This window comes from Paenibacillus sp. J2R1T-4 (genome assembly GCF_059692235.1).
Window position 1 is genome coordinate 115,343 of record NZ_JCAUBA010000003.1, and the last position, 57,671, is coordinate 173,013.

General features: G+C 50.4%; 42 protein-coding genes and 1 pseudogene (2 of these 43 running past the window's edge). 7 read left to right on the forward strand and 36 right to left on the reverse strand.

What is annotated here, in order from left to right; all coding sequences use genetic code 11:
- The 4 genes from AC58QD_RS07380 to AC58QD_RS07395 form a co-directional block, all read left to right on the forward strand.
- Nucleotides 1-494, forward strand: partial view of an Ig-like domain-containing protein gene (locus tag AC58QD_RS07380; RefSeq protein ID WP_497331594.1) — the end only. 1,861 nt of this gene lie to the left of the window's left edge; the window shows 494 of its 2,355 coding nt (coding positions 1,862-2,355); the start codon falls outside the window, past its left edge; the stop codon is at nt 492-494.
- Nucleotides 495-503: 9 nt separating this feature from the next.
- On the forward strand, nt 504-1,838 hold the full coding sequence (locus AC58QD_RS07385; protein ID WP_497331596.1) for a neutral/alkaline non-lysosomal ceramidase N-terminal domain-containing protein: 1,335 nt from the start codon (nt 504-506) through the stop codon (nt 1,836-1,838).
- A 51-nt stretch (nt 1,839-1,889) separates the two neighbouring features.
- Nucleotides 1,890-3,539 (forward strand): extracellular solute-binding protein, encoded by a 1,650-nt coding sequence (locus AC58QD_RS07390; protein ID WP_497331597.1) that lies wholly within the window; start codon nt 1,890-1,892, stop codon nt 3,537-3,539.
- A 203-nt stretch (nt 3,540-3,742) separates the two neighbouring features.
- Complete coding sequence (locus AC58QD_RS07395) at nt 3,743-4,240, forward strand: DinB family protein (RefSeq protein ID WP_497331599.1); 498 nt, start codon at nt 3,743-3,745, stop codon at nt 4,238-4,240.
- A gap of 103 nt (nt 4,241-4,343) precedes the next feature.
- Here the strand turns inward: AC58QD_RS07395 and AC58QD_RS07400 are convergent, their stop codons facing one another.
- The 12 genes from AC58QD_RS07400 to AC58QD_RS07455 form a co-directional block, all read right to left on the reverse strand.
- Entirely contained in the window at nt 4,344-7,463 is a 3,120-nt protein-coding gene (locus AC58QD_RS07400) for a glycosyl hydrolase family 95 catalytic domain-containing protein (protein WP_497331601.1), read from the reverse strand.
- Between the two features lie 28 nt (nt 7,464-7,491).
- Nucleotides 7,492-8,367 carry a carbohydrate ABC transporter permease gene (locus tag AC58QD_RS07405; protein ID WP_497331603.1) on the reverse strand — a complete coding sequence of 292 codons (876 nt, stop codon included), beginning with the start codon at nt 8,365-8,367 and terminating at the stop codon, nt 7,492-7,494.
- A gap of 12 nt (nt 8,368-8,379) precedes the next feature.
- Nucleotides 8,380-9,330: an ABC transporter permease gene (locus tag AC58QD_RS07410; RefSeq protein ID WP_497332162.1), complete on the reverse strand. Its 951-nt coding sequence runs from the start codon at nt 9,328-9,330 to the stop codon at nt 8,380-8,382.
- A gap of 110 nt (nt 9,331-9,440) precedes the next feature.
- Nucleotides 9,441-11,057: a type 2 periplasmic-binding domain-containing protein gene (locus AC58QD_RS07415; RefSeq protein ID WP_497331605.1), complete on the reverse strand. Its 1,617-nt coding sequence runs from the start codon at nt 11,055-11,057 to the stop codon at nt 9,441-9,443.
- A gap of 292 nt (nt 11,058-11,349) precedes the next feature.
- Complete coding sequence (locus tag AC58QD_RS07420; RefSeq protein WP_497331607.1) at nt 11,350-13,710, reverse strand: helix-turn-helix domain-containing protein; 2,361 nt, start codon at nt 13,708-13,710, stop codon at nt 11,350-11,352.
- A gap of 736 nt (nt 13,711-14,446) precedes the next feature.
- Nucleotides 14,447-15,643, reverse strand: a complete 1,197-nt coding sequence (locus tag AC58QD_RS07425; protein ID WP_497331609.1) for a M20 family metallopeptidase — start codon at nt 15,641-15,643, stop codon at nt 14,447-14,449.
- Between the two features lie 26 nt (nt 15,644-15,669).
- The gene (locus AC58QD_RS07430; protein ID WP_497331611.1) at nt 15,670-16,773 is read right to left on the reverse strand and encodes an alanine racemase; all 1,104 of its coding nucleotides are present in this window, start codon (nt 16,771-16,773) and stop codon (nt 15,670-15,672) included.
- Nucleotides 16,774-16,864: 91 nt separating this feature from the next.
- Nucleotides 16,865-18,511: an extracellular solute-binding protein gene (locus AC58QD_RS07435; RefSeq protein WP_497331613.1), complete on the reverse strand. Its 1,647-nt coding sequence runs from the start codon at nt 18,509-18,511 to the stop codon at nt 16,865-16,867.
- A gap of 55 nt (nt 18,512-18,566) precedes the next feature.
- The gene (locus AC58QD_RS07440; RefSeq protein ID WP_497331615.1) at nt 18,567-19,457 is read right to left on the reverse strand and encodes a carbohydrate ABC transporter permease; all 891 of its coding nucleotides are present in this window, start codon (nt 19,455-19,457) and stop codon (nt 18,567-18,569) included.
- 17 nt (nt 19,458-19,474) lie between these two features.
- Nucleotides 19,475-20,392 carry an ABC transporter permease gene (locus AC58QD_RS07445; protein ID WP_497331617.1) on the reverse strand — a complete coding sequence of 306 codons (918 nt, stop codon included), beginning with the start codon at nt 20,390-20,392 and terminating at the stop codon, nt 19,475-19,477.
- A gap of 92 nt (nt 20,393-20,484) precedes the next feature.
- Complete coding sequence (locus AC58QD_RS07450) at nt 20,485-20,835, reverse strand: Rieske (2Fe-2S) protein (RefSeq protein WP_497331619.1); 351 nt, start codon at nt 20,833-20,835, stop codon at nt 20,485-20,487.
- Between the two features lie 16 nt (nt 20,836-20,851).
- On the reverse strand, nt 20,852-21,910 hold the full coding sequence (locus AC58QD_RS07455) for an amidohydrolase family protein (protein ID WP_497331621.1): 1,059 nt from the start codon (nt 21,908-21,910) through the stop codon (nt 20,852-20,854).
- A gap of 143 nt (nt 21,911-22,053) precedes the next feature.
- Here AC58QD_RS07455 and AC58QD_RS07460 point away from each other — a divergent pair, with 143 nt between their 5' ends.
- Entirely contained in the window at nt 22,054-22,857 is an 804-nt protein-coding gene (locus AC58QD_RS07460) for an AraC family transcriptional regulator (RefSeq protein ID WP_497331623.1), read from the forward strand.
- 601 nt (nt 22,858-23,458) lie between these two features.
- Here AC58QD_RS07460 and AC58QD_RS07465 read toward each other — a convergent pair.
- The 13 genes from AC58QD_RS07465 to AC58QD_RS07525 form a co-directional block, all read right to left on the reverse strand.
- Nucleotides 23,459-24,478, reverse strand: coding sequence for a Gfo/Idh/MocA family protein (locus AC58QD_RS07465; protein WP_497331625.1), 1,020 nt, complete (start codon nt 24,476-24,478; stop codon nt 23,459-23,461).
- Between the two features lie 102 nt (nt 24,479-24,580).
- Entirely contained in the window at nt 24,581-26,014 is a 1,434-nt protein-coding gene (locus tag AC58QD_RS07470; protein ID WP_497331627.1) for a hypothetical protein, read from the reverse strand.
- A gap of 50 nt (nt 26,015-26,064) precedes the next feature.
- Nucleotides 26,065-26,337: a hypothetical protein gene (locus tag AC58QD_RS07475; protein WP_497331629.1), complete on the reverse strand. Its 273-nt coding sequence runs from the start codon at nt 26,335-26,337 to the stop codon at nt 26,065-26,067.
- 56 nt (nt 26,338-26,393) lie between these two features.
- Nucleotides 26,394-28,871, reverse strand: coding sequence for a discoidin domain-containing protein (locus tag AC58QD_RS07480; protein WP_497331630.1), 2,478 nt, complete (start codon nt 28,869-28,871; stop codon nt 26,394-26,396).
- 24 nt (nt 28,872-28,895) lie between these two features.
- Nucleotides 28,896-29,765 (reverse strand): carbohydrate ABC transporter permease, encoded by an 870-nt coding sequence (locus AC58QD_RS07485; RefSeq protein WP_497331632.1) that lies wholly within the window; start codon nt 29,763-29,765, stop codon nt 28,896-28,898.
- Nucleotides 29,759-30,742, reverse strand: coding sequence for an ABC transporter permease (locus AC58QD_RS07490; RefSeq protein ID WP_497331634.1), 984 nt, complete (start codon nt 30,740-30,742; stop codon nt 29,759-29,761). Before AC58QD_RS07490 ends, AC58QD_RS07485 begins: the two co-directional genes overlap by 7 nt.
- Nucleotides 30,743-30,815: 73 nt before the next feature.
- Nucleotides 30,816-32,387, reverse strand: coding sequence for an extracellular solute-binding protein (locus tag AC58QD_RS07495; protein WP_497331636.1), 1,572 nt, complete (start codon nt 32,385-32,387; stop codon nt 30,816-30,818).
- 192 nt (nt 32,388-32,579) lie between these two features.
- A complete protein-coding gene (locus tag AC58QD_RS07500) occupies nt 32,580-34,595 on the reverse strand; it encodes a helix-turn-helix transcriptional regulator (protein ID WP_497331638.1) in 2,016 nt (671 codons plus the stop codon).
- A 132-nt stretch (nt 34,596-34,727) separates the two neighbouring features.
- Nucleotides 34,728-34,955, reverse strand: a complete 228-nt coding sequence (locus AC58QD_RS07505) for a hypothetical protein (RefSeq protein WP_497331640.1) — start codon at nt 34,953-34,955, stop codon at nt 34,728-34,730.
- Nucleotides 34,956-35,243: 288 nt separating this feature from the next.
- The gene (locus tag AC58QD_RS07510) at nt 35,244-35,687 is read right to left on the reverse strand and encodes an HIT family protein (protein ID WP_497331642.1); all 444 of its coding nucleotides are present in this window, start codon (nt 35,685-35,687) and stop codon (nt 35,244-35,246) included.
- 187 nt (nt 35,688-35,874) lie between these two features.
- Nucleotides 35,875-36,333, reverse strand: a complete 459-nt coding sequence (locus AC58QD_RS07515; protein WP_497331644.1) for a hypothetical protein — start codon at nt 36,331-36,333, stop codon at nt 35,875-35,877.
- Nucleotides 36,334-36,375: 42 nt separating this feature from the next.
- Nucleotides 36,376-36,636 (reverse strand): hypothetical protein, encoded by a 261-nt coding sequence (locus AC58QD_RS07520; protein WP_497331646.1) that lies wholly within the window; start codon nt 36,634-36,636, stop codon nt 36,376-36,378.
- 6 nt (nt 36,637-36,642) lie between these two features.
- Nucleotides 36,643-38,274 (reverse strand): LamG-like jellyroll fold domain-containing protein, encoded by a 1,632-nt coding sequence (locus AC58QD_RS07525; RefSeq protein ID WP_497331648.1) that lies wholly within the window; start codon nt 38,272-38,274, stop codon nt 36,643-36,645.
- A gap of 95 nt (nt 38,275-38,369) precedes the next feature.
- Here AC58QD_RS07525 and AC58QD_RS07530 point away from each other — a divergent pair, with 95 nt between their 5' ends.
- Nucleotides 38,370-39,269, forward strand: a complete 900-nt coding sequence (locus AC58QD_RS07530) for an AraC family transcriptional regulator (protein ID WP_497331650.1) — start codon at nt 38,370-38,372, stop codon at nt 39,267-39,269.
- A gap of 696 nt (nt 39,270-39,965) precedes the next feature.
- On the opposite strand, the gene AC58QD_RS07535 is transcribed toward AC58QD_RS07530, so the two are convergent.
- The 10 genes and pseudogenes from AC58QD_RS07535 to AC58QD_RS07580 form a co-directional block, all read right to left on the reverse strand.
- On the reverse strand, nt 39,966-40,769 hold the full coding sequence (locus AC58QD_RS07535; protein ID WP_497331652.1) for a polysaccharide deacetylase family protein: 804 nt from the start codon (nt 40,767-40,769) through the stop codon (nt 39,966-39,968).
- Between the two features lie 254 nt (nt 40,770-41,023).
- Complete coding sequence (locus tag AC58QD_RS07540) at nt 41,024-45,493, reverse strand: OmpL47-type beta-barrel domain-containing protein (protein WP_497331654.1); 4,470 nt, start codon at nt 45,491-45,493, stop codon at nt 41,024-41,026.
- Between the two features lie 255 nt (nt 45,494-45,748).
- Nucleotides 45,749-46,825, reverse strand: a complete 1,077-nt coding sequence (locus AC58QD_RS07545) for a TolB family protein (RefSeq protein ID WP_497331656.1) — start codon at nt 46,823-46,825, stop codon at nt 45,749-45,751.
- A gap of 26 nt (nt 46,826-46,851) precedes the next feature.
- A complete protein-coding gene (locus AC58QD_RS07550; RefSeq protein WP_497331658.1) occupies nt 46,852-49,194 on the reverse strand; it encodes a helix-turn-helix domain-containing protein in 2,343 nt (780 codons plus the stop codon).
- A gap of 78 nt (nt 49,195-49,272) precedes the next feature.
- The gene (locus AC58QD_RS07555; protein WP_497331660.1) at nt 49,273-50,868 is read right to left on the reverse strand and encodes an extracellular solute-binding protein; all 1,596 of its coding nucleotides are present in this window, start codon (nt 50,866-50,868) and stop codon (nt 49,273-49,275) included.
- 81 nt (nt 50,869-50,949) lie between these two features.
- Entirely contained in the window at nt 50,950-51,819 is an 870-nt protein-coding gene (locus AC58QD_RS07560) for a carbohydrate ABC transporter permease (protein WP_497331662.1), read from the reverse strand.
- 40 nt (nt 51,820-51,859) lie between these two features.
- Nucleotides 51,860-52,984, reverse strand: coding sequence for an ABC transporter permease (locus AC58QD_RS07565; RefSeq protein WP_497331664.1), 1,125 nt, complete (start codon nt 52,982-52,984; stop codon nt 51,860-51,862).
- 611 nt (nt 52,985-53,595) lie between these two features.
- Nucleotides 53,596-53,731, reverse strand: a pseudogene (locus AC58QD_RS07570) (transposase); the annotation flags it as partial.
- 9 nt (nt 53,732-53,740) lie between these two features.
- Nucleotides 53,741-54,730, reverse strand: coding sequence for a sugar phosphate isomerase/epimerase family protein (locus tag AC58QD_RS07575; RefSeq protein ID WP_497331666.1), 990 nt, complete (start codon nt 54,728-54,730; stop codon nt 53,741-53,743).
- Between the two features lie 25 nt (nt 54,731-54,755).
- Entirely contained in the window at nt 54,756-55,808 is a 1,053-nt protein-coding gene (locus AC58QD_RS07580) for a Gfo/Idh/MocA family protein (RefSeq protein ID WP_497331668.1), read from the reverse strand.
- 181 nt (nt 55,809-55,989) lie between these two features.
- Between AC58QD_RS07580 and AC58QD_RS07585 the strand changes: the two genes are divergently transcribed.
- A complete protein-coding gene (locus tag AC58QD_RS07585) occupies nt 55,990-56,832 on the forward strand; it encodes an AraC family transcriptional regulator (RefSeq protein ID WP_497331670.1) in 843 nt (280 codons plus the stop codon).
- A 97-nt stretch (nt 56,833-56,929) separates the two neighbouring features.
- Here AC58QD_RS07585 and AC58QD_RS07590 read toward each other — a convergent pair whose 3' ends face one another.
- On the reverse strand, nt 56,930-57,671 hold the 3' portion of the coding sequence (locus tag AC58QD_RS07590; protein WP_497331672.1) for a HAMP domain-containing sensor histidine kinase. Its footprint extends 707 nt past the window's final position; 742 of the gene's 1,449 nt are visible here — the last part of the coding sequence; its start codon lies beyond the right edge, outside the window; it ends in the stop codon at nt 56,930-56,932.

Consider the following 57,671-nt stretch of genomic DNA (forward strand, 5'->3'; position numbering starts at 1 on the left):
TCGCAACATACAGTACTTTAGTATGGAATGGAGATTTGCAGAATCCAGTCATATACCGATTCATGGGAATTAATCCGAGCCCCCCTGCCTACTACTATTTAAACGATACTTATGAAGCAAGGGTATTGCGTGATTGGGTGAATTTGGCTCCGTGGAACTATGATATTTATGAATCTATGAAGGAAATGTTCCTTGCGCCGATGGCAGGAAGTAACGCCTCGAGGATGATCACTTCTGCCTATCTAAATGATTATTACACTACAGGTGTCGAGATCGGTGTTACGATAACAGGCAGCGGATACAAACTAACCGCAGCACTCTCCCCATCTGGAGCACCTGCTTATAACCTGGAGTGGACTTCAAGCAATCCTGGTATCGTTACAGTCGATCAAACCGGTGTGCTGACAGCTGTTAGCTCTGGAACAGCGGTCATTACAGTTCAGACCTGGTATGGCCGCTTCACGGACAGCATTATGGTTACAGTGAACCAATAGGAGGAGCAAATGAGATTTTGTGTAATCAAACAATCAATAACACCGGATAAGCCGATATTCATGCATGGCTTCGGAGCAAGAACACATAAGAGCGAAGGAGTGCACGATCCGATCTTTGTAAGTATGACGATGCTGTCTGCCAACAAAACGGTGCTTATTCTGACGATTGATGCACTCGGTTCAGATCGCAGCTTCGTTGTCGGTATTAAAGACGAATTGTTCAACAAGTTCGGGCTAGCCCATGATGAAGTACTTATTAATTTCTCCCATACGCATCATTCCTTCTATCTGACCGGCACGGATGTCAGCTTACGAAAAGGAGGCTATAGTATGGGTCAAGAAGGCTGGAGCGACGACGAGAGTATGTTGAACTATGAGGTGGACGAGAACTTCTACTTCTACGTAAGAGACACTATCGTTCGAATGACTGCATACTGCCGTGACCATCTCCAACCGGGCACGCTGCTGGTCGGACGCGGTACTTCTGACTTTGCCGTCTCTCGCCGCAGACCGAAGGGCAGCGGCGTAGAATCAGCTCCGTATTGGGAAGCACCTATTGATAAAGACCTTTTCGTTTTTAAGCTGCTGAATGAGAAGAACACAATAGAAGCAATTGTATACAGCTACGGATGCCACACAACATCGATGGGGCCTGACAATTACTTGCTTTCAAATGATTTTGCCGGAGCCACCTCGCGAATACTGGAACAATCTTATCCTGGTGCAACAGCTATTTTCCTACAGGGCTGTGCTGCTGAACTCAAGCCGCGCAACAGTGCGAATGGCGAACGTTTCAAAAGCTGCAGCATGGCTGAGATGGAACAGGCTGGTCGAGACTTCGCCAACGATATAATCCAAGTGCTTGAACATACGGACTTTGCTCCGGTACAATGCCATTTTCGCACGTCACTTCTCGATCCTCTGATATATACAGAGCAGACCGATATAAAGCATTACGCTCAAATCGCCGATAATCCCGACACCGGAAGCTTTTACCGAAGTGCAGCCAAGCGCGCGGTTCGTTCAATACTTGACGGCACCATCAAGGATCGTCTGCCTCTGTACATTGCGGTTTGGCAATTGGCGGAAGATTTAAGACTCATTGCAATAGAAGGCGAAGTTTCCACGGAGTATGCTGTAAAAATCAAGAAGATGTTCTCCTCGACTCCAACGATTGTTCTGGGTTATACGAATGGAGTATTCAGTTATGTTCCCACCGCAAAAATGATACATGAAGGCGGATATGAAGCGGAGTGCAACTACTTTTTCGGTCTAAGAGGGCCCTTTATACCGGAGATCGAAGATATTATTATCGGACAAATCAGCAAAGCGATACTATTGTAAGACCATACAGATGAAATGGACATGATTTTTATACAGGGGGTTATTTGAAAAATGAGAAACCGAATCCATTCATTACGAAAATGGAAACGCAAAACGCTTTGGACAGCGGTCATTACTATGGGATTACTGGCAAGTGCCTGCTCCACGAATGATGAGGATCTTAAGAAAGTTGACTCTGCAGGAGTGAGCAAATCACCAGATGCTACTGCTACTGCTAACGCAACAACCAAGCCCGTTGAAAAACTGACACTTAAATGGTTTACTCCTATAGATCAAGCCGCTTCGCTGCTCGGTTCGGAGAATGACTTTGTGAAAAAAACGATTGAAAGCAAATTTAATGTGCAATTAAATATCGAACCTATGTCATTAGGTGGAGATCGGGATAAGAAGCTTAATGTATTAATCTCAGGCAACGACATGCCTGACTTGATGCTCACATCCGGAACTTTGGCTCAACAGTATGCCATACAAGGTGTATTAGCCGACCTGTCTCCTTTTGTTTCTACGAAAACGATGCCCAATTACTTCAAATGGATTGCAGAAAAAGAACTCGATCAATACAAGCTCGAAAAAAAGCTGGTCCGAATCCCCGTCCCATACGACAAGAGAGTGTTCCGATCCTTCTACGTGCGAAAAGACTGGCTAGATCAAGTCAAGCTGGGAGTGCCCAAAACGTATGAGGAAATGGTCAATGTGATGAAAGCGTTCACTTTCAATGATCCTGACAAAAACGGGAAGAATGACACCTATGGCTTCTCAGCATCAGGAAATGGCGTTAGTATTCCCTATGATTTTCCAATGTGGGTTCATAACGATCTTATCGGTGGAAACGGCATACAGGCAGATAAAACATTCCACGATCATACAAGCGACCCCAAAATGGAGAACGTCATCAATGATTTGGCCGAGACTATTAAGCTTGGAGTCATTGATCCGGATTGGTTCCTGAATAAGGGACAAACACATATCGATAGCGCTGCACGGGGCAAGGTTGGTATCGTATATGGAACAACGATAGACTTCGCATTCGATTCCAATCCGAACAGTCTGCAATCCAGGACGAAGGCCATTATCCCGAATGCACTGTGGGTGCCGTTTACTCCATTCGCCGACAAAGCATTATGGAGAGAAGCAATTGGAACCTCCTCGATTCTGATTTCCAAAGCAACTGCTGACAAACAACCTGAAAAAGTCGAACGCAGCCTGCAAATACTGGATTGGTTAGCAAGTGAGGAAGGGTTTATCTTGACTCATTACGGGCAATCGGGGGAGCATTTTACTCGGGAAGGTAACAAAATAACTCTTAAAACTGACGCCATCCAAAAAGGAATTGTTGATAAGGGAAATTTCTTGGATGTGTATGATTTCTTCACTCCTAATAATCCAACCGCGCTTGGACTTGAAGCTTTTGATACGAAATTGACCGACCGTGATCGTCAAATTATGTCTACAATCGCCTCTTATCCGAAGCCGCTGGAGAGCATTGCCGTTGTAGTCACACCTCCAACCGGATTCAGTCTGGCGGATTTCCGCAACAAACTATATGAATATCACATCAAGATGTTGTTCGACGAGAAGTCTGGTACCAATTGGCCCAAATACCGCGTTGAAATGATGACTAAATTTGGCGGTCAGAAAATGTTTGAGGGGTATGTGGAACAGATGCGTGCAGCTGGTCTTGATCTTAAAGACTTCAAGTAAGTAAAGCAGTCGGACAAGAGGCTACTCTTGCCTGACTGCTTTATTTTTCAAGTTAAAACTCCACGACGACCCTCTCGTAAATTACTCGAAAAGTTTGGTAAAGTTTACGGTCATATAGTTAAAAATCCTGCAGCTACCGAGACAATCCTTTCCTCTCGACCGGAATTTATAGTATGCTAAACCATAAAGGAGGAGAGGAATTTATGGTCAAACAACTGATTGTCGGCGACGCAACGCATGAACTGGCCACTACGCGCCGCATTTTGGAACGCTTGCCCGAGGAACATATGGCATGGAAACCGCACGAGAAATCGATGACGCTTGGCGGGCTGGCCACGCACCTTATCAACCTGCTGAACTGGCAAATCGCGATTTTTCATTACCCGGAGTTCGATCTTTCGACCGTGCCGCTTAGGCGGGACGCTTTGGAAAGGCGCGCAGACGTTCTCGAGGAGTTCGACGTGAACGTAGGCAAGTTAGAAAAGCTGATCGCCGAATGCGACGAGAAAACGCTCGGCGAGGAATGGACGTTGCGCCACGGCGACCATATCATCCTTCGCAAGCCGCGGGCGATTGCACTCCGCACCTTCGGATTAAGCCACATGGTCCACCACCGGGCACAGCTCGGGGTATACTTGCGGCTTCTCGATATTCCGGTGCCGGGTATGTACGGCCCCTCGGCCGACGAGGAAGCCCAATGAACTAAGTTTCCGATCCGATACGCGCCAAACAGTCGCAGGGCACCGGCATGACCGCTGGTACTCTGCGACTGTTTTTATTGTCGTCGAATAAAATTCGCTGTTACTATAAATAAGTATAATTTTTATTGACTATCAACACATTGATCCTCCACTGCAAGCCTTCACGGGTACGGAAACGGATTTGCGCGTATCCGTCGTTCTTCTGCGCAACCGGCAAAATATCCGTTTCAAACTCGCCTGCCCTCAGCACCTTGGTCGGCTTATACACGCCCTGCCCTGCAATCTCGATCTCAGTATAGGACTGCGAGCAGCTGTCCCCGGACACGAACAACAGATCATACTTGCCTCTTGGCAATTCGATGATCAAGGTCGCTTCGCTTGCTCCACCGATATAATCTCGGCGCAGCTCATCAGGCTCCCCACTATCCGCAGCAATGAGATCATCAGCTCGATCCCAACCGATGCCTGTGTAAGGCGTGAATACCGTTTCCGGCGATATTTTACGAAACGTCTGCCCGAGAACCCCTTCCATATGAACCTGTCTGGGCAGTGCTTTGTAATAATCCTTGTTCAGCAAATCAGGATGCAACCCGCAATCCAGCCGATAGGCAGCAAGCCTCGACTCGCGGTAGTTGCCGGAATAGTAATCGAATGTGAAATGATCCAACAGTTTGTAATGAGGCGTGTCTTGGTTTTTGCCGAGAAATACCCTCCGATGTGTATGCGCTTCATGAACACGCGGGTCGTGATTGGTTTGTGCTGCAGCAGCTAAACGATCGGGGTTGGACAAGGATAGTTCAGGGTGCATATCTTCCGATTGTACATAAATGGCAAACTCCCCATCCTTCTCCGTGAGGAAATATAATAGTCCGCCTTCCTCCCTGTGCTCTGCGATTTCCCAAGATGATCCTTCCAAGCGCGATACCCTCACCCTCTCATCCGAGACAAACGGGTTCCGCATAACAACAGGTTGGCCTGCCTTGCTTCTGATCCTGACCCAAACTGTGCGTCCCTGCTTCATCTCTGCACTAATCTCGAATCCCCCGGCGGCCAGCAGACCTTGAAACGCGCAATCAGCCCACTTCTCATAGGAGCGCACCTTCTTCTCGACATCGTGCTCATACAGGCCCACCGTCCGTCCGGGCTCTGGCTCGCCCGACGGTACCGCCGGGAACACATCGATTACACCGTTATGGCTTTGGAGCAGCATCTCGTTTACCGCAGCGACCATTTCTCCGGAGGCTTCCATCATGTGAGGATGGTACAGCGGCTCGTTCGTAATATTGCAATAGTTCATCCAACGTTCCGTTTCCTCTGCGAACAGTCCGTTGCTCCGGAGCGACAAGTCGATGCCATGCTCGTACAGCAATCGAAGCGCCGTATTCCCTTTACCCAGTCTGGAGGCAACGCAAGAAAGCCATCCGAACTGAAACATGCCGTACTCCGTATTTTGCTCCGCATAGCGAAGCGTGTTCTCGGCCCGTTGACGCAACGATTCTTCGCTGTTCTTATCGATCTCGCCGATTGGATAAATCGGCATCAATAGAGAAGGATGCCGCAAATGCAAGTCAGCAGGCGCCCACTCCGAATCCCGGAGAACATCTCCGTATAAGGGGGACACGGCAGTCGGATAGGGAGCCAACCGTGAAGCCATATCACTCCACCTTTGCCGATCGGCTTCGGACTCGCCGAGCAGCGCATTCGCTTCAATTGACATTTGCAGCAAATATTTTACCGTGGACAGCGTGCAGGTCGAATTCCGGGTCAGTGGCCCCTGTTCCGGCGAAATGTCAGGAAATACGTTGTACTGGCCTTTCTCAGAATCGTATTGCAAGTATCCTTCGAAAAACCGGATAATCTGTTTAAACAACGGGTAGGCATTTTCGCGCAAGAAGCACAGGTCCTGGCTGAATCGGTAATAGTCCCATAAGAATTGCGCACACCACGGCCAAATGCTCAAGTACAAGGCATGCGGATAATCTGCGGCGACGCCCTCCAGACCATAGAACTGCTTCGCCATTTGTTCGGCAAGTCCAGTGTACGACAGCAGCCCGTCGTTGAACGCTTCCGCCACTTCGAGGTGATTGGCCGTATAGAGCGGCCAGAACACCGCTTGAATATTGACGTCCCAGTACCACATGCTGCCCCACTTGGTCGGTTGCCGGATGTCCCACAAACCGTTCAAGCCGCAGGCTTGCATGTACATCCGGCCCCCCTTCCCGCTGCAGCAGGCGATGGCGTACAGATTGACGTACCACAAATCCTCGATCATCCGATCCGGAAGGGTGATCGAAGAACGGCTCCAGAAGCTGCGCCAATGCGCTTGATGGCTCTCTCCCAGCTCCTTGACTTGCTGGACAGACTTGTCCAATCGCTCCAGAGCGGTCTGCAGCAGATCCTTCGTTTCCTCTTCCGTTACCACCGTCGTGAGCAGCGTCATGGTCTTCTCTGCCTCGAGAAGGTTGATCCGGATGGACTCTGAGGTAACTTCGGCACTCCCCTTCGCCCCGAGCAACCTAAGCATGACAAGGAAAGAAAAAGGACCATACCGTTCCTTGTCCTCGCCGTCCGGATAGTAGGAGCCCTTATAGTAAAAGGTCGTATCGTCCAGTTGATGGTACTGTATATTCATATCGACATATCTTCTGAATGGTATGGTCAGAGATACGGATTGCAGCAGAGCGGCATTTGTTTGATTGATTTCTGATATTACATAATCGCTTCCCTGGGAGACGATCGTGTGCACGTCAAGCCGATCCTCGCCTTTCTCCATCCGTAAGCGGACGCTTGCCTGCTCGACATTAAGCTGAAGCGAGGAGCTGTCCGGATCGGCCAGCTCCTCGGAAGGAAACAGATGAATTTCTCCGGTCGGATAGTGAGAGGCTCCACCGGACGGCTTGCCGTACTTTCTATGCATATTGTTGTTGGACAAGGCATCGCCGTAAAGGAACAACGGACCCTGATCGGGATTGCGATACATGTCGCTCGCTCGTTGTCTCAATTCGTCATATGTGTACCCGTATTGACGATCGTAACGGGGTCCATCGCCATTCCTATATTTCTGACTGTACCGGTGGAGCTTCTGATAATAGACTTCATAATGATTCATCGCCATCTTCAGTGTGTGGTCCTCGAAAAACACCATTCCGCCAAAATGACCGTTCCCAAGCGGTAAAGCCTCGTTCCAGCTGCTCGGGGCATTCTTGTATGTTACTGTGTGCATCGGTGTCCATCCTCCTTTTCCAATGCCGTTACTCCTTGATCGCTCCGATCATTACGCCTTTGACAAAATACTTTTGCAGGAACGGATAGAGCGTAATGATTGGTATCGTCGAGACCATGATCGCCGCATATTTGATCGTTTCCCCAATGGCGTATTTGTCGTCGCTCGCTGAACCGGTCATCATGGAATCGGTATTGTTAGAGATCAGAATTTCGCGGAGCACGAGCTGCAGCGGATAGGCTTCGCGATTTCGCAAGTAGATCAGCGCGCTGAAGTAGGAATTCCAATGGCCTACCGCATACCACAATATCATAACGGCAATGACCGGCATCGACAGTGGGATAATGATGCGGAACAAGATCGTCCAGTCACCCGCCCCGTCCATTCTGGCCGACTCTTCCAGACTAACCGGAATCCCCTGGAACGAAGTGCGCATGATGATCAAGTTGAACGTATTGATCGCGCCGGGAATGAGCAGCGCCCACATCGTATTCATCATGCCAAGATCGTTCACCAGCAGGAAGGTAGGGATTAAACCGCCGTGGAACACCATCGTCACGACTATGAAAAACATCATCGTATTTTTGAAATATAAGTTTTGCCTGGACAATACATAAGCGCCAATCGACGTCATTAACAGGTTAATAGTCGTTCCAATCAGGACATACAACAGGGTATTCTGGTACCCTTTCATGATCATCGGGTTATCGAATACCGCTTTGTATGCGCTAAGATCAAAACCGGCCGGCCTTAACATCAGGCCGCGGTGCTGCAGCAGCGAGGTCGCATCGCTGAGCGAAGCGAACAGCACGTACAAGAAGGGGTACAGCGTGACCGCACAGAGCACGAGCATGAGAATCGTATTGAAATAACCGAATGATCGTTCACCGACAGTTGGTTTCATGGGGAGCTCTCCTTACCACAGTTTATTCTCGCTGATCCGTTTGACGAAGCTGTTGGCTGCCACAATCAGGATGAAGCTGATTACCGAATTGAACAGCCCGACAGCAGCCGTAAAGCTGTAGTTCGCCTCCAACACCCCTTTACGGTATACGTAGGTCGATATCACGTCGCCGGTTTCATACGTGAGCGGGTTGTACAAGAGGAGCACCTTTTCACTGCCGACCGTCAGCATGGAACCCATCTGTAGAATAAACAAGATGACGATGGTCGGCATGATACCGGGAATGGTGATGTGCAGAGTCTGTTTCCAACGGTTGGCGCCATCCATACGAGCGGCCTCATACAGCGTCGGATCAATGGTGGCAATCGCGGCCAAGTAAACGATCGAGCTCCAACCCACGCCTTGCCAAATGCCGGAGGAAACGAACATAAAGCGGAACCAATCCGGGTCTTTCAGGAAATCGATCGGTTCTATGCCAAAAGCGCCGATGAGCTGGTTAATGAGACCGGTCCGACTGAGGAAGTCGATCATCATGCCGGCCACAATCACGATCGAGATGAAATGCGGCAAATACGAGATGGTCTGCACGACCCTCTTAAATGCCCGACTTCTAATCTCGTTCAGCAACAGCGCTAGAATAATCGCAGCTGGGAATCCGAATGCTAGCTCGTAAAGGTTGATTAAGATAGTGTTCTTGATCAGTCGCCAAAAATAAATGCCGTTAAAAAAGCTTTCAAAATGTTTGAGCCCTACCCAAGGGCTTCCCCAGATCCCTCCTGCGGGGGAAAACTCTTTAAAGGCGATTTGCAAGCCGTACATCGGTCCGTAATGAAAAATGACGTAATAGATCATTACGGGCAATGCCATCAAATATATGGCCCAGTGCCGCTTCAAATCGGTACGAATGGTTGGCCAGACGGTCGAAAGGCGTGCGCTCTTAGCTGCCTCTCTGTCTGTCTGCATAGCTTCGGTACTTTGCGTCATCAGCTCTCCAGCCCTTTCTTTCTTGGTTTCGATACGAAAAGGCTGGGGGATGAATCCGATTCATCCCCCAGATCAAACTTTAGATGAATTTATCGTTTGTTGAAACGTTCGAGCGCGGCTTGTTGTATTTTGATGCCTTCCTCAATCCCCATGCTTTGTATTTTCTTGACATATTTATCGAAATTCTCGATCGGTTCGGCGCCCATGATGAACTTGAGCAGCATCTCATCTCTGTACGTATTGATGTCCGTCATGAGAGAAGCGAACTTGCCGCTCTCTTCCTGAGTCGGTGAAACAAGCGGCATCTTGCGCTCAGTCGTCGGCTTGGACCAAATTTCCAGAGCAGCCTTCTGCTGAGGAAGCACCAGGTATTGCAATTGGAAATTGTCGCTCAACACGAACGGCGCACTCCACGTCGCGCGGTTAAACTTCGCGATAGCCTGCTGAACGCTCACTCCGGCCTTCGGGCTCAATATGTCAGGCAGGAATACGGCCTTGCCGTTTTCCATCTTGTAGCTTTGTCCTTCTATTCCATAGTTGAACAGCATGTTGCCTTTTTCACCGTAGGCATAATCCAGCCATTTTACGGTTTCAACCGGGTTTTTGTTGCTCGTTGTAACAGCCGCTCCGTAACCGTTGGATGCAAAGTCCTTTTGTCCCCAGATCGATTTGTCGCCGGCCTTCAAGACCGGGTATGGAGCTGCGACGATATTGAATTTCGAATCCTTGTCTTTCATCAGGGTATTGAATTTGCCGACGCCGCCTCCGTTGAACAAAACAGCTGCTCCCAGTTGGTTCGTTGTCACTTTATTGTCAAAAAGCTTCTCGTTCGGGGCTGCGAAATCTTTATCGAGCAATCCTTCCTTGTACCATTTGTTCATCGTGATTAGGAATTCTTTGAACTCCGGCTGGATCGGACCGAATTTCACTTTGCCGCCCTCTTGATAGTAGCTGTAGTTGATCCCCCATGCCCCCAGGAATGGAGCATCGGTACCGATCTGATCTTTATCGATATAAAACGGGATTTCATCCGCTTGACCGTTTCCGTTCGGATCTTTTTCTTTAAACGCTTTCAAAACCGTGTACCATTCATCGATTGTCGTCGGCATTTTCAATCCCAGCTTATCCAGCCAGTCCTGACGTATCGATGGGCCGAAGAATACTCTAACCTTGTCGTTGCCCCGTAGGAACGGGAACATGTAGATACTGCCTTCATCCGTTGTGATTTGTTTTTTCCAATCCGGATTGTCGGCGAGAAGCTTTTTCAAGTTCGGTGCATGCTTATCGATCAGATCGTTCAGCTTGATAACTTTGTTGTCTTTAATCGCTTTCTCGGGGCCGCCAGGATAACCCGTCGTCCAGCTGGTCTCGATTATGTCCGGCAGCTGATTGGAGGCTAACATCAGGTTGAACTGCTCTTTGGCTTGCTGGGCATCAAGGGGAGGGTGCTGGAATTCGACCTTCACGCCCGATACTTTTTCGAGCTCTTTATACATTTCCATTTCGGCAAAAGTCTTCATCTGCGAAGAAGCGGCCGAGTGGTTGGCCACCCAGTAGGACAAGTTCGTCAGCTTCGGCGGCTGCGTTGCTTGGCCCGGCTGCGATGACGGCGATGGAGTCTCGCTTGGACCGCCGCATGCGGCGACCGACAGAGCAAGTACGGATACCAGCATTACGGAGCCTGCTTGTTTCAAGCTTTTGTTCATTGATCATTTCCTCCCTTTTAATGACAATATTGGTTATCGGATTGAATAGGGCACGAGTCGCCCAGATTTTTCTCCTGGTTCCCAGTCTAGCTTCACTCGCGCGGCACGGCTACTTTCACCTTTTCACATCCGTAGTATTTTCGTAACAATTCCAGTCGGGTTGAAACAAAATCAGTGCATCTTAAACATCGTCAGTCCATTTATCCCTTAAATGAAAAACCTGATCGGAAGTTCACGATCAGGTCCTCTGGCGAAAGAGTTCAGTTTGGCTACAGCCCCAATAGGCTGCCTATTATTCGTCCTCTTGATTCTTAACCTGCATGATGGAATCACGGTATTTCCCCGGCGTGATGCCCTCGAGTTTTTTGAATGCTCGGATGAACACGACGTCATTATTGTAACCGACCATTTGTGCGATTTGTACGATCGTCAACTCTTTGTTGTCCATCAACTGCTTCGCGGTATCCATCCTTTTATGCGCAATGTAATCCTGCAGGTTTTGGCCCTGATTTTTTTTGAAGAATCCGGAGATATACTGCGGAGTCATCTTGAGACGATCCGCGATCAGCATCAGTCCTAGATTCGGATCGCTGAGATTTTGGTGCACCAGGCCGACGATTTCCTGCAGCTGCTGCGTGCTGTGGTCGGATCGATTCACTTGGAACGAGCGAGTGAGCGTTTCGTACAACTCCTTCGTTTTCAAGTACATCGCTTGCGCCGTTGGATAGCTGAACACCTCTTTGATCGGATCGAAGTTGGTGCCCAGCACTTCTTCCTGATTAGTATTTGTAGAGTTCATGATTTTCAGCAACGTGCTTGTCACATTGAAGAACAAGCATTTGCCTAGCTCCGGCGTGATGGCGCTGGAATCGAAATTCATCGAGTAAATTTTATCGAGCAGCTTCTGCACATTGTTGACATCGCCGCTCCGAACAAAATTGATGAGCTGGACCTCCAACTCAAGGGGGTAGTAATAACGCTGCTGGGTATCGACAATGTCCTGGAAATGGATAACCGCATTTTCTCCTCTGATGAGCCTGTACTCCAGCGCAGCCAGCGCCTCCGGATAAGAATCGCGAATCGCTTTTGGCCCTTGGTGAACCGCACCCGTGGCTATGGTCATACCAATCTTGAACTTTTCTGTCATGATCGTATAGAGCAATTGAACGACTTCCCGGATATCCGATTCGGCAGATTCCTTCCTACTGCTCCTCAGGTTGATCAGGAGGGCGAGCCGATCTCGGTCGAGCTCGACTGAGAAGCCTTTATGATGAGTCTCCGCTAGCTCGACACCGACGTTGGATACGATAAACCTTGCATGCGCCCAGCGCGGTTCATCTTCTCCCGTTAAGCCATGAATATCCTCGATCTTGACCAAGAGGACGACGAATCTGTTGCTTACAAACGTTAGGTCCATAAACCTAAGCGTCTCTTCGTGTTCCGGGGATACGTCTACATCCATATGACCATTGAGCAGGCGGGACAAGTAGTTGGCCCGAATGAAGGGAACCTGCTGCGTCAGCTTGCTTCGCAGGTGCTTCTCCTCGGTAATCGAACCTTCGATCGTTTGCCTGATAAAGTCGTATTCATTGGACGCCGGACGTCTGCTCATGTCCTTCCCACGCATGATCGCATGCACGGTTGTCCGAAGAGGCTTGTAATTACTGTATGTTGCCACACTGACGGCGATTAGGCCCGCGGTCAAGCACAGAACGAACAACCAGAGGGACCACCTCTGAATTTGATTGACCTGCTGCATGAAGACATCGTTGGGTGTAAAAGAGACGTATTTCCAGTCTGCCTTCTCGGAGTGCGTGTACGAAACCATATAGTCAACACCCCCCATCCGGTATTCGAACGGCTCGCTATTGGGTTCCATACGTCCCTGCAGGTCGGAAGGAAACGGCATCTCGCTAGTACTCATGATGGTTTGTCCAGCATCGTTAACGATGTAGATGGCGCTGCGGCTTGCCGATTCGAGCTGGGCAAACAACTGCTTCATCTGGTCGACGTCGATCAACAGGACGAACGCGCCGAGATTGCTGGAAGGCGAATGGATCGGCAGCGTCTGTACGTAGGTAATCACATCCTTCGACACCTTTTCAATGTTGGTGAGAGGAGCGACCGGCCAGTAGGACATTTTGTGCTCGTTCCTCAGAAATGCTCGCCATTGCTCGTACGACATGTCCTTGTAGGCATAGTAGGTAGGATAAAACGTCTTCGAGTCCGTCAGTAAACCCGGCTTGACAATCGTGTCGCTGTTCGAGAAGTAGATGTAGTAATCGAATATAAAGTTACTGGTCATCGTGCGATATCGGCTCATCTTGTCGCGCATGAAAGCCACGAATTCATATTTGTCGACATCCTCCGCGTCCTCCGGGATTTTCAGCATATAATCCAGCTTGGGGTCAAACACTACCTGGCGCATCAAATTATCCACTTCCGACAATTTGTTGTCCAGCGCCAGCTTCAGCTGTTCCAGCATCGCCGTATTGGAGCGGTTGGAGCTTCTCTCCAAGCTATTCTCCACTTTGGTATATAGAAAGAGTCCCATGGCAAGCGGTATCAGCAAAATGAACAAATTGGTGGCGATCATCGTTGAAAGCGCACTTTTGCGAGTGTACAGATGACGTAAAATTAGCGACGCTTTCAACTTAAGTCACACTCATTTCATGAAAATAGATTTATTAGAATTTTAACCCCCCTCTTCTGAAGTTGCAACACACAATGGCATTAAGCGCATTATCCATATGATGGGATGCATAATGAATACATTGGGCAGTGGCAAAAGGAACGATCTTCGCGCTGCTCGGGCCGTTTAATTCTTCATTTCTCAACATTTATAACATGTCATTAAAAATCACTTTTTAAACAGGCGACTAGAAATGTTCGGAAAATTGAAATCCCGACATATCTAGGACACCTGTTATCTCCGTCACCAGGTCAGAAAAGCGAAAACGATAATCCCCTACATATTCGCCTTTAAAACGTTCCTCACCTTAATTACAATCAATCCACAATTCAAATAGAACCGACAGCTCAACTTATCATACTAGTTTCGCTGTCGGTTCTATTGAGTTATTTGGCTCAGAGTATAGCGGTTCTGCTGCTACCTGTGCGTAATGGTTACAATTGAGATTAAAAGATCACAAAATGATCAGTATCCCGCAATGAGTCTTAATTCTCCGCTTTCCATACATAGTCTCAACTATCCATCCCAGTCTCAACTGTTGCATAGCAAATATGTTCTAATTGAATAGACCGAAACTGGGCAAGAAATATGAAAGGGGCAGATTAAAGTGTCCCCTTAAATGCCGCCAACACGAAGAAACAAAAAAAAGAAGCTGTCCACTTAGTTCCATGACAGCTCCTTGAAAAACTCCTCTTCTCTAGCGAGCTTGCAGCAATTCCTCCACAAATGCGATGTACAGCTGAACGGCCTCCACCACTTGCGCCACTTCCACATACTCATCGACAGTATGGGCTTGCGCCAAGCTACCCGGACCGCAGATAAGCGTCGGAATGCCCTTGTCGAGCATGAAGAACGGTGCCTCACATGTGGCCGCGAACGATTCGACGCGGGGCGCGTCCGTCCTTCCGGCGGCTGCCCGAACGCGCGAGCCCGCGTGAATCGCGGCTCGGACGAGCGGATGCTCGGTATCGATATGGCTCGCGGGAACGAACAAATAGTTCTCCAGCTCGTAGGCATCGCCTTCGCCGTCCGGTACAGCTTCCCGCAGACAACGCTCGATCTCCGTTCGCACCTGCGCCCTCGTCTCCCCCGGCAGCAAGCGCCGGTCGATCTCTGCTACGCACCATCCCGGCACCATGTTCGGGGCGTCGCCTCCGTGAATTTGTGTGACGGTGAGCGAGGAGCGTCCGACGATCGGATGCGAGCGGCCCTTCACTTCCACGCTCAGCTTCGCCAAGCCGACGATGTAGGGAACCATCTTATGGATCGCGTTGTCCGCCTGCTCGGTTAAGGCGGTGTGGCCCGGCGTACCACGCGTCCGCAGCCGATACCTGGCAACGCCGCGATGGCCGACGCACAGTTGTAGCCCTGTCGGTTCGCCGATGATCGCATAGTCTGCCGTCAGGTCTTCCGCAAGGAATAGCTTCATCCCGGCGTTCTCCCGCTCCTCATCCACGTTGAAGAAGAGAATCAGATCCCCGCAGAAAGGATTGCCAGCCCGTTTCAGTGTTATCGCGGCGTACATCATGGCGGCCACGCCCGCCTTCATGTCGGAGGAACCGCGGCCATACAGCTTGCCGTCTTCCACGGCTCCGCCTAGCGGATCACGGCTCCAGCCGGCTCCAGCAGGGACGACGTCCAAATGGCCGTTCAAGATGAGCTTGCGCCCCGGTCCCGGCCTGGAGCCTGACAGCCGAGCCACTACGTTCGGCCGACCTGGAGCGGCCCAGCTGAACTCAGCCGCAATACCATGCTGAGTGAGCGCATCAAGGACGAAGTCGGCTACTTCTTCTTCGGTTGTCGTTGGATTCTCGCTGTTCCGGCTGATCAGCCCCTGTACCAGGGCTATCAATTCCTTGTTGTGATCCTTCTTGCAATCTTGTTCGTCCCCCATAAGCTTCAACTCCCCGTCCGTCTCCTTCAATAGTTTTTCCCTCTCGCGTTCACCTGCAGTGTCCCAACGACTCGCCCAGCTCGCACCTTCAGAAGCTCATCGTACAGATTCGGAATCGCACAGCAGTGATTCGGGATGATCTCCACCTCATCGCCCACGCGAAAGCTGATCTGCTCCGGGTCAAAGCGGAGGTAGCCGTGCTCCTCGTTCACCTTTACAAGCTCTACCCCCGGCTTCCCTGCGAGATAGCCGTAAGTAGGCCCTGCCGCCGACAGGTCGCTCGTCAGCGTCTTCGACCCAGCGTCAATCGTGGCGTAGCCCGGCAGGGGGACGCTGACCACCGTGCTGCGAATGCGCAAAGCGCATTCCTCTTCGCCCATGACGCCGAACGCAAGCGCATTGCGGTCTCCGAACACATAGTGGCCCGCCCGGGATTGCGTAATGCCGCGCAAATGCTCGGAATGAAATGAGGATGGCGTGGAGCCTCCGGACAGTATGGAAATGCAGAACCCTTCCGCTTCGAGCATACGCTTGGCATCCAGCAGCAGCTTCGATTCTCCTTCTGCAATCTTCTGGACCTCTTCCGAGGAACGAGCGCTATAGATTTGGCCGAAGTAGGTGAACACGCCTATAAGCTCAATCCCCGGCAGCTCGCGGAATCGCCTAGCCAGCTCCAGTGCCGCCTCGCCCGGCTGAACCCCTTCACGATGGCTGCCTCCGTCGATGTCCAACAACACGTGGACCTTCTCGCCGAGCTCCTCCCCGACCCGGGACAATCCTTCCGCCACGACCCAGTTGTCAACAATCGTGATGACCTTAACTCGGCTCATTACTCCCTTGAATCGCCTGACATTGCGTTCCCCTACAATCGGATACGCGATCAGAATCGGGCCGATGCCCGCCTCCGCCATCACCTCCGCTTCCGACAGCTTTGCTGTCGTAATACCCGACGCTCCCGCTGCAAGTTGCATAAGCGCGATTTCAACAGACTTGTGCGTCTTTATATGGGGCCAATGTTCGATGCCATTGTCGCGAATGCCCTTCTGCATCCGGTTGATGTTGGCCTCCAGCCGGTCGAAGTCTACATATACGTACGGAGTGGAATAATCAATGCTGTCTATGCTGTTCATGCTGTTCTCACGTCCTCTCGGTTAGCTTTCTATTGAATGGTGAAATGCCTCTCTCCTATTGGACTAGAAGAGAGGCTGTGTGGAACAGGCTTTATTTGTCGTAAGACGGGTACGTCTTCTCATAGATCTTCAAATATTCATCCATCCCCATCTTCTTAATCGTGCTCACGTATTCGTCCCATTTGTCGAAGCCGACTTTGCCGGAGATGAACTTCGCCTGCATGTCTTTCATGTAGGTGTTCAGATCATTCTCCAGTATCCGAATCCGCTCGCTGTCCTCGTTCGCGAACACGAACTGCGGCCACAGCTTCTTAGGCGTGAAGGGCATCAAGTTCAACCCGGCTTTCTTAGTAATCTCCCCAATGGCATGATCGCCGAAATATTTGTCTCCTGCTACTGAGGGGTTGGCCCCCCCGCTCCAGACGACATACTTGCCCAACACTTCTTCCTTCGTCTGACCCGCTGGATTGTTCAACACGACGTCCATGTATTTGATCTTTCCATCGGAGCCCGTGGTGTACGTCTTCCCGTCGATCCCCATGAAGAAGAGCTTCTGGCCCTCTTCCCCGTAGAAATAATCGACCCACCGCATCGTCACCTCGGGGTACTTGTTCTCCTTCGTAATCGTGAAGGTGCCTACCGCCGACAGGCTGGAGTTGAGACTCGCGTACAGCTGGTCTCCCTTCGGCCCTTTGAGTGCGGCCGCCAAGCCGGCAAAATCATTCTCATGCTCTTTTCCCACATAGGAGTTGTTCGTGGTGATATTCACCCCGATCTGATCCTGGGCGCCCTTGGCCGCAATGTTCGGCAGCGTCATCGTGAAGATTTCCTGATCCAGCAGCTTCTCCGCATACAGCTTGTTGATAAATTGCAGAAGCTCCTTGAAGCGGTCGTCCGTCTGAATGAATCTAAGCTTGTTAGTGGCTGGGTCGACATCGACCATCGGATGGTGAGCCCCGCGCGTGCCAAGCCCGTAGGCTCCCTTTAGCCCTTCCGTTATGGAAATGATCTGCTGTCCGGATGAGAGTGGAATTTCGTCGTTTTTGCCGTTCTTGTTCGGATCCTTTTCTTTAAACGCTTTCAACACCGTATAGAGCTCGTCGATCGTCGTCGGTTCTTTCAGATTTAAGTTGCTCAGCCATTTCTGGTTCACGAATATTTTGTTCGACAGCCGGGATGGCGTCGCGGTGACCAGATAAGGCAGTGAGTAGATTTTGCCGTCTGGCATCGTCACGCCTTTTTTCACATCCGGGTTCTCGTCTAATATTTTCTTGAAATTCGGCGCGTACTTGTCGATCAGATCGTTCAAGGGGAGGAACATCCCTTGCCCGCCGTATTTGGTGAGCTCGGCCCCCGTCAACCCGATCTTGAACAGGGCGTCAGGCAGCGTCCCCGTGTTGAGCAGCAAGTTCTTCTTCTCCGTTACGTTCGCTTGCTGGACCACGTCCCACTCGATATGCACGCCGGTCATCTGCTCGTACACCTTCCAGATCTCGACGTCCTTGAACTCCCCCTTGTTGTAAGGCCCTGCCATAGCAAACATCTTGAGGGTCACCGGCTTGTTGACGATCGGCATCCCTGCTGCGTTCAAGTAGTCGGGCGCAGTCGTCTTCTTCCCGCTGTCCGTACTCTTGCTCGCATCGCCTGAATCCGTGCCTGAACTGCTGCACCCTGCCACCAAGGTTGCCGCCATAACTGACGATAGGACGGCTCCTGCCACTTTCTTACGTTTGATCATGAAACATTACCTCCCTTTTATATGGACAATCTATGAAACCCGGGTCACATCGCATCTAGCCTTTAATGGCGCCAATCAACAGTCCTTTGACAAAATATTTCTGCAGAAACGGGTACAGCACGAGCACCGGGAGGCTGGCCACGATAATAATCGCGTACTTGATCCCTTCCGCCATCATTTGTTTCGATGCCAGTGTATCGACATCGGCCATAATCTGCTCCGACATCTGGTTCTGGATTAAAATTTCGCGCAGCACCAACTGCAGCGGGAACTGCGCACGGTCGGACAAGTAGATCAAAGCGTTGAAGAACGCGTTCCAGTGGGCCACGCCGTAGAACAGTACCATAACCGCTAGAATGGGCTTAGACAGCGGCAGAATGATGCGGATCAGCACGCCGATATTGGAACAGCCGTCTACGAAAGCCGCCTCCTGCAGCTCGCCCGGAATCGACGATTGCAAGAAGGTACGCATGATGATGATGTTGTAGATCGAAACGGCATTCGGAATGACCATCGCCCAGATCGTGTTGACCATTCCCAGCGATTTGACCACTAGATAGGTAGGGATCAATCCCCCGCTGAAGAACATCGTGAACACCAATAGGCCCATGATGAGATTCCTTCCGGCAAAATCCCGTCTGGACAGCGGATAAGCCGCGCATATCGTCAAGGTCAGATTGATCGCGGTGCCTAGGAGCGTGTACAGAATCGTATTGCGGTAGCCGATCATAATGTTCGAGTCTCGGAATACCATCTTGTACGCATCGAAAGTGATGTCCTTCGGAAACAACCACACATTGCCCTTGATCACTTCCAAAGGATTGCTGAACGATGAACTTAGGATGAAAAGCAACGGATAGATGACAATCACGGAAAGCAGCGTTAATAGACACGTGTTGACGGCGATAAATACTTTGTCGTTACTCGACTTGGCTATAGATTCCATGCTCAGCAGTGCCCCCCTTACCATAAACTCGTGTCGCTTGTTTTTCTTGCGACGGCATTCACCATGATGAGAAGCGTGAAATTAATGAGGGAGTTGAACAGCCCAACAGCGGTCGAGAAGCCGTACTCCGCTCCCAGAATCCCGCTCCGGTATACGAAAGTCGAGATCACATCGGACCCGACCCGGTTCAAGTCGTTCTGCATCAGGAATACCTTCTCGAAGCCAACGTTCATGATCGAGCCGATGTCCAGAATGAATAGAATAATGGCTGTCGGGATCAGCGCTGGGATGTTGATATGCCGGATCCGCTGCATGCGGGTCGCCCCCTCCATGACCGCAGCTTCATGGAGCTGTGGGTCCACGTTGGCGAGCGCCGCCATATAGATAATCGAGCCCCAGCCCATATGCTGCCATACCCCGGAGAAGACATAGATCGACTTGAACATGGAAGCATCCCCCATGAAGTAGATCGCTTCTCCCCCGGCCAGCTCGATCGCCCGGTTCACGATACCTGTCTGCGGCGACAAGAACATCGTCACCATCCCTACCAGGACGACGATCGAGATGAAATGAGGGGCGTACGTAATCGTCTGCACTGTCTTCTTGAACCTCTTCCCGCCTACCTCATTTAGCATGAGCGCGAGTAGGATTGGAAGCGGAAAGCCCACCAACAGTTGATACAAGCTGAGCCCGAGCGTATTCCAGATCAAATCCCAGAAGTAGTAGCTTTTGAAAAACCGTTGAAAATGGTCCAAGCCGATCCACGGGCTATCCCAGATCCCCATGGTGGCGATGTAGTTCTTGAATGCGATCTGAACCCCGTACATTGGGGTGTATTGGAAGATCGCCACGTAGGCCAGAACCGGAAGAATAAGCAAATACAAATCCCAATTCCGTCGGAGCTGCTTGCTAACCGTTATTAGGAATACCTGCACCTCAGGACCTCCTCCTTTTCTGCCAAAAATGTCCGTACAATGCTGTAGAGCTAGAAGAAAACGCTTTCATTGTGCTGCTGAACCGAATCGCTTCATAGCTCCACCCCAATCTTGCCATCCTCTACGAAGACTTTATAGCACCGCAGCCTGACTTTCTCCTTCGCAAGCGACTTTCCCGTCTTCAAATCGAACTCCCATCCGTGCCAAGGGCACCGGACGATCTCTCCCGCCCGCCCGAATTTGTACTCATACACCCTCGACTCCAAGCTCGTTCCGCATACCGGCCCTTTGCAAATCTCTGCCCCCTGATGCGGGCAATAATTGAGGATGGCATAAAATTCACCCTTTACATTGTAGATCCCTATGGAACGACCTGCAATTTCAAATACGCGGTGATGCCCCTCGGGGATTTGCTCCGGTTCGGTCACATAATGTACGGTCATTTTCTTGTTCCTTTCCCTACAGCTTGTATAGTTGTTTGGCGTTTTCGTAGAAAATGCGGTCCCGCGACTCCTGCGGTAGCCAGCTCAGAATCTGATGCGGGGAATCAAAGTCCCAATGCGGATAGTCGCTCGAGTAGAGCAAGATGTTCTCTGCGTCGATCATCTCGAAGATGCTCTTCAAATGCTTGGGATTGGCCGGTTCCTCAATGGGCTGTGTCGTGAAGAAGCAATGGTCGCGAATGTATTCACTCGGCATCCTCTTCAGCCAAGGCACTTGCGCACGCAGCGCCATGTAATTCTTGTCGAGCCTCCACATCAGGTGTGGCAGCCAAGCTACTCCGCCCTCGATAAACACGAACCGCAGCCCGGGAAACTTCTCGAAGACCCCTTCGCATACGAGGCTGGTGAGCTGCGCCATGAAGTTCTGTGAGAGGCATGTATGCCACTCGATGTACCAGGTTGGGTATCCCGCCGCTGTCGGGGGATTCGCTTGTCCCGCGCCCTCCGCCCCCGGATGAACCGCGACCGGCAGGCCATTGCGCTCAGCCGCTTCGTAGATCGGGTGGAAGTAACGCTGCCCGAGCGGCATCCGGGTTGCACTGCTCATGATGACCTGGACCATTCCGGGATGGGACCCGATTCGATCTATTTCACGGGCTGCCAAGAACGGATCTTGCGCCGCCACCAGAATCGAGCCTTTGAACCGGTGGTCTTTGCTCAGCCAAGTGTCGATGAGCAGATTGTTATAAGCGCTGCAGACAGCCGCAGCAAAATCCGGCTCGTGCCCCACCGAGATGCTGAACAAATTCCCGGTCAGGACGGCGTAATCCATGTTATACGAATCAATCAATTGTTCGATGACAAAATCTGGATCGGATCCGACTTGTCCTCCTCCCGGCGGTACGGCATCCTTTCTTCCGACTCCAATAGGGGAGAAATAGCCGGAGAACATCAAGCCGAGACCGTTCTCCGCCACCCTCGTTTTCCAAGGCTCCTCCAGGTAAGGGACCAGGTCCAAGTGGCTCTTTAACGCGTTATGGACGTCGCAATCAATCACTTTCGATCTTGGTTTCATCACGAATCTCCTTGTGTAGTTGGTCAGTAGCGTTCTGTAATGTGATTGTAATATATCCTTGATCGTAGTACCATGAACTTAACGGCATTTATTTGAATGATTCAATCACAATCTTATAATTTTTCACTTAGGGAGGCGCTTACATGTTGGGGATTAAATCGGTGATTTTCGATGATCGTATCGAAAACTGGAGGATTCCGGATAGCGCGATCCCCCATCATATCCTGATTTTCATGGTTAGCGGAAAAGTGACGTATTGGTTAAACGGGGAGAAGGTTATGCTGAAGAAAGGCGACGTTCTCTTTATCTCCGGGGGCACCTTCCGTTCGTGCGACAACGATCCCGAGGGGCCGCACCAGAAGTACTCGGCTCATTTTCGAGAATTCAGCCACTTGCTGCAGCCACTTTTAGAGAATCCCTACCTTTACTTGCAAATCCGCAATTCCGATTACTTCAAACAGCGCTTCTCCATGCTGCTGCTAGAATGGTTCGACCGCGGGGACGGACACGACTTGATCTGCGAAGGGATCACGCTGGAGTTGCTCGGCCTGGTTATCAAGAGCATGCGAAGCACCGAAGTCAGCGTCCAGAAGCAAGAACTGGTGAACCAGTTGCAAACCTACATTCTGCACAATCATTGCAAGCCGCTCCGGTTAACCGATCTGGCCGATCATGTACAGCGGTCGCCCAATCACATCACCAAGATTTTTCGACAAGTGCTTCATCAGACGCCCATCGACTACATCCATCAGGTAAAGACCTCTATCGCCTACGAGATGCTGCGCAACAATAGGCTGACGGTCGCCGAAGTATCTGATCATCTGGGATATTGCGAACAATCCTACTTCCACCGCATCTTCAAGAAATTCACGGGCATCGCCCCTTCCGCGGTACAGAAAGGTAGCTCGGCAGCGCTATTGCCGCCCTTGCCTTCTCAGAGGTCGTAAAGTGAGGAAGCCAACACGGGCTGGAAGGGTTCCATGCCCAAATAACCCCGGGTCTTATACTTTCTGGCGTGCTCAAAAAAAGCCTTCATGTCCGCTTAGTAAGCATGGACATGAGGGTTATTCCATTTGTCTTCCCGGCCATCGGATTGATACCGAGGACAGAGCGGCCTAGTTTATGACTAATCTACCTATTACCAAAAATAAGCGTATGATTTTCGAGTTCAATTACTGGACTTACATAAATTTTGGAACTTTGAACAAACCAAAAGAGCCTTGATATACCAAGAATCTGGTCCTCAAGGCTCTAATTATTTGTTTCAAACATATATCATTAATTTGTCTCATTTAATACCATAAACACTCTCATTTATAACCATGACACACAAGAAGAATAGACTTACTCTGTGCGTAACGGTTACAATTGAGACAAAAAAGTAAGCAAATACGGCGAAATTAGGGTTGCTTTTAAGATTTATCGCTTCATCAAATGAGACTTTCCGTAATTTTTATGTTTGCAATTGAGACTTTCCAATTCACACGTTATTTGCTTCATTATGAGTGAAGAACGCATCATCTACTAATTGTAGCACTCCAGATAGACTTATAAGCTCATCCCGTGCTCCTTCACCGTTTCCCATGATCCGTTATTTTTATGGGACTGGATTAAGGCATCGGCTACATAAAGCGGGTAAATCCCATCTTCGAGCGAGTTGACCGGTTCAGTTCCGTTTCTGAGGATGTGAACCAGATGACCAACCGCCTTCTCGATATGGCTTGAGCGGCTAAGCAAATCCTCTTCCGTTCGTTGCAACAGCCAATGGTTCCCTTGAATCACAGCGTGCTTTCCGGTGGAATAGAACCGGATTTCATCCCCTGTCCGCAGCATTTCAATCTTCCCCTTTTCGAAAAACAGGTCCATCTCGAACATCAGAATATCCCGATCGTCGAATGCTTCGGCATAGCCTGTAATCCCTCCGCCGGCTAATGTGAACAGAAAGGAAAACGTCCAGTCCTTCTTAACATCCATGTTCGTTGCTACTTGCTGCACAACTCTTACTTGGTTCATCGGTCCAGCCATAAATCGTACCAAATCGAACAGATGCGAGCCGTAGTTGTAAATGCCTCTCGTATACCGCAGATGGATCTTCTTTAACTTCCCGAACTCTTCGGATTGAACAGCCTGGCGGATCTGGTTGGCCCCTTCGCTCCACCTTCTTGACAGATTGACCACGACGGTTCGCTTGTGACGTTTAATAAGGTCCGCAATCTTCTCAGCTTCTTCAACGCTAGTGGCCACCGGTTTTTCGAGAAAAAGAAGAGGAACCGATGAATGCTCCAGCACGGTCTGGAGCAAGTCAAAACGAACATGCTCCGGCGTGCAAATGCTGATCATATCGAGCTGATGGCGGCTCAGCATCGCCCTCAAGTCCGTGAAATAGCTGGTTCGCGGAGCTACTAGAGACAGCTGTTCGCCTTGCTCTCTCGTTTTGCCGACAGCGGCTACGAGATCAATAGCAGGATTCAGCTGATAGGCTAAAGTATGGCTGAGCGTCATGGCCTTCCGCGGAATATCGGCTCGCAACCCGATGTAGCCCAACCCTATTACAGCAGCACGGTACATCTCATAATCTCCTTACTCCAAATCGTATTTCAACGGAGACAAGCAGGAAACTTCTTTAAATTTCCAATATTCACTGAGTTATCACCTACAAGACGACCTATCCTATTCATTAAATTTGAAAGAATAAAGCTCCGCGTCGCTCATCGTTATTTCCATAATTACCGGTTTGCCAGACAAGGACGAAGGATCGCCGTCCATAAAAACAACCGTTTTGTCGAGGGAGTCTCCAAACAACTCGATGGAGTTTATCGTCCGATCCCCGGAAGCAAGCTTAACTTTCATATAACCTCTCGCAGAAGTAGCGAAGTTGACCGATAGCCGGCTGCCTTCATAGATGAACGGCTTAGTCGTTATTTTACAAGGCTTATACGTCGCTTTATAAGACACAAACCCGTCTATCCTGATCGTATAGCGCCTCAGCCTCGCAGGTTTTTGCGACCAATGCCCTTCTTTGGCGTACATTGAAAGCTCGTTCGGGGCGTATGGAAGGAGATCGCTTCCGGTTTCGATCATGCCGACGGCAGGAAAACAGTCGCCGTACACCCAGTTGTACGGATGCTCGAGTCCCGGCGTCATGAACGCCTCGTCCCAGCGGTTCCAGCTGCGCCCGTCGCGGGAGCTCATGAATACGCAGTCCGTAATGGCCAGCCCGTATCGAGGATGCACGCCCATCCTTTTTTTGCGGCTTTGCGCACCTGCAAAATCGTCGAAGTTCGGCGTCCACTCTTTCTTTTCCACATAGCGGGACGGGAAGCCGACAAAGAGATGCGGAGCCCGATCATACGGCTGAACGACATTCGTATAGAGCGGGTAGTCCTCGCCATCGCCGAAATCAAGCCGTTCGGGATTCGTCCATTGTTTAAAATCGGCCGATTCCATCCAGCGGATGTCCCTGATACCTGCGTTCCAGTCATTGCCCGGAATATCGTGAAAATCGCGAATATAACATCTGTATTTATTCGCTAGAGCATCCCAGAATGCAACGTTCAGCGTATCGAACTTGCCTTGATTCGTCATCCGCCAAGATTTTCGAAAACGAATGCCGTCCTTGCTTGTGAAGCACCACAAATAATTGTCGTTCCAGTCGATCGCCGTACCTTTATAGCGCTCCTCGTCGGGACATTCGGGGTTATTGTCCTTGAATACGTAAAAGTTGTCGAACCTGGCCGTATTCGAATCGAGAATGATATTATTGTCCCGAGAGCCTCCGTATTCGCAAATGCCCAAGTCCGACTTGATCCAATCCTTGCCGTTCTCGCTTTCCGCATAACATACGACAATCGACCCCGTAACATGCTGAGTTACATCCGGGTCCAGCATCTCCCAGCCCAAATAATACATCCGGAACAAGCCGTCGTCCTTCACGATGCAATGATAGTTGCACCCGTCTCCTTCCCATGGAGCGTCGTGATGGATCGCGACTTCCTTCGGCTGAAGCTTGTTCAGCTGCCGGACTGCGGTCGTCTTTTCCGTATCGATCAAATATTCGTCCCAAAACAGCTCGCGGCGGTTTTCGATCCGTATCGCGTCAGTCATAGTCGGATTCTCCTTCTGAAAAAAATTTTCACCCTCGATGTGAATTCGCCTTAAACATAAATGGCCGATTCTCCTGCAAGCTGCCGCTCGATATGCAGACAATTGAGCACTTTCTCTTGAATATCCTGCGGAAATGATAGTAAGCACCCATTGCGCTCCGTATACTCCCTCTGGCTGACGGCCGGCACGACAGCTTCCGCTTCCAGCAATCGGTCCAAGCCCGCTTTCCACTGCTGTGCCAGGAGCTGAAACTGCTTCTCGAACCGCTCGGCCGTATAAATGCTTCTCCAAGTGTTCAGATCGTCGTAGGGGAAGCCTACCATCGTAGCCCACGCGATTTACGTTATTTCTTCCGCGCCGCAATAAGCAACATCGATTGTCAATCGCCAAACCGATAGGAAAACAACTGTCCGTTTTTTAGATAAAACTTGATTTTGATCACGCTGCCTGCAAGATTGGAAACACTACTATGGTCAGACCAACTTACAAGATGATAGATCTGGTCTCCCTGTAAAGCCCTGCACTCCTCCACGCTAAAACCAGGAATCACATTGCCGCGCTCGTCCAGCAATTCCGCTTTTACGTAACCATCCGCTGCAATCCGGGCATTCAAGAGCAGGTTGCTGCCAGCAAACTGAATAGGCTTCGTCGTAAGCACTCCCTCCGCTTGACCAGCATCGACGGACACGAAGCGATCCCGCTTCCATTTCACCAACCCGATTTCGCCCTTGAACACACCTGTCCCCGTCTTGTGATCGAATCGCCCGGTAGATTGTCCCGCACGCGGATGTCCCTCCGGATAGATTTCATATAGATGGGCCGGTTGGGTATGCGCATTGTTCGAACCATTGTAATACAGCCATATTTCATCCCCTACGTCGAATGCTTTGGAAGCGGTATAGATCCATCCGCAATCCCAATCGGATACTACAGCGTTGTCCTGTGCCGTAGCGTCCGGTCCTGCGGTCCTTACTTCGCCGCGCCGAATAACCGGTTCCCGGAGCTCCCTCGACCAGTTGTTGCCATCGCGCGAAAACGCCAATTGCACGTCATCGATTCCATCATCGATGGTGTAGTAATACGCTTCTTCATCATTCGCATAAAAGACCCATGGGAATGCAATCAGTCCGCTCTCATGCGGGTACAACCCCGCCCCATAAATATCAGTCCGCATAAGAGAGCGATTAACCGGAGCCTCCATGATCGGCTCGATCTCCTGCAGCTTCTTGGCTACCTGATCCACAAGCTGATCTTCCGCATCCGTATTCAAGCTGCGGTAGGACGGCGTCCACGTTCGAAAGTCGCTGCTTGTCGTCGTGTAGAAGAATCGGCGCACGGAATGAAAATAACCGGGGTCAGTCAAACTGCACTTATGCAAGACTACGTACTTCTCGCGATAAGGGTCCCATACCGCAGAGGCGACGTCATGGCCCGAGCCGAAGCTCCCTGTAAATGTCCAGTTGATCCCGTCCGGCGAAACCATCGTTTGGTACCGTTTATCCCAAGTAAACGTGACCATCCGGTACCGTTCATCGTGAGGTGCGAATACATCCTTCGTGACGCTGGCAGTCTCGACGGCTCCGCTAATCGCTACCGCGTTGGTAGGCTTCCCGTTGTTCGTGGAGGTCCTCGTTAACGGTTTGCTCCAGTTGATCCCGTCCTCGCTAGTGGCATACAGAAGAGTCCATCTATGCGGGAAATATTCGGTACTCCCTCCCGTGTCGGTAAAGTACCACATCTTGAACAGTTGCTCCTCTTCATCGAATAGCACGTCCCCCCACATCACCTGCCGGTATCCCTCCCAAGGGCAGTCCATGGTGAGGACTGGTCGATCCTCATGCTTGACACCCGGATGCAAGGTATAGCTCAAGCCATCAGTGGCCTCCACCAAATCCCTCGAGATAAACAATTCCGTTCGAGAGCCAATGGCGAATGGCTGTGCTGCAGGAAGGGGCGCTGTTGAGATTCCTCCTCCCGAGCCATCAAGAGCTGGACTGAACGCCTTCACTCTGAATTGGGGGTTATCGTAGAGCTCAAAATGCGATTCTCCGTCCGTAAAGCGTGTATTCACCTTGAAGTATCTGGCCTTGATCGGCTCCAGCTCGAACGAGCAGACCAATTGCAAATTGGCGATCTTCTGGGTAAAGGCCACATGCTCCGCTTGCGAATAGGTCACATTATCATCGCTCCAATATAAGGCATATTCTTCGCCTTTGCCCGTCCCCTTGGAGCTGGAGTACCGGTTAATCAAATCGATCCTACCTACCTCTCGAGTTTTCCCCAAATCGATGCCGACGCTGTTTCTCAAGACATCTATGGCAAATGTGGCGGTGCTGCCCCATTCCTCAAGAGCTCCGGTTTCGGGGGCGATGTCTCCGCTTCTAAATCCGATTAATGCGGGCAATTGGGAACCGACGCTGGCGTCGACCGCATAGGCTCTAGTGTCGAGCTGCAGCAGGCGAAGTGGGAATCGTCCGTTTCCTTTCTCGGAAGGAATGTGCACTTTAATAAATTGTGCTCGCACACCCGATAATTCAAAGCTGTCGACGGTTCGTCCTTCTATGACCTGCGAACGGAATTGGTAAGATTCGATCTCCGTGTACGACATATTGTCCAAGCTGGCATACAAGCGATACATTTCCGCTTTTCCGATTACGGTCACACCGGCGCACCATAATTCAATCTTATCGACATGGGTCACCGCACCGAGATGAAAACCTATGCTGCGGCCTAAGTAATCGGCTGTAAGTGCAAAAGGGTAGCCCCAATTCCCGACCGGCGTAGTCTCCGGACTTTCATCCCGGTCCGCGTACCCCGCGGTTGCCTGCAGTTGAACATAAGGAGTGATGACGTTCATAAGCTTCCAACACCTCATCTTTCGTTATCCTTTTACTGATCCGACAATCATGCCTTTCACAAAATAGCGCTGTAAAAACGGATACACGAGCAGGATCGGCACCGTTGTAATCATTATCATCGCGGCGCGGACGCTATCCTTGGAAAGCGTAGCGAGCAGCCCCAGCGATTCGGCTACCCCGCTCATGTTCGGGTCGAAGGAGAGCAGCATGGACTTCAGCAGCAATTGCAGCGGCCATTTGCTCGGATCGGACAAGTAGATCGAAGCCGAGAACCAGCTGTTCCAAAAACCGACCGCATAGAACAAGCCGATGGTCGCAATCGCCGGCATCGACATCGGCAATGCGATTCTAGCAAATATGATCACATCATTCGCCCCGTCGATGCGTGCGGATTCTTCCACTTCCTGCGGGATTTCCATAAAGAAGTTGCGCAATAAAAAGGCATACCAAACATTGAGAAAAGACGGAATCATAACGGCCCATAATGAATTTTTCAAACCGAGAGCGGTGACAAGGAGGTAGGAAGGAATCAGCCCTCCTCCAAAAAACATGGAGGCCAGCAAAACCGCCGTCACCACGTTACGATAAGGCAAGTATTTCTTGGACAAGGCATAGGCAATCGATCCCGTAAAAAGCAAACTAAAGAACGTGCCGAAAAACGTAATGAACAAACTGTTGCCGAAGGCCCGATACACTCTGGAGCTGCCTGTCAGCAAGTAAACATAAGAATCAAACACGACATGCTGCGGAAAGAAAGTAACGCCATTTCGCATGATGTCCTCATTGGACATGAGCGATTGGCTGATTACGAACAAAAAAGGGGCTATGATCGAACAACATACCACGATGAGAAAAACCGCATTCACATAATCGAACAGCTTGAGCCTTACCATATGCCCTCCTTCCCGAGGCGTTTCACGATATAGTTCGTGCCGAGCAGGAATAAGAGCCCTACGACGTTTTTGAACACGCCTACCGCTTGCGCATAAGAGTACCTTGAATTTTCTAACCCTTCCCGGTATACGTACGTATCGATAATATCTCCAACGGAGTATACATTAGGGGAGTACAAGAGCAGCACTTGTTCGAACCCGGCATTCAAGATCCCGCCGACCGCGAATATGAATAGAATGGAAATAATGTTGGCCATCCCCGGCAAGCTGATATGAATCATTTGTTGAAACCGATTAGCGCCATCTATTTTAGCGGACTCGTATTGTGCTGGATCGATTCCCGCCAGTGCGGCCAAATAAATGATGCTTCCCCAACCGAGTCCTGCCCAAATATCGCTGGAAACAAGAATGCTGCGAAAAAAATTCGGGTCGGAGATCAAATTGTTCTGGGATCCGCTGAACTCCGCAACCAGCTTGCCGATCAAGCCGCTTGTAGGGGACAACAACGATAAAATCAGAGCGGAAATAATCGCCCAAGACAGGAAATGCGGCAAATAACTGATCGTTTGAACGGTTTTCTTGAACTTGGCGTTTCTTAATTCGTTTAACAGAAGCGCAAACACAATCGGTGCCGGAAAACCGAAGATGATCTTGTAGGCGCTGATCAGCAGCGTATTGGTAAGGATACGCCCGAAATAATAGGAGTTGAAAAAATTGACGAAATTGTCCATCCCCACCCATCTGGCATCGATAAACATGGATTCGACACCGCGAAACGGGCTGAAATTCTGAAAGGCAATCACAATACCGTACATAGGCACATAATGGAATAACAGCACATGCAGCAATCCGGGAAGCAGCAATATATACAGAAATTTGAACTTCCACAGGATGCGGAAGAAGTCCGTTTTCTTCGTTCCCAGCGGATTTTGCGTTCGGCTGCCTTTGCTTAATGAAGACACAGGGATCGATTTCAAAACGGCTCACACCTTTCTATAAGAGGGCTCTGCTTCTGCTGAGACAAACAGAAGCAGAAACCGTTCATACGCTTTACTTGGCAGCTGCCGCGAATTGCTCGTTTCGGTCGTCAATCATTTGTTGCCCGCCAATCTCCAGCCATTTCTTCACAATGCTATCCCAGTTCTCAACCGGAATTTCTCCGTTGAATACTTTTACCTTCTGCTCGGTCCAATACGTTTTCAGATCCGTCAGCTTGGAGAATGATTTCCATTTGGAATTGTCGTAAAGCACTTTGGAGTCAATCGGCTCAAAGCGAGGCAGCTTGTGCACTTGCTCCCGCTTCAAGTTGTATTCCTGGTGTGTCCATGTATTCGCGGGCCATACGGGACTTCCAGGCCAGTTGATGAACACCGACTTGTATTTGGCGTAATATTTGGCCTTGGACAGATCCGTCTTATCTTCCGCGATAAATTCGACCAGCTTGTTCGATCCCCGAGTGTAGTTCTCGCCTTCAACACCGAAGTAGACCAGGTCGCTCCCCTCCGGCGTTGCTTGGTAATCGAAATATTTCATGACGGTTTCGGGACTGACGTTTTTCTTGAATATAACCCAAGCCGATGTGGCGGCAGGGGACGCAGGTAATTTATTGATCCCCTTGCCTTCTAAAGCGACGGGGACATATTGGGCATCCGGCACCGTTTTCCTAAGCACCTCTACTGCATTTATGATGGTTCCGGAGAATGTGGCTGCAACGGTTCCTGCTTTGTTCTGTGCGATCAACTCTTGCTGCTTGGGCGCCGTAGAGAGCACCATATCGGGCCAGATATACCCTTTTTTCTGCCACTCTACGAATTTGGCCATCATATCTTTATAGCTCGGGTGAAGCTCGGGCGGTTTAATTTTGCCGTCGCTATCTTTCCACCATTCTGTAGCTGCTGGCAAGAAGAATGGAGCGAAGACATATTCCAACATGTCAATCCTCCCGCCTGAACCAGTCGACAAAGCATAGGTATCGGCCCTTCCATTTCCGTCCGGGTCGCCGGTTTTAAACGCTTCCATGATCTTTTCATAATCTTCAACGGTTTTCGGCATCGTTAACTTTAACTTGGCAAGCCAATCGGTTCGGATTTGCAAAGCGTTTGGTGTGATCACAGGGGTCTCAATCGGAATACCCAGAATTTGATTTTTGTACGTCACTCTTTCAAAAGCGGCAGGCAATACATTTTTCTTCAAGTTCGGTCCGTATTTATCCAGCAAGTCGTTGAGAGACAGAATGACGCCGTCATTGTAAGCTTGTATCGCATCCGCAATAGACATTTCCGCGAATTCCAATTGTTCGCCTGAGGAGAGCATCAGATTGCGCTTGGTGACGTACTGGCCTGCCTCCGAGAAGACGATGTTGACATCGGCGCCTGTTTTTTCCTGAATGATATCGTGCACATGCTTCTCTTCCGGCGTCTTCCGATCGAATGTGGCACTGCTATTCAGCCCTACGATCTTCACAGGCGCTTTTGGCGCTGCGGTTGCCGCGCCTTTGGTTGGCGTTGATTCCCCCGTAGATTTCGAATCCTTGGAGCTTGACGAGCTGCATGCTGCCGATGTTGCCATGATAGACACTAACAAGACTGAGAGCCATAGCCTTCCCCTTCTTTTCTGTTTCACGCTTCATTCCTCCTCATTGGTTCCCGGCCGGGATAGCTTCAACCTACAACAGCCTTGCCCGCAATTCAATCCCAATATATTAAATCCGTTGAAGCGACGGGCTTTTTGCCCCTGTTCAACGTGTTGAATATTGTATTACAACCCGATCCCAAAACAAAAAACCGACGTCGAAGTCGGTTTCGTTCAACGGATTTAACTATTGCGGTTGACCCGCAGCTCTCTGTACTCGGACGGCGTGATTCCCGTTAATTGCTTGAAGACTCTGGCAAAGTAGCTGTTGCTGTTGAATCCGGTTTTCAAGCCGATCTCGGCAATTTTCGTGCTCGTATTCGATAATAGGTGTTTTGCCTTCTCGACTCGATACTCATTCAGGTATTCAATGGGTGTCCGGTTATAACTTTTTTTGCAAACATGAATCAAGTGCTGCTTACTAATCCCGGTATAGTCCGCCATTTCGTCAAGGGAGAAATTATCCATGTAGCGAGCCGCGATGAAATCGTCAATCTTACGGGTGTAATCCTTCGTATCGACCGCATATTCCCGAAAGTTATGGAACTTGGAAAATAAAAATTGCTTGACGGCCGTTACGTTCATGTTGCCCTTTTCCGCAATCAATTTATTCAATTCATCCAGGAACGCCAAGCTGTTCTGCCCGTACATCCGCAGAAAAAGCGAAATAACTGTATAAAAATTCAAATTGTACTCGACCACCGTAATTTGCTCGGAGAACAAAGCATGTAAGGCGTTCGTAAAGCTCCTCTCGTTTTGCTGCTTAATCGCCAATTCCATTTCTTCAACGGCTGGGGTCTCAACTACCGTGTTATGGTAATCCATCGGAAGTTTATTATAGCAATACAGCTTCGAATCGAGCGAAAAAATCCGCCCGACATTGTATGCATACGTGGCTTCGAGATAAGACTTATGCAAGTCATGGAGCGGATGAATGCCGCCGATGCTTATCTCCAGCCGTTCCAGCAAGTCTTCATTGAAGCTGAGCAAGAGATCGGTAGTAAAGCGGTTCACGTCTTCATGCTCCAGTTGGAACAACAAGATATACGTTTCATTCGCCTCTTCAAACATTTCATAACGGAATTTCCCGTCTAAACCGTCTACAATCGATTTTCTCATGCGTACGGGGTCATAGCCGATTTCATCCATCGACGGCATAGTTTTGATGATCGTCACAAGATGAGATCTCGCATATGCTTTAGTTAATCTTTCTATGTCCGGATTAATTCCGATCTGGCCCATCAAGAGACGATGCAGAAGCGTTTTTCTCAGCAGTTCTTCGTTTTCATTGACTCTCAGGACAATCCGATGAAATGGTTTATACAGCTCGCGTAATCCGATCAGGATAAGAACCAGCATGAAGACGACTACGGCCGAGACCACGATAAACAATGTATTTTTTAATTTCGCGACATCCCCGTACAACTGCTTCGTATTGACTTCGCTAATTAATCGCCAATTAAAGGCATTGAGTTTGTAGTCGTTCATTTGGATGGTTGTTGGGTCCCGCTCGATATCGGAAAGGTTCATCCCGAATTTTTGCGGCTCCCGATGAAACATGATTTTACCGCCAGCGTCTGTAAGATAATAATTATACAGCTCGGCGTTCACGTTCAATTCTTGCAAAAAGGAAGCATAAATCTTATCAAGATTGACGCTATAAATGAAAAAATTTCGGTCTCCTCTTGAAGAAGGAAGCCGTTGAACAATAGACGCAACATGGGCCCCAAGCTTGGACTTGCCCTCTACGATCTCGATTCCGTATAAGGACATCCCGGATGTAACGGAGGCGATCCACGGTATCGGACTGTTACTGGGATCTCGTTCGATTCCATAATTGGAAATAAGCAACATATTCTCATTAGCATTGTAATACAGGATTTCCGTGACATAGGGATTGGCATAAATTAAGTTGGTAATATCGCCCAATGCCTTCCATTGTTCATAATTCGTTCGAATATTGGCGAAACGGCTGTCTAGCGTAATGGAATTCGTGAAATCTATAATTTGCTGAAGCGTTCTCTCCATCAAAGCGCCGGTTCGAGTTAATTCGTTTTCGTTTTTCGAATTGATAAGCTCCACCGTTTTGGTTAAGAACAAATTAATATTGTAAGCGCTAACTATTAGAAAAGGAATACTGGAGACGACCGCCAAAACGATTATCACTTTGTAGATATACGATTTAATATCTTTCGTCACCACTACACCCCCTTAAATACTGCTGCTGAAATCTTCAATTTACATACAAACAATATAGATATACTAGCATGGAAGCGTCAAGAAGTTCTCCCCCAAATCTACCTTCACCAACTTCCATTTATTGGCATATCCCTATTTTACGCACACCATAAATATAATATATAATGGAATGATATTATATACAATAATCTTATCGGGGGCCTTGTTTTTATCGACTCCAAAACGATGGAAGCCAGTTAGATCAAGGTTATTAGGAGCGGGTGGGTGTTGCAAATCAATTTTAACATAAAAATGAAAAAAGCTTGTCAGATCAAGGGTTTGATCTGACAGGCTTAAAATACTGATCTCATTTTTAGCCATAGTAAGTCTCATTTGTTGCTTTATTCAGTCTCAATTGTAGCCATTACTCACAAAAACTGTGCGTAATGGCTACAAATGAGACCAAAAAGATCACAAAATGGCACTTATTATATTAACGAATGAGTTTTTGAATGTTAACAATTGAGACTTTCTGTATTTATTATATTTACATATGAGAAGAATTACCGGAATGGCAATTTTCTCCGTTTCATTTAAATGGTCTTTCAGGTACAACTTGTTTTTCTGAAAGGTTAGCATCATCGTTATTTAGAATTGCTGACATATACCTTACACCTTTTTTCCAATCAGATGTTGGCGAATCCGTTCAATCGTCATCGCATATTCCTCGTTGGTCAGAAATTTCTCATTGCCTTCGCCCGCCGTCAGTTCGAACGACCAGCCCCAGTTTTTCGAATGCTTATGTTTGGGCACGACGTGAAAATGAATGTGCGAATCAATATCTCCGTACACCGCATAATTGATTTTATCCGCTGCAAATTCCTTCTTTAACGCCTCGGAAACCTTCGCCACATCGCTCATATATTGATTGCGCTCCTCGACGTCCAACTGAAACAACTCGGTTTTGTGATTGTTCAACACCACCGTACAGCGACCATGGTACTCTTGTTCGTTGTTAAGATACACCGTCGATACCTGAAGTTTGCATACTTCCTTCATATAGCCTTTGTATTCGTCCGTACAATAGAAACATTTGTGCGGCGTGTTGCTCATGTCGCTGTCCTCCTGAATTCAAATGGTGTCATTTATTAAACTATTAAACAGAAGGCGCTCGCAGTTTCATCAATGAATCGCCGTAGAATACTGCGACAACTGACTACCATTTCCACCGGCTTGATGGAGAAATCATCGAAATAAGCCGCCCACCTAAGTGTAGCGGCATCTCCGCTTTCCGCGTAGCCTAGTCCGTTATTGGTGAGCGATACGTAGTGCTTAAAAGCGATTGAACGCCCGATCTTGCGCGAATCGGTTTAAGATTTAATCCACATCCAAGCCATACTAAAGTGCGGCACATCTGAATATCCAGAACAAGTTCCGTATACCGACAGCCAAATCGTTCGACCAACCGCTTTACCTTGCCCATGGGACTGTCTCCCGAGTCGTGCCTGACGTGCAAATCTCCCTCTCCGATCACTAGCAATCCGAATCGATCGACCTTCCGGTAGAGCATTCGCGTCCCTACTGAGCTGAATCTAATCTGTTTGCGCACCTGTCGCCATTGCCACAGTTGCTCCGCCGTCCACCATTGCAGTCCGTGGGAGATTCCGTGATGCACCAGTTCTACCATAGCGGTCCCGACCTGGTCGTCGTTCTGGAGCAGCATCGCCGGATGGAACAGAAAATGCGCGACTCCGTTCACATCCGCGGCCCGATCAAGCGGCGCGAACGCTTCTTACTCTGTTCAGCGGATAGGCAGCGGCATATCCCAAGCCAGCGTCGGAAGCGAAAGCACATCCAGCGGACGGTTATGATCAACAACGATACCAATCGGCGTGAATGGATGATACGTACCCGCGAGAACCCCTTTGTTCCCTTGTCTCGTCCCTCCCCGGCTCTGCTCCACCTTCACGCCGGCTCGTTCGCACCAGCGATTCGTCCAGCTCGGCGACCTCCCGCATATAGCCCTTGTACTCGCCTGTGCAGAAGAAGCACGTTGCCGCATCGTAGCTCATGCACCGGCCCCCTTTCCGGACAAGCGCGCCGCCTCGTCCGCGGTCAGCGCGCCGGCGAACAGCTCGACCTCGCGGATGACGCCGGAGAAGTGGCATTGCGGCCCTTTGCCGAGCGTGAGCGGTAAGCCGGCCAGTGCCGCGATGTCGATCGTTCCGGCGTCGCAGGCCGCCTCGGACACGAGTGCGCCATCCACGTACAGCGCAAGCTTGCTCCGGTCGTATGTCACGACCGCGCGATGCCAGCCATCGGCGAGCGACGTGTCATGCGTCGCCAGCGGATCGCGGCTCAAGCTCCACACCTTGCCGCTCGGCAGCGTGCCGGCGAACAGCTTGCCGTTGTACACCGCCATCGACCAGACGCGGCGGTAGCGGATATTCGGGTCAGGCTCCTCCAGAACGGCGATCTTCTCCCAATTCCGCTCTCCGTTGTAGCGATACACGAAGCCGCCCGGCAAGGTGCCGCCGTACAGCTTGCCGTTGAACACCGAGACGCCCATCACCTCGAGCTCCTCGTCCATCAGCCCGTAGTCGCTCCACTCCGTGCCGCCCTCGTAACACAGCATCCGGGCTTCATGCCAGATGCCCATCAGCAGCCGGTTGTGGAACGTCGAGAAGCAGTACACCTGCGAGCAAGTCGGCACATTGCCGCAATACGTCCACGGCTCGTCGAGCTTGCGCCGGTATACGCCGCCACTGCTGTTGCAGCCGATGTACAAATCGCCCTGATGCGGCGCCAAATTGAACGTGCGGATGTTGCCTTCCGGACCGGGAGCGCCAAGCGGCTTGCAGTTGCCGTGCTCGTCGTAGGCGAACACGCCGTGCGGGTAAAACGACATCGCGATCAGTTGATCGTCATAAACCGTGAGCGCGCCCACGCTGTCGTTGTTCGGCACCGGCAGCTCGCCGAACAGCTCCCACTCCTGCCCGCCCTTGTACCGATACACGCGGCCACCCGGCTCGATATTCGGCGAATCCGGCAAGGACGAGCCGCCCGCCCGGTAACGCATAGTCCCGGCGTACAGATGGCCTTTGAACTCGGCGAACGCATAGACTGAGTTGCAGTCGTCCGGATGGCCGCAATCAATCCACTCGCCCGCCGCCTCGTCCAGACGAAACACCCGGCCGCGGTTATCGACGGCGTTGTCGAACGTGCCGGCGTACAGATGGCCGTCATGCACGCACAGCGCGCTGATCATCCGGCCATTGCCGGGGCTGCCCCAGTCGCGCCAGACGTCTTCACCCTTCGCCGTGCTCCAGCCGAACTGCAGGTTGCGCCAGTTGGACTGGGTCGATGTAACGCCGGCTTGCGTCAGCACCGACAAGTGCCAGCCTTCCATCTTCTCCTCCGTGTACACGCTGGCGAGGCCGCCCGGCAGGAAGCCTTTGCCGTCCTTCACCTGAAACTGCAGCGACAGGCTGAACGGACGGCTGCCGTTCGTTTCCTCCGTTACCGGCAGCGACACCGCCGAGCCGATGCCGTCAAACACCGCGCCTTCTTCGTTAAACGTAACGGCCTGTCCGGCTCCGTGACGTCTGTGTTCGGTCACATCGTCCGTATTCGTTCGCAGCGGCCAGTATCCTATACAGTTTGCCTTTTCCGTCATCGACAACCACTCCTTGTTTTCCATATATGCCCCTCCCTTCAGCGCGTTGCCGCCAGCAGGAATTCGACCGGTGCAGGCCGAATGGTTACGTTAACATAGAGAGGGAGGGACGAGCCTTCATGTCTTACCATTCGGACAACAGCCTGTCGTACGAATCTTTGAAGATTACAGCGAACATCGGCGATCTGCGCCTAGAGCTTCTGCTGGATGCCAGCTTCGGGCCGGACCCTTTCAACGTTTGGCCGAAAAACCATAACCATTATGCCTTCGAGGTTCACTGCTTTTTATCCGGACGGGGCAGCTGCATCGTGGACACCGACGAAATTCCGCTCCAATCCGGCGACGTGCTGATCATCGGACCCGAAGTGTATCACCGGTTTAAGGAAGCCCCTCGTCATCCTATCCGGCGCTACATTGTGCAATTTAACTATACACGTGCAACCGGCTCGGGCCGTCGCGGCCTCGATCCGGAAACGCGTGACATTGCCGCCACCTTGGAGGCGATCCGCCATTATCGGTTTCAAGACGACGGGACGATCGCGGGACTGCTGCATGGGTTGAAGAAAGAGCTGGATACGGCTTCGCTTGGCCGTTATTCCTGTATTCAAAGTTTGTTCGTGCTGCTGATCCTCCATCTCGTTCGATCGGTCAAGCTGGAAACGTATCCTTATCAACTGCCGAACAAACAGAAGGATGACATGCGGACACGCATCATCGACATGTTTTTTCACGACCGCCAGCCGATCGGCAGTCTGGAGGAGCTTGCCGCCCAATTAAACTTGAGCCCCCGGCAAACGAACCGGGTATTGAACAAATACTACAACACCTCCTTTAAGCAGAAGCTTTTCGACACTCGTCTGGAAATCGCCAAAGACTTGCTGATCAATAGCGACCAAACCGTGCTGCAAATCGCGGAGGAGGTCGGCTACTCCAGCGCAAACAACTTTAATGACATGTTTGTCAAAAAAACCGGCGTAACGCCCGCCAAATTTCGCAAGCTGCACCGTCCTGACCCCTGACGCTCCTAATTATAAGGATCGGACAATCATATCGACAGTATGAAACGAGACGATTTTACGCGCAGGATGTCTGGTTTCATATCGTTTGGCCTTTTAAATGCACCTCTGCTCTTGAGCGAACTTGAGGCTCGCTCATCACGCCCCAGCTCAGACAGGAAGGGAAGGAGCCTAATACGATATGCCTAGTCCTTTTATAAATAAACACTAATAAAAGTCTCAGTCGTTAATAAACTTGGTCTCATTTGTAACTATTACTCACAACACACACTGTGCGTAATGGTTACAAATGAGACTAAAAAAGCGTCATAACAGCCAATTTTATGGTTGTTACGAATGATACTTTTTATATTTTCATTTGAGACTTTCCGTAATTTCTTTATTTACACTTGTGACTTTCTCATCCAGTACCGTCTACTCACCGCCACAACCATGATGTCTTGTAAGTCGGCGTACTTAACGTTAAGAGGCCATGCCACAACTCCTTGCGCATGCAGGATAATCTCCGCTTTTGGTTCCGCCCCTGACTTCGCTTTATCTTCACAGATCAGACGTTAAAGTCCGCGACCGTGCCTCAAAGCAAGGGAATCTGCGGAAACCAGAACGTTTCAAACGATTGATTGGCTGTAAGCCATGAAAAATAAACAACAAAGCAGCTGCATAGTAAACTTCACAGCTGCTTTGTTGTTAATCCGGTGCTTAACTCGTAAATCCGATTTGGCTGCCGCCTTTTATTTCAACAATATGATTGTCGACTTGAAGCCATACGGATAATGCGGAGGGATTATACACGAATTGACATGAAGCGGAGAATTTAAGATTTTGAAATGCTTTTAGATAATCCACGATCTCTATATTAGTCGCATACCAGATATCCATCCTGTTCCCGATAAACTCGCAAAAGCTCTCTACCAATGGCCAAGTATGATCATGATCGAACTCATAGCTGTGCCCCCATACATACATCATGTACAAGTATTGCTTTTTATTTAAGTTCACAAAATTTTCCGCCACATTCATCAAGTCCACATTATGATGACATGTAGGCCTCCACTCGAACAAATCGTCAGGCATCGCAAATTGCCCCGTACTCTGTGCAGTTCTTGCATACTCCACTCCCAGATAAGGCAGCATCTCTTTTATAGTCTTGTTGTAAGAACCATTAGGGTATGACATGCCTCTTACAGGATAGCCAACCAAACGCTCCAATCTCTTCCTGTCTTCCAAGATTTCTTCTATGATTTGCTCCTTCGGGCACCTTGCAATCGTAGGATGCGTCAACGTATGTGCGGACACCTCATGTCCGTGATACAGTGCAGCAACCTCCTCTTCCGCTATACGACCATCTGTGCCAAGCATCCCCGAGTTCAGATGGAACGTTCCTTTCATGCCATACTTATTGAAAATTTCCACTAACTTGATGTCGGCTGTTTGACCATCATCATAACTCATTGTCAAAACTTTATGCTTTCCCTGAGGAAAAGCCATCATGATTTTAGGCATATTTCCAGCCCTTTCCCTTCATTAATTAAACTCTCCAATTGTTACTGGTTTACTGGTCGCAACTACGGCTTGCGAATCAAAATTGCCCTCCATTCCCGATCCAGTCAGCACGAGCCGGTCGAGCTTATAGGGTGTATGCAGCTGTGTGTAAACTGCTCCATTTCGATTTTCGACATCATAAACCACCTGGCCTTCGTATTTTGTAAAAACACCTGCTCCCCATCGAGGGAGCAAGTGTTCAAGAAATCTTGTTATCACTTCAAAACATTGACAAACTTCAACAAGTAATTCGCAGCTTCTTCGGAAATTTTCTTGCCTTTCTGCGCATGAACTTCGTTGATGAAGGCATCAAACTGTCCTTGCCGGAGCTTAGTTCCAAGCGAGTTAACTATACCTTGGCTGCCATTGCCGGTGACCCAAGCCTCGATGAGCCGGATCAGGCTATCCACTGTCACCTTAACAGTAACAGTGGTTGCCGCCGTTCCAGAATTGCCGGCAGCATCAGTCGCATATGCCGATATGGCATTGTCGCCCACGTTCAATAGATAGGCCGGGCTGCTCAGCAAAGGAGCCGAGCAGGAGCTATATACCACGCCGGATACGGCGTCCATTGCGGTGCAGGTGACCGTTACCGTCTGATCGACGGTATACGTTCCCCCTCCGCTGATTTGAACGGCCGGCGGGGTTTGATCAATTGCGAAGGATACCGTTTGCGACTGTTCCTTATTACCAAACTGATCGGTCGATCGGAACGACAGCGAATTGACTCCATCTTCTTTAAAAACAAGCTCGTTCTGATATTTCGTCCAAGTGGCTCCTCCATCCAGACTGTATTCAGTTTCCGTAACGCTGGACTTGTCATCCGTAGCGATCAGATTTACTTTGACATCGGTGACGTACCAACCGTTCTGCTTCGTCCCTTCCAATGCTGCAACGGTAACCGGAGGTGTATCATCCGTTATGATCCATTGAACGGTTCTGAATTTTTTGGGATCTTTCGTTTCACCAATACCTGAGCCCCACTCGATATACCCTTTGCGACCGGTGCCATCGTTATCATTAACGAGCAGCGAGAAGCTGAAGGCACCCTGTTTTTCCGGTTTGATCGGTGCAAGCTCCGACCAAGGAAGCGCAAGTTCATAAACCGTAACCTTCTGCACTTCATCTCGCGAAATCTGCAAGGAACCGTTCGTTATCAGCTCCCTGACGCTGGTATTAGGTGAAAACCAACGAAAGATTTGCGGTCCCTGAGGCGTCTGGGAAATACCTATTTCATAGAAACCCAGATTTTCTCCAGGGATACCCGCCATTGCAGCAAACTGGAGGCTGTCATTTTTCCAAATTTCCGCTCCGCTTGCAGGCGTGTAATGAACATCGTCCCGGATTTTCGCGGTCAGATTGAAATGATCCTGATCCCAGTTCACCCATACACTGCCGTCCAAATCCGAAGGACCGGTATAATTTTGCATTTTTACCGTTCCTTGCGACAATAGGGCGGTTGGCGACGAAGCAATGATCGCAGGATCAGCCACGCCGTCAATTTGTACCGTTCCGGGGAGGATCGGATTGAAATCCAGCTTCCCTCCATAAACAAAAGATGCTTTTCCGTCAAATTGGACGGTCACTTGCGCTTGGTTGCTTACTCCGTAATTAAAGCCGCTCAGTGGAATATCAAACGTCTTGATGGTGTCCGGAGGAATCACATTGGTCAAATCTTGTGTGCCTGACTGGTTACCGAACTGCCAATCGGCTTTCCTGACGACTAGCCCTTGCTGCTTGGAATAGTTCTGAATTTGTATCTTCAATGCCTCAGCTTTTGTATTCACATCTGTAATAACTGGAATGATTCTTACACGGTAAGAAGGGAGTGTCTGAATGGCATGCTTCAGTCTTCCGATTCGGTTCCCGTTCACTGTCAAATCGCCTGTTACATAGCGAATGCCTTCCTGGCTCAATCCAGGCAGGGCAAACGGCTGTGATACGCCCTGACCGGCTCCCGCGTACAAAGAGAATGTCGAGCCTTCCACCGTGAATGAAGCGGCGAGAGGCGATGCGGATGTATTATTCGCTTCCACCGTCAGCGCAACGGGCTCGGCGGTTACCGCCTCTGCCCCCTTGAGGGCGAACGTCGAATCGAGCGCAATGCCGTCAATGTCGCTTTGGATGTAGATGGGCTCCGAAGTTAGAGTCATATACACTTTGCCGTTAAGCGGTGTGAAAGTTTCCGTGTTCCCCATGATATCCGTGACTTGAATCGGCGTATTCGTTTGAATCGCTGCCTGCACGGGGGTATTGCCCCAAACGACTCTTAGCTTCCGGCCATTTTTATCGAACCTGTAGCTGAAAATATCCGCATCAAATGTTTCCCGTTCTACGAATGAGGCGTCTATCAATTCTCGGGTCATCGCCCCATAAGCCGCATAGGCTGGTTTCGGCGTAAACTGACCTTTGGGATCGTCCTGGTGCCGAATGAGACCAAAATTATTTTCACCATTGTCGGCTTGCATCCCATCGTTCATCAAATCGTACCAGAATACTTTCTCTACGCCGGCGCCCAGCGCTTGCACATAAGCACGCACCAAATAATCCATTTGCGTTTTTTCGACTAAGCCAATCAGCGTTGGCCAGCCGACTTCCGTAATCCAGACCGGTTTGTCTTGGCCTTGATTATATTTCCGGATCAAGCTTTTTGCATCAAGCACGGCTTGCAGCATACCATCCGGCGTTCGATTGTACGGATGGATGGAAACGGCGTCCATGTACTGGAGCCCGCCGAGCCGGAATACCTCCTCCATCCAGGGGATGTCTACGTTCGACGCCATGCCGACAATCGTGACGTCCGGTCTGGCGGCTTTCACCGTCTCATAGGTCTTCTTCAAGAGCTTAAAATAATAGTCTGGACGGGAGTCAGCGGGACCGTTCCCTCTGTCTCCGAAACCTCCGTTGAACTCATTATAAACTTCCACCCATTCCATCTGATTGCCGTATAGATCCAACAAAGCCTTTCCGTAATTTGCAAACCCTTCGCGGCCTTCGTCCGTATAGGGAGTACTGTCCTGATCGTAAAACGGATTGGTAAAGTCGAGCGTAATGAAAGGCTTCAGTCCGTCTTGTTGCGTACTCCGCATAAAAGCATCGCGGTTCGGCGGTTTACGGTATTTGCCTTTTTCATATTCGACATCCACCCAAGTGATTTCATCTCGAAAGTTTTTGGCCCCGGCGCGCCGAAGCAGCGTACTTAACTCCGGACTCCATCCGGCGTTTGTTCTTGCAAGGTGAGTAGACACTCCGAATGGAGAGTTATTCACAAGGGTTGGGTCATCGGCGGCTAATCGAGCAAACGATATTTCCGCGCTTTTGATCATTTGACCGGCCTTCTCAGCAGCAACCGACAGCTTAAAATACCCTAGCTGCTGAACAGGAATCGTCAAATTCAACTGCCCGTCCTGCACCCCATTCCTGCCTTCCAATACTTTATGATCCAAATGATCGTATACACTCCAACTTACAGTGTCTCCCCTTGTTGCAAGAGGAAAGGCTGCAGACTCATTCGCCAGGAAGATATTTCCCATTCGGGACTGCTGGATGGACAAATCCGGGAAGGTGGATGTGGTCACAATGTTGTCCAAGCGAATGTCTCCGCTCGTTTTGCCCCCGACCAAGCCCGTTTTCTCTGTGACAAACCCAATTGCCTGGGCGGGACCATGCCATACCCCGTCGTTTGCCCCGTTATAATGAAGATAGCTCGTGCCGCCGTTAAACTTGAACACGTCTATTTTCTGCCAATTACCGGTCGGCGCCACGGCGATTTTCTGTTGATGCACCTGCCCCGTCGAATCCTTCATCAGAAGCAGGATGACAGAAAAATCCGTTGTTTTAACCCAAAATCCAAGCTTCTTTATCTCCCTCGGAGAAAAGCTTCTGCCCAATGAAACACTTTTGCCGCTAATGCCAAAATCCATAGTCAGCTTGCCCGAAAAGCTCCCCTCCTTGAACTCCGACGAATCCCGGACGTAATCGACCTTTACCCCGGTCCCCATGCCTATTGTCCAAATATCAAAGGCGTTCTCAAAATTACCGATTGCGTCATCCCACAGTGGCTCTTGCGGTGGAGCTGTTGCGATCACATCATCGATCCAAATGTCTCCGCTCGTTTTGCCGCCGATCAAATTGGACTTCTCTAGCAAAAAGGAGATTCCAATAGCGGGACCGTGCCATTTGCCGTCGTTGGCGCCGCCGAAATACAGATAGTTCGTCCCGATGTTGAAGGTAGAGATCTCGATCTTCTGCCAATTGACATTCGCCAGCGCGATCTTCCGCTGATGCACCTGTCCGGTCGAATCAATCACCCGAAGCGTGACCGCGGAGGCGTCGGCCGACTTAACCCAAAACTCCAGCTTCTGCATATCCAAGGGCAGAAAATTTTTACCGATAGACACATATTTGCCGCCCGCACTGAAATCGCCGTGCAGCTTCCCCGAAAAGGTCCCGGATCTCGGAGCCGACGCATCCCGTACATACTCACCTTTGGCTCCGGGAAACTCGGTGCCCAAGCCAAAACTCCAAAGTTCTTCATCGCTTTCAAAATTGCCGATCGTAACATTTTGTAACGGTTCTGCAGCGATAGCTCTCGTGTTACCTAAAGATAGTAGTCCAAACAATGGTGAAGTGAACAAAAGCAGCAGGACCAGCATAAAGCTTACCATCCATTTTTTTATTACCAAGTTAACTCACTCCCTTTTATGGCATCTAAATTTTGGGCCGCACGTACGTCGTGCGTATCTTCGGCACCTTACTTTTTGGTCTGATAGCATGTAAACGACAATAGAGTAAGCGTTTCCATTAATTATCGAAAAATGGCACCCGATCCATGCTTGTTCAGGTCCATCCCACATCTCCTGCATGATCCTTGATCATGCAGGCCTATCATTCCTGCTTAAACTGCAATCGTCATGATCCCCCCCCTCTTTTTCACCATGCTACTTGCAGTCGCTAATGTCCATAATGCCGACTCGAAGCACATCATGCTCATCGGAGAATGTGAATGCGATCTTACTGCTATCCGGGCTAAACGATGGATGCGGGTGTCCGGGATGTACCCCTCGGCATGGCAGCTCGCATAGCAGCTTGGACCGCTTCGTGGCCGTGTCGATCAACACGATTTTGGAAATGCCGGGCTCTTGCGTATCAGCCACGGCATACCGGCCGTCGGGACTGATGCCTACATGCCAGTATTTGTAGTCTCCGTTAACGAATTCGCGCCGCTCGCCCCGCTTCTCTGTAAAATATACGCCTGTCGGTTTATCCGGGCTTTGCGCATATTTGACAAAGTAAAGTCCGCTGCCGTCGAACGCCCATATTTCATGCCCTACATACTCCATATGCTTCCCGCTCTCGTCCTTTTTCTGCGGAAAGACGTTGTGCGATTCCCCCGTTCGGGTATCGATCACCCACAGCCGATCCGGTATGTGCTCCGTTGCGCCCTCGTGGGAGTAAAACACCAGTTCCGGATCAACCGGATTGATCATGGCATGATTCGCTATCGGGTAAGGTTTGTCAAACAAGGGACGCGCCGCTTCGCGCACTTCCCCGTTCGCCGTATCGACCGTTCCGATCACCCACTGCCCCGTAAGGTCCGGGTGCTGCTCGTACCAATACACGCCAAGCGCCCTGCCGTCGTTCGTGATCGACAGAGGTCCGTAGAACGTGCACTGCTCCTCCAACTTGCATACCGCGCGCCGCTCACCGCTCCATGCGTCGATGGCATACAGCTCGTTCCGGTCGAACAAATACAGGACGTCATCGCACGAAACGACTCCGCGTCCCCAAGCAAGTCCTTCCTCCAGCACCTCCGCATCGCCCGTTTCCGTATCGAAGCGCACGACGCTTCCCGTCATCTTCTCCCGGTCGATATCCGTGTGCACGATCAAATGCCTGCTGTCCGACAGCCATGTCATCGCCGTAAAGTAATGATGCGCCGTATCGCGCCGTTCGCATCCGATTGCGAGAATCGGCAGCCCAGTGATTTTATCCGCAAACGATTTTCTCGTCAGCATCGTGATCCCCTCCAATTCCTGCCTTCTTAAACGCCGGCATCCCCGGCTTTGCCGTGCGACGCTTGCTCACGTTCCTGATACTCGCCCGGCGTAAAGCCGGTGCTTTTCTTGAAAATTCGCACGAAGCTGCTGACGTTCGTATAGCCGACCGCTTCGGACACATCCCGAATCAGCATATCGGTGCCGGCGAGCAGTTCCTTCGCCTTCCGCATCCGAATGTCCATCAAATAATCGATGAAGTTCCTTTCCGTCTGCTCCTTAAAAAGACGGCTCATATGCGACACGCTCAGCTTGAATTCGCTTGCCAAATAATTGAGCGATAAATCGCTGTGCATATACCGAGCGTCGATAAAAGCAGTGATCCGCTCGATAACGTCGTTTCGCTCCCGGCTGCTTCGTTTCTCCCCGATTTGTTCCGCATACCGGCCTAGCTGCTCGATCGCGTAATCGGACAGCTGTCGGATATTTTCATACTGGCTGAGCAAGTCGAACAGCCGGTGCGACGGCGCCTCCTCAAGCAGCGCGGGATCGATCTCCCCTACGGCTTTGGCCGCTTTCATCATAAACTGCACGACGAGCTGCCGGATCATATCTGGCGCGGCGCCACTGGCGGCCATCTCGCTAAACCAGCGCTCCGCCTGCTTTGCCATCTTCTCGCGATCCGTCAGCCGGAGGGAGTCGACAATCGCATCCGTCATGCCGAGAAGCCTCATAAATTCTCCGCTCGCCGGCTCTCGAATATCCTCACTGGAGATGATCGTGTTACCGCCCAGAATCATCTTGTACGACAGCGCGGACAAAGCGTCGTGATACGATTGCTGCAGCGTGTCCATCCCTAGCGTCATGCGTCCTAATCCGATAGAAATCGTCCGCTTGAACTGCTCCTCCACATAGCTCTTGATCAGCTCGGCAACCGCCAATACCCGCAGAACATTCGCTTCGCCATCCGATTCGGCAAAGCTGATCAGAATGACTGCAAGGCCGGAACGGGCTTCGATGGCGATCCCCCTGCATTCGGTGTTGATCATCTCCTCCGCCACATTACAGAGCGCATAGCAATATAAATGAAGATCCTGCGGCGTGGCAATCTCCGACTTTCGATCGAACTCAGCGGCCATCACCATCATTTGCCCGTCATAGAGCGGGAACCCGATCGCTTCCAGACTGGGCAGCAGCTCGCCCGGATTTTTACGCGCGCCTATGAGCGCATCCATCACAAGCCGCCATTTGATAACCGGCTGCGTTTCGCGCATTTGCCGGTAAATGCGGTCGCTATCAGCCAAAATATGCGACAGCGACCGTTCGATGCTGCCGAATTCATCGTCTGCCGTATACTCGTGCCTTCGTTCATATGCACGATACTGCTGCAGTTGTTTAGATACATTGGCGAGAACCCGGTTCAGAGGCCGGAACATCCAGCTGTTTACTGCAGCCGACATAGCGACAGCCAGCAGCAGGAGAACGACAGAAATGCCGAGCAGCGTATTCCGCACCCTTACCAAAGGCTTGCTGAGCTCCGAGTCGGACACAACGCTGATGATTTCCCAGCCCGTATAAGGACTCTTCACATAAAAGACGGTTCTGCCAATGCCGTTGATCCTCGTACTGAACTGCCCTTCGTTCTGCTCGCTCATCTGAGTGGACCAAACCGATTCGCTTGCCTTCGATCCGATCAGGGATTTATCCGAGTGGCTGATGACCGTTCCCTGCGCATCGGCAATGAACATGTAGCCGAACGAAGGATCAATCGCATTTTTGATTAAATCGAAAATGGATCGTTCATCGATATTGAAAGCGACAGCGCCTCTCCGATATCCCTCCGCGTGCGTTAGCGGATAAGAACGAATCAGCGTAATCACGTTATACTGAATCGTTTTGGATTCGTCTATGGACAGCTTTCGCGTGCCGATCAGTTGATAGAAACCTTTGTATCGCTCGAATGCGTTGATCCACTGGTAATCGAGACCCGGCTCTTGATTCTGAAACGGGTTGGTCTGCGACCAGCGCTTCTTGGCATACGAATACAGATCGATTGAAAAGATGATGTCGTTGCTGAGCAGTATATCTTTGATCCGGTTGTTGATGTCGATGGTTTCCTGCTGGCCGGCGGAATCGTCCTCCATAAACGCCCACATATCCCGGCTGCGCAAAAATTGCATTTCCTCCGAGTCGATTGCCTTCAGCACTAACAACAGCTTGCCATTTACCTCTTGGAGCAGCGACATGTTAGCTCGTTCGACTTCCGCTTGAAGGTGATCGGTCGTGATGAAATAGGACAAGCCTGCCGTCGAAACAATGCAAATGCTCAAAAAAAGCAAAACAATCGTTATCGCGCGCTTCGAATGACTTCGCTTTTTCTGCCAAAACATACCGCTGCCCCCCGGGTTCTTGAAGAACGAGGAAATAACTCCCTACCCTAGTCAAGGACCGTTATTTCCTCAATCGAATTATTTGAGATTTGCTTTATTCTTTTCGTACCACTCCTGCGCGACTTGATCCGCCTTGTCCCCGCCGACGCTCTTGTACTCCTTACGCATCATATCAAGCGCCTGCTCCGGTGTGATGTCGCCCTTGACGATCGCTCTCGTGCGGATCTCGGTCAGCTTCGGCCCGACGCTTGCAAACACGTTGCCGATTTCCGGCGAGTTCGGCACATACGGAATGTCTCGGCGGAACGGCACGCTTAGCGCCGTCTTCATCGCTTCGACGTTCATTTTCGCCCAGCGCTGCGAAAGCGCATCCTGGGGGGCTCTTACGATCAAATCCTCCAGCTTGAACGTCTTGGCATTGTTCATTAGAATCGCATACTCGCCGGCGTAAGCGACCTCCTTCTTGAATTTGTCCGCATCAATCACTTGAGGGACGCCATTCACCAATTTGTAATGCGTGTTCTCCGTGCCATTGACCAGCGTAAACCAGCCTTTGTCAAGCATCCAGTCAAGATATTGGATCGCCGCCTTCGGATTTTTCATGTCCTTATTGAACGCGACGTAATAAGTGCCACCCGTTTCCTGGTAAACGCCAAACTTGCCGTATTGGGTCGAAAAGGCGGCCAGTGGCACCGGACTCGCTTCAGGAACGTTCTTCATCAGATCTTTCATGTAACTGTCGATGCCGTTGCCGACCGTGCCGATCAGAACGCCTGTTTTGCCTTGCGCCCAATCGCTCATCATCTTCTGGCTGTTTTTGTCGGTCAAGTATTCTTTGTCGATGTACCCGTTTTCATATAACTTCCTTTCGAATCCGATTGCGCCTACGTTACGGTCGACGAAGTTCGCATTGGTCATTTTGCCTCCTTCGAGGTACCATTGCGAGGTGTGTGTAGCATAAAGACCCCCAATGACGTTAGGCCAGGCATACATGGAAACTACTGGCGCGTTTGCGCTGCCAGAAAGACCTTTGTCCTTGAACGCCTTCACGACTGCGAAAAATTCTTCCTCCGTCGTCGGCGCTTTCATCCCCACCTTGTCCAACCAATCCTGCCGGATCCACATGCCGGCGTTGACCAAAGCGTTCGCAGGCCGTTTTGTCGTAATCCCATATAGTTTGCCGTCGAATGTCATATACGGCTTCAAATCCGGATTCTCGCTAATGTATTTCTTGAGAACCGTGCTGTATTTCTCGATATATTCGTCGATCGGTTGAATGACGCCCTGCGTGACGAGCGTACCGATATAGTTGCGGTCATACTCCCAGATCAGGTCCGGCGCTTCGCCGGAGGCGATCAGCGTATTTAGCTTATCCTGTGCCTGGCCGCGGGGAACCGGGACGTACTTGACCTGGACGCCTGATTCCTCCTGAATCCACTTGGTCCAGCGGTTCTGTTCGTAGGAGCCCTCTTCGGCCGCTACGGCGGCGCGGTCAAACATCGACACGCTGATCGCCTTCGGCAGCTTGTCGTACTTGTCCTCAGTCTTGCCCGCAGCGGTTGGGGCCGGACTCCCGCTTGCGCCTTCCTCCGTCTTGCCGCAGCCGGCCAGCACCGTTCCCAGCGTCAATGCCAGAATCGTCGAGCCTAACACCCATCGTTTTGTTCTCTTCATACCATGACCTCCCACAAAGATTGATTATATCATAAGGCGCTTAAGCCGTTATGAACCGATAGAGGAACGTTGCTAGAATAATTAGCCTTTCACGGAGCCCATGAGGACGCCTTTTACGAAATACTTTTGCAGGAAGGGATAGATGAGCAGAATCGGCAGCGCAGCCAGCATAGCGGCGCCCGCACGCACCCCTTCCGGCGGCAGCACATCGCTCACGTTTGTCGGATCCCCGATCAGCAGCGCGGGATCGATGTTATCGATCATCTGATAGAGCTTTACCATGATCGACATCTTGGTCGAGCTGTTAATATAGATGAGCACGCCGTAATAAGCATTCCACCACCCGACCGCATAGAAAAGTGTCAGCGCAGCGAGCACGGGAAGCGCTAGCGGCAGGACGATCCGAACCAGTACCGTCCAGTCTTTGGCTCCATCGATGGAAGCCGACTCCTCCAGCTCGCTAGGGAGCCCTTCGAAGAACGTCTTCAGGACGAACAAATTGTACGTGCTAAGCAGGCCGGGCAGCCAAAGAGCCCAGTACGAGTTCATGAGCCCCAAGCTTTTAATGAGCAGAAACTGGGGGATGAGCCCGCCGCCGAACAGCATGGTGAAAATAATGATCCCAAGGACCGGCCCCCGTCCGCGCAAGTCCGCCTTGGACAGCGGGTAAGCGGCCATAATGGTAACCAGAATGTTCAGGGATGTGCCGACGACCGTCATCAAGACCGTATTTCGCATCGCGACGAACAGCTGTCCGTCATTGATCAGGTTGCGGTAGGCCTCCCAGGTAAAATCCTTCGGCCATATCGATACGCTTCCTGCTCGAATCGCTTCGCCCGAGCTGAGGGAAACCGCCAGCACATTCAGAAACGGAAACACCGTTGTGAACGTGCACGCCGCCAAGAAGAGATATAGAATGCCGCGGGACACGCTGACCTTCCTAAAAGCCATACGCAGTCGCTCCTTTCCGTGAACCTTGCCTCGTATTTTGCTACCATAACGCCCGCTCTCCCATCGCCCGAATGATGCGATTCACCGAAAGCACCAATATCAAGCCTACGAGGGATTGAATCAACCCAATGGCGGTTGTGTAGCTGTACTGCAGATTTACGAGGCCCAGTCTGTAGATGTAAGTGCTCATGACGTCGGAAACGCTCGTTACCATCGGATTCGTGAGCACCCATACTTTCTCGAAGCCGACGTCGAGCATATGCCCCATTTGTAGAACGAGCACAATCGCGATCGTGCTTCGGATTCCGGGTAGCGTCACGTGCCAGATTTGCCGCAGCTTCCCGCCGCCGTCGATTCTGGCTGCCTCATATAAATGCGGGTCGATGCTTGACATGGCCGCCAAAAAGAGAATGGTGCCGAAGCCAGCGTCCCGCCATATGCCGGAGAACACATATACGAGCGGCCACCAAAAGTTGCTCCCCATAAAATAGATCGGCTCGAATCCGAACGCCTTCAGAACATAATTGATAAACCCGGTGCCCGGAGATAAAAGTCCAATTACGATCGTGCCAAGAATAATCCAGGACAAAAAGTGCGGCAAATACAGCAGGTTCTGTACGATTCGCTTATACCATTCCACCCTTACTTCATTCAGCATGATGGCGAGCGCGATTGGCACGGGAAAACCGATGCATAGCCCGTATACATTCAAGAGAAGCGTATTGCGAACGATCTTCAGCAGGTCGCTGCTGTGCATCAGTCGGTCGAAATGGTCCAGCCCCACCCATTTGCTGCCCCATATGCCGTCCGCCAGCCGAAAATCCTTGAATGCGATAATTTCTCCGAATAACGGCAGGTATTTGAAAATAATAAAGTAAGCAATAACTGGGACGAGCAGCATATACAGGAACGGCCTGCGCTTCAGGTCCCTCCAGAACGATCTTCGTTTAGCCGTTGGTTTGACGCGTTCGCGCCTTCCGGCATCTACGGCTGGTTGTGCAAGCATGCTTGGTTCTCCTTCCTTCCTTTCTGGATTGTCGGCCAATTGCTTCGGCTTAATCCCACCATACCAACCGCCGCCCTCTCTGAAAATATCCACTTTTTGCGGCCTTTCGCTTTCTTTGCTTGGACGGGTACGCAATTTTTGCTCAGATACGCTTTTCATGATAAAAACCCAGGCGCAATGCACCCTGGTCATGTAAAAGGTGTTGTCTTTCGCATTTCATACGTGTAAATCGGCTGGACTCTACGTCAAACGGATTGCGCACGACGGAGGCGCAAACACGTAAGGCCCCTCATATTCGGTGTATGACGGGCCTTCTTTTATTTTCCGCTTTGTAAATTCAATTTTTCCAGAATCCCCCGCAAATGCTCTGACTACCGCCTTCGTTTCCTCAGCCCGATAAGCGGCTTCCGCCACTTCAACCGTTTTACGGCTGTCTGTCCCATCGGTCAAAAATAGACTAGCAGAGCGGGTTCACTGAATACTTACCACTGCTGATATAAAGACTGTATAAATAGGGATTTTCAGCATTCCATACAATAGGGTCGGTAACTTCTAGCTGCAAAACGCCCCTTTCTTCAACACACATGCACGCTTCACTAACAATCGCCTGTTGCACACACTTAAAATTGTTCCTTATTTTCCAAGTATTCCAGTAAACGGAGAGTAATTTTGAAATGCGATGAACACTCCCCCAATAGGTACATTTCACAATGGAATAAATACAATAAATGGAAATTATAGCAATAGGCTAGGCTGTTGAGAAACCCTCATTATTTCATGAGAGAGTTCTGAGCAGTTGCTGCCATAAGTACTTGCTCCTGGAACTTGTCTCTCTCCCCTAAACCGACAATAGCGAAGTCCGTGGAGCTCTTTGGCATCCGCGAAACTTCGCTCTATGGTATGGCGGGTCATCTTTTATTTGCCGCTTTGTAAATTCAATTTTTCCAGAATCCCCCGCAAATGCTCGGCACCGCTTGCAATCCTTTCTTCCATTTGCGCCAAATAAGGTATCACTTCGTATGCATCGACTGCTGGCAGCTCTCCGGAGGCAAGCTTTTGCTCTACCATCCTTACCAGTTTGATAAATTGTCCGAATTCATAGGGCGTCAAGTTCGGGTTTGGAGCAAACCAATCCTGCTCGAACACCGGGAATTCAAAAATCCACTTGTGATCTTCGATCGACAAAGGCAAATCCGGGTTATATTCACCCAAAATGGCAATGATGCTCGCGAGATCGACAATCCCTTGGCCAGGCGCCTTTCCTTGCCTACTGACCCCATTCGCCGAGAAGAAGACGATTCCATCCTTGATGTGGGTCAAGTGCGTATAGGGAGCGACCCTTCTGGCCGCCAGTACAGGGTCTTCCGCATTCACAAGCGTATTCCCGGTGTCGAGGTTTACGCCGCATATATCCGCACCGGCGGCTTCAACGACGTGCAAAATATCGAAAGTGGAGTCGCCGTGATTCTCGAGATTGATCCGACTGCCGCACTCCTCCAGCACCGGTCTCAGACTTCGCACGAAATCGGCACTCTTCGATAAATGCGTGTTCCATGGAACGGGGTGCTTGTATCGTTCGTCATTGCGGCTGATTATACCCGCCAGCTCATGCCAGCCGGCTTTGGCGAAGGCTTGAATATCATGGATCATCGCAGTTCTCGCTTCGTCTTCCGATTGCTGGAACAGAAGCGGGTTGCACATCCCTACAGAAACGTTTATATACATCCCGAGTGATTCGGCGTAATCCTTTAAGTGCAAGAGTTCACCCACATCACGCTTGCTGCTTAATCCGCTCATGCCGCCAAACTGCACGCCTTCCAATCCTCGTTTGTTGGCATAATCTAGACACTGATATGGATCCAGGTTCAATTCCCGGAGCGTAAAGCTGTCGATTCCTATCCTCAAGGCCAGTCCTCCTCTAATCGTCTGCCTACAGGGGAAGGCTGACTACCGCCTTCGTTTCCTCAGCCCAATAAGCGGCTTCCGCCACTTCAACCGTTTTTCGGCTGTCTGTCCCGTCGGTCAAAATTTCCGCCTGTTCGCCTCTCAAGCTTTTCACCCATTGCTCGATGCAGCGCTGATGGCCTGTCAATTCTTTCTTGACGTCAACCTTGACGAAGCTTCCTTCGCCTTTCATGTCATACTGAAACTGCTTGGATGATCCGTCATGAATTTTGACATATGTGCCTTTGCCGCTCATAAAATACGCTTCACCCTTCGTACCGGTGACATGATTGAATTCGTACCATAATCCGTCTGGAGCGTGATGCGATTGCGTGTACCAGTTTATGGAGAGCAGGGCCAGTGCGCCCGATCGCATTTTGGCCAATACGGCTCCGATGCTCTCCCCTTCCATGCGATCCGGCTCTGTCTTTGTCATGCAAGTTACCTGATCCACTTCGCCTTCATACCATCTGAGCGAATCGATCTGATGGGTAAGACAGCTCATGATGGCACCGCCGCCAAGCATTTCCTTCGATCGTACCCAGCTTCGCTCGGGGAAAACGACGTTCTGATTGTGCTCCAATTTCCAGAATAAAATGTCCCCCAGTTCGCCGGAATCGACCACCTGCTTAAGCGCCTGCCAATCGGAATCGTAGCGCCGATCATGGCAAACGGTAAGCGATACGCCAGCTTTCTCGCAAGCCTGGATCATTCGATCGCACTCCTCCACATTGCGGGCCATCACCTTCTCGGTCAGCACATGCTTGCCTGCTTCCGCAGCCGCGATTGCAGCAGGAGCGTGCAAATAATGCGGAAGAAGAATATCAACTGCATCCACGTCTTTGTCGGCCAAAATCTCGGTATAATCTCCTACAATGGCAACATCCTCGCCCAGCAGTCTCCGGATCTCACTGTGGCGGCTTGCGTCAGTCTCGGCTACAACAACTTCACAAATATCCGCAAGACGTGTATACCCCGGGGCATGTGCAGTCAAAATGCCTCCGCCACCCAGAATGCCGATTTTCAGTTTAGCGCTCATTTCCGCTTCAACTCCCTCATGATTTCTGTCACGGGAACATTATCTCACCGTAGGATGGAAGGTTGAAATGACAAATTGTCTGATTTTATACACTTTTTGTTCGAAGCCTGCTTCATTCCGCTTGAATCGGTTGCGCGATCCACTATAATAAGTGTAACTACACGAAGAAGGCGGAAGAAGCATGAATGACTCCCGGTTTTTGATCACGGTCCTGAATTCGCTTGATTTTACTTTTTTCAGGGGCAATACAACGCGATTTGACGTGAAGAAATCTCATAGTTTCGATCAGCCGTTCACACTTATTTCCCAAATTACGGACGGCCCGCTGCTTCTTCACATCGGGAATGCGAGCTATAAGGTCGAGCCCGGTCAAGGGTTGATTATCCCGCCGAATAACAAATATGAAGTCAACATGTTAGGACCTCAATTCGTCACGCATTGGCTGAATCTGGACATCACTCTTTTTGACCATTTTCAACTGTTCGACTTTATAGAAACTCCTTATGTCACCTCCGGAGACGTCGGAACTAACATCGGTCGGCTTCAATCCGAAATAACCGCCTTGATGAACGCCGATCCGATCGACGCCAGCACATCCTTGTACAAGATGGCGCAAGTCAAGCAGCGAATGTTCGCTCTGCTGGAAATTGTTCTTTCCGTCTCCCGATACAAGATCGGCAGCTTCGAGGATATGAGGAAGTTCCAACGGTTTCAACCTGTGTTCGACTACATGGAGAAACATCTTGCCGAGAAGATAAAGGTGACACGGCTGGCCGAGCTGATGTACTTATCCACCTCCCATTTTCATAAAGAGTTCAAACAAGCTTTCCAAGTTTCTCCGATGCAATATATCCAAGCGCAGAAATTGAAAAAGGCGCAATATTTGTTGGCTACGACGGATTTGACGATGGGGGAAATCGCCAATCAGATCGGCTATGACCATGCGTATCCGTTCATCCGATTTTTTAAATCGATGTACGGCAGCAGTCCCGGCAAATACAAAAAAGCGCTGCCCCGCCTATAGTCCAGTTTAGAACTCGACAACGTCAAAACCATATTCCTGTCTTAAAGCTTTTTCGACAGAAGCTGAAGAGGTTGTTATCTCTATTGGGAGCGACAATTCAAAATCTCTCTTCCGGCAACCTTGCAGCTGGAATCGTCACCCAGAAGCGGAATCGTCCACTCTCATGCGACAGCCACACCCGACCTCCATGCAGCTCGATGACGTTCCGCGTAATAGACAACCCTAGACCCGAACCTGACAAGATCGTATCATTGCGGGAAGGATCAGCTTTGAAAAATCGGTCGAACAACCGTTCCTCCTGCTCCTTCGTGATGGGTTTTCCCCTGTTCTCGATATACAAGAATGCCCCGTTGTAATCTTTCCCTGCCGCCACGATCACCTCACCAGGCTTCAAGGAGAACTTCAACGCGTTCATCAGCAGATTATCGACAGCTCTGGCGACTAGCTCGTTATCCGCCTCAATCGGAACCGTTTCCTGTTGCCATTGTTGGACAACGATAACGTGCTGAAGCCGGGCAAGCGGTTCGAATTCATGCAGCATTTGCTTCAGCATGTTCACCAGATCGAAGCGAGTAGGGCTCAGCTGGACCCCGCCGCCGGTTAGCTTCGTATATTGGAACAAATCATCGATCAGCTTGCGCATCTGCTCGGTTTTGCTATAGGCGTTCTGAATATAGCGCTTGCGGTCGATTTCGTCAGGAATGAGTCCATCTTTCAGGATCGTTAAATACCCAATGATACTCGTAAGCGGCGTACGCAGGTCATGGGAGACGCTAGTAATGAGCTCCATTCTCGACTGCTCCAGCTTCCTCTCCCGCTCCTGCTGCGCTTCGAGACGT

Bases quoted from the DNA above. Each gene is read 5' to 3' on its own strand.
- AC58QD_RS07385 (WP_497331596.1), top strand. From the start codon at position 504: ATGAGATTTTGTGTAATCAAACAATCAATAACACCGGATAAGCCGATA.
- AC58QD_RS07390 (WP_497331597.1), top strand. From the start codon at position 1,890: ATGAGAAACCGAATCCATTCATTACGAAAATGGAAACGCAAAACGCTT.
- AC58QD_RS07395 (WP_497331599.1), top strand. From the start codon at position 3,743: ATGGTCAAACAACTGATTGTCGGCGACGCAACGCATGAACTGGCCACT.
- AC58QD_RS07400 (WP_497331601.1), bottom strand. From the start codon at position 7,463: ATGCACACAGTAACATACAAGAATGCCCCGAGCAGCTGGAACGAGGCT.
- AC58QD_RS07405 (WP_497331603.1), bottom strand. From the start codon at position 8,367: ATGAAACCAACTGTCGGTGAACGATCATTCGGTTATTTCAATACGATT.
- AC58QD_RS07410 (WP_497332162.1), bottom strand. From the start codon at position 9,330: ATGCAGACAGACAGAGAGGCAGCTAAGAGCGCACGCCTTTCGACCGTC.
- AC58QD_RS07415 (WP_497331605.1), bottom strand. From the start codon at position 11,057: ATGAACAAAAGCTTGAAACAAGCAGGCTCCGTAATGCTGGTATCCGTA.
- AC58QD_RS07425 (WP_497331609.1), bottom strand. From the start codon at position 15,643: ATGGGGGACGAACAAGATTGCAAGAAGGATCACAACAAGGAATTGATA.
- AC58QD_RS07430 (WP_497331611.1), bottom strand. From the start codon at position 16,773: ATGAACAGCATAGACAGCATTGATTATTCCACTCCGTACGTATATGTA.
- AC58QD_RS07435 (WP_497331613.1), bottom strand. From the start codon at position 18,511: ATGATCAAACGTAAGAAAGTGGCAGGAGCCGTCCTATCGTCAGTTATG.
- AC58QD_RS07440 (WP_497331615.1), bottom strand. From the start codon at position 19,457: ATGGAATCTATAGCCAAGTCGAGTAACGACAAAGTATTTATCGCCGTC.
- AC58QD_RS07450 (WP_497331619.1), bottom strand. From the start codon at position 20,835: ATGACCGTACATTATGTGACCGAACCGGAGCAAATCCCCGAGGGGCAT.
- AC58QD_RS07455 (WP_497331621.1), bottom strand. From the start codon at position 21,910: ATGAAACCAAGATCGAAAGTGATTGATTGCGACGTCCATAACGCGTTA.
- AC58QD_RS07460 (WP_497331623.1), top strand. From the start codon at position 22,054: ATGTTGGGGATTAAATCGGTGATTTTCGATGATCGTATCGAAAACTGG.
- AC58QD_RS07465 (WP_497331625.1), bottom strand. From the start codon at position 24,478: ATGTACCGTGCTGCTGTAATAGGGTTGGGCTACATCGGGTTGCGAGCC.
- AC58QD_RS07470 (WP_497331627.1), bottom strand. From the start codon at position 26,014: ATGACTGACGCGATACGGATCGAAAACCGCCGCGAGCTGTTTTGGGAC.
- AC58QD_RS07475 (WP_497331629.1), bottom strand. From the start codon at position 26,337: ATGGTAGGCTTCCCCTACGACGATCTGAACACTTGGAGAAGCATTTAT.
- AC58QD_RS07480 (WP_497331630.1), bottom strand. From the start codon at position 28,871: ATGAACGTCATCACTCCTTATGTTCAACTGCAGGCAACCGCGGGGTAC.
- AC58QD_RS07485 (WP_497331632.1), bottom strand. From the start codon at position 29,765: ATGGTAAGGCTCAAGCTGTTCGATTATGTGAATGCGGTTTTTCTCATC.
- AC58QD_RS07505 (WP_497331640.1), bottom strand. From the start codon at position 34,955: ATGGCTAAAAATGAGATCAGTATTTTAAGCCTGTCAGATCAAACCCTT.
- AC58QD_RS07510 (WP_497331642.1), bottom strand. From the start codon at position 35,687: ATGAGCAACACGCCGCACAAATGTTTCTATTGTACGGACGAATACAAA.
- AC58QD_RS07520 (WP_497331646.1), bottom strand. From the start codon at position 36,636: ATGCGGCAACGTGCTTCTTCTGCACAGGCGAGTACAAGGGCTATATGC.
- AC58QD_RS07525 (WP_497331648.1), bottom strand. From the start codon at position 38,274: ATGGAAAACAAGGAGTGGTTGTCGATGACGGAAAAGGCAAACTGTATA.
- AC58QD_RS07530 (WP_497331650.1), top strand. From the start codon at position 38,370: ATGTCTTACCATTCGGACAACAGCCTGTCGTACGAATCTTTGAAGATT.
- AC58QD_RS07535 (WP_497331652.1), bottom strand. From the start codon at position 40,769: ATGCCTAAAATCATGATGGCTTTTCCTCAGGGAAAGCATAAAGTTTTG.
- AC58QD_RS07545 (WP_497331656.1), bottom strand. From the start codon at position 46,825: ATGCTGACGAGAAAATCGTTTGCGGATAAAATCACTGGGCTGCCGATT.
- AC58QD_RS07550 (WP_497331658.1), bottom strand. From the start codon at position 49,194: ATGTTTTGGCAGAAAAAGCGAAGTCATTCGAAGCGCGCGATAACGATT.
- AC58QD_RS07555 (WP_497331660.1), bottom strand. From the start codon at position 50,868: ATGAAGAGAACAAAACGATGGGTGTTAGGCTCGACGATTCTGGCATTG.
- AC58QD_RS07560 (WP_497331662.1), bottom strand. From the start codon at position 51,819: ATGGCTTTTAGGAAGGTCAGCGTGTCCCGCGGCATTCTATATCTCTTC.
- AC58QD_RS07565 (WP_497331664.1), bottom strand. From the start codon at position 52,984: ATGAAAAGCGTATCTGAGCAAAAATTGCGTACCCGTCCAAGCAAAGAA.
- AC58QD_RS07580 (WP_497331668.1), bottom strand. From the start codon at position 55,808: ATGAGCGCTAAACTGAAAATCGGCATTCTGGGTGGCGGAGGCATTTTG.
- AC58QD_RS07585 (WP_497331670.1), top strand. From the start codon at position 55,990: ATGAATGACTCCCGGTTTTTGATCACGGTCCTGAATTCGCTTGATTTT.